The organism is Sphingomonas sp. IBVSS2 (assembly GCF_002127225.1).
Lineage (GTDB): Bacteria > Pseudomonadota > Alphaproteobacteria > Sphingomonadales > Sphingomonadaceae > Sphingomonas.
On sequence record NZ_NFUR01000005.1, the window covers coordinates 109,452 to 164,277 of the forward strand.

Below are 54,826 nucleotides of genomic sequence, written 5' to 3' on the forward strand. Positions count from 1 at the left end.
TTGCAGGCGACGACCGCCGGGCCGTCCGCGACGCGCTTCAGCATCAGGCGGCGGCGCGCTTCTGCCGCGGCGCGGGCATGCCGAGCGCGCGCAGCAAATGGTAGAAGGCGTAGAGCCCGATCAGGATCGCGCCGTTGCGCAGGAACTGGTCGAGCGAATGGCCCGGATGGAGCGTGATCGCGACGCCGCCGAGCACCGCCGCCCAGCACAGGGTCACCAGCTTGCCGGCAACGAATGCCGCGACATAGGCGATGGCGAGCCGGGCGGCGGTCGACCGTACCCGCAGCCGGGCGAGCGCCGCATAGGCGCCGATCGCCGACCCCGCCGCCGCGGTGCCGAGCCCGACGCCCCACAGGAGCGTCTTCGGGTCGTGCGGATAATGGAGGAAGAGGAAGCCCACCGCCTGGTTGGCGCCCCAGGCGGCGAGCGCGAGCGCGATCCCGTCGCGCCGGCGCATGTGCACCGCCGCCAGCGCGGCGAGCGCCGCGACCGGGGCCGTGCAGGCAAGGACGAAGCTCGTCGCCATGCTCGCCAGGGTGAGCAGCATGATCCACAGCGTGGAGGCGCGTGCCTGCGTCATAGTGTCTTCTCCCATCAGAAGCGCCCGCGAATGCCGGCATAGATGCTGCGGCCCAGCGTGCCGTAGCGATAGGCGGTCATGTAGGTCTCGTCGAACAGGTTCTCGGCGCGCGCGAACACGCTGAGATTGTCGCCGGCCTTCAGCTCGGCGCGCAGGTCGACCAGCGTATAGCCGTCGAGCCGGGTGGTGTTGGCCGCATTGTCGAAGCTGTGGCCCGACCAGCGCACCGCGGCGCCGGTGGTGAGGCCGAAGGGGAAGGCGTAGCTGATCGAGCCGTTGGCGCTGTTCTGCGGGCGGCGCGGCAGCCACTTGCCGAAATTCGCGGTGCCCGGCGAGCGATCCTCGGCGACGATCCAGCTGTAATTGCCGTCGAGCGTGAAGCCGCCCAGGCGGAGCGCGCCGGCGGCTTCGATGCCATGCGCCTGTGCGCGCGCGACGTTCGAATAATAGCCCGAGCGGCGGGTGGTGCCGCCCGGCACGAAGCAGAGCGGCACGGTCGAAGTCGCGGTGCAGCTGTTGAAGATGATCTGGCTGGTGGTGGTGCGCTCGAACCAGGTCGCGCCGAAGGTCAGCGCGCGGCCGAACAGCTGCTGCTCGACGCCCGCTTCCCAGCCATTGGCCCGCTCGGGATCGAGTGCGGTGTTCCCATATTCGCTGAACTGCTGGTAGAGCGTCGGCGCCTTGAAGCCCTCGCCATAGCTGGCGCGCAGGATCGTGCCGGTGGCCAGGCGCCACACTCCGCCCGCCGCGAACAGGGTCTGGCCGCCGAAGCGGTTGTGATCGTCGTAGCGGACGCCGCCGTTCAGGGTCAGCCCGTCGATCGGCTCGACGCTGATCTGGGCATAGGCGCTGGTGATCTCGGCATCGCCGCGCGCGAATGCCGGGAGAGGCGTGGCGAGCGAAGCCGCGGGCGAGCGGCTGCGGAACTTCGAATTCTCGTTCTCCACCCCGAACACCGCGGAGACGCGCTTGGTGAAGGCGAAGCTGCCCTGATATTCCAGCCGCTGGTTGCGGCCGTTGGATTCGAAGCTGAGCGGGCGGGCGCGAGTGGGGCCGTAGCTGTCGCGATCGGTGTCGGTATAGGCATAGGCGAAGCGGTTGCGCAGCCGGCCGCCGAGCAGGTCGAGGTTCACGCCCGCATAGCCGACGAACTCCGCGTTCAGCGAATAGTCGCTGCTGTCGCCGGTGGTCGCGTCGATCTCGGTGCGGCCGTTCGAATAATAGCCGCGCACCTCGAAGCTGAGGTTGCTCGCCAGCGCCAGTTCGGCACGGCCGGTGGCGCTGCGATTGGTATAGCCGTCGGTTTCCCTGCCGCCGAATGCCGGGGCGATCGCCGAGATGCCGGCGGTGGTGAAGCTCTGGCCGCCGAGACGCCAGCGCAGCGGCCCGGTGCGGCCGCCGATCGCGGCGCGGGCGCTCACCGTCTCGCGCGAGCCGGCCTCGATGTCGAAGCTGCCTTCCAGCGGCTTCTCCGGCGCGGCGGTCACGATGTTGACCACGCCGCCGATCGCCTGGCTGCCCCACAGGATCGACTGGGGCCCGCGCAGCACTTCGATGCGCGCCGCGTCGCCGACCAGCAGGTTGGCGAAATTATAGCCGCCGCCGGTGGCCGCGGGATCGTTGAGCTTCACCCCGTCGATCACCACCACGGTCTGGTCGGCCTCGGCGCCGCGGATGCGCAGCGACGTCGAGGTGCCATAGCCGCCGTTGCGCGAGACGCTGATGCCGGGCGTGCGCAGCAGCAGCTCGGTCGCGCCGATATCCTGGCTGCGGTCGATCGCCGCCTTGTCGAGCACCGTGATCGAGGCGGGGACCTGGTCGATGTTCACCGGCGCGCGGGTGGCGGTGACGGTGATCTGGTCGCTGTCCTCGGCCGCCGCCGCATCGGGCGCGGGCGCCTGCTGGGCGAAGGCCGCGGGCGCGGCGGCCAGGGCGAGGAACGAGGCGGAGAAACGGAGAACGGACTTCATTGCGTGCAACCCATGACGACGCCGCATCCGTGCAAGGCCGACGCCGCTGCCGCCAGGGGCGAGCGCCATCGTCCGCGCACGCACGCGGCCAACCTTGTCGTCGCTCGGGTTCACCCCCGTCCGCCCGGCACACCCTGTCCGCACGAAAGACGACCGCGACGGGCAGGTCTCCTGGCTCGCGGGTCGTTGCCGGTCCGGCCGCCTTCTCGGGTGCAACACCCAATGGCATGAGGCCGATGGCTCGCCGCTTACAGTTGCAGGGGCAGCCGGGATTGTCCCGTTCCCTTTTCATCCCCGTCTCCGGGGAACCTGTCGCGGCGCTGCCCTTAGGCGGCCTTCATCCAGACGACAAGCGCGAAGCGCGCCTTGCCCGCGGGGAGCGTGCGATGCGGCGTGAAGCGATCGAGGAACAGCACGGTGCCGGCCGGACATTCGGGCTGGAGGCGCGGCAGGCCGGCGATCGCTTCCTCGGTGATCCTGAGGCCGTCATCGGTCTCGCTGGCGAGCGGCGCGTGCTGGCGGCCGGGAATGATCTCCAGCCCGCCATTGCCGGGGCCGGCATCGCACAAGGGGATCCAGGCCGTGGTCCATACCTGGCCGCAGGACGTGCCGTCATCGCGGGCGACGTCGCTGTGCCAGGCGTGGCGATGCTCGGGAAAGCTGGCGATGCTGGCGCGGACGCGGACGACCTTGCCGGCCAGCGCACGCTCGCCGATCCGCTCGGCTTCGGCATGCAGGCGCGGATCGTTGGCGATCGCCTGGAGCCGGGGTCCGCGATGCGCATCGGTGCAGATCGCCACGCGCAGCAGGTTCGCCTGGCTGCGGTCGTGCGCGTAGATCCGGTCGAGCCGCTCCGCGAGCGGGGCGTCGGGGCAGCTCCTGTCGAAGGGCAGGTACATGGCGTGCGAGAGCCGGTCGATATGCTCGGCGATATCCGCCTGGGCGGCCTCCACCAGGGCGCGATCGAACAGCGGCAGCGCGACATGGCCCTGCGCGCGGTAGAAGGCGGTGTCGCTCACCGGCTGCGGCCCAGCGTGGTGATCGTCGGCCAGTCTCCGCCCAGCTCGACGCGCGCATCGATGCCGTAGACGGCCTTGAGATTGGCCGCGGTGAGCACTTCGGCGGGCGTGCCGTCGGCGACGATGGCGCCCCGGTCGATCAGCACCAGCCGGTCGCAATAGCGCGCGGCCAGGGTGAGGTCGTGCAGGACCGCGATCACCAGCGCGCCGGCGCGCGCCTCGCCATGGAGCAGTTCCATCACGTCGATCTGGTGGCCGGGGTCGAGGCTGGCGAGCGGCTCGTCGGCGATCAGCGCGGGGGCCTCCACCGCCAGCGCGCGGGCGAGCAGGACGCGGGCGCGCTCGCCGCCCGAAAGCTCGGTGGCGACGCGGTCGCGCAGTGCGGCGATATCGGCGCGCGCGATCGCCCGTTCGATCGCGGCACCATCGGCATCGCCGATCCGCGACATCGGGGCGAGATGCGGCAGCCGGCCGAGCTCGACCAGCCGCTCCACGGTGAGCGGCCAGTGCAGCGTCTGGCCCTGCGGCAGATAGGCGACGCGTCGGGCCAGCTCGGCGCGCGGCATCGTCGCAACCTCCGCCTCGTCGACCAGGATGCGGCCGGTATGGGGCACCAGCGCCAGCATCGCGCGGGCAAGCGTCGACTTGCCGGCGCCGTTGGGGCCGACGATGCCGGTCAGCGTGCCGGCCCGGAAGGTGGCGCCGGCATTCCGCACCACAGTGCGACGGCCGAGCGACACGCCGACCTGTTCTAGGCTTATGCTCACCACAGCCGGCGCTCCCGCATCAGGTGGATCAGGAAGACCGGCACGCCGAGAAAGGCCGTGACGACGCCGAGCTTGAGTTCGTTCCGGGTGTCGATCAGCCGTACCGCGAGATCGGCCAGCGTGAGCAGGGCCGCGCCGCCGATCGCCGAGGGGATCAGGATCGCCGAGGGGCTGCGATCGGTGAGCGGGCGGATCAGGTGCGGCACGATCAGGCCGACAAAGCCGATAGCGCCCGACACGGCCACCGCGCCGCCGACGCCGATCGCGGTGCCGAGCAGCAGCCGGATGCGGGTGCGCCGCAGATCGACGCCGAGCGCCTGCGCGCCGTCCTCGCCCAGGGTCAGCGCATCGAGCGCGCGCCCGTCCCACAGCAGCAGCGCCGCGCCGATCGCGATGCAGGGATAGGCGATCCAGACATGCTCGAACGAGCGGTTCTCCAGGCTGCCGAGCAGCCAGGTCATGATCTCCATCGCCGCGAAGGGATTGGGCGAGAGGTTGAGCGCCAGGCTGACGCCGGCCGTGGCCAAAGTGGCGATCGCGATGCCGGCAAGGATCAGGGTGAGCGGGCTTTCCGAGCGCCCGGCCAGCGCCGACAGGCCGGCCAGCGAGAGCAGGGCGCCCAGCACCGCCAGCGCCGGCAGCGCCACCGGATGCAGCTCGGCCAGCCCGAAATACAGCGCGGCGACCGCGCCGAGCGAGGCGGCATTGGAGGTGCCCAGCACCGATGGCTCGGCAAGCGGGTTGCGCAGATAGCCCTGCAGCGCGGCACCGGCCAGGCCGAGCATCGCGCCCACGCCCAGGCCCAGCAGCATGCGGGGCAGGCGTAGCTCGAGCAGGATGGTGGTGGCGATCCGGTCGCCATGGCCGGTGAAGGCGGCGAGCATCCGGGCAAGCGACAGATGGACCGGCCCGAACAGGAGCGATCCGATCGCGGCGGCCAGCGTGAGGGCCAGCAGCCCGGCGATCAACAAGGGGCGGGAGAGCGTCATCGGGCGTGGGTCCGATCCTGAAAACGGGCCAGCTGCCGCGCCATCCCCTGGGCGGCATCGACATAGGCGGGGCTGCCGCAGACCGTCCAGGCCTGGGGGATGCTGATCCGGGGGATGCCGGCCAGCGCCGGGTGGTGGAGCATCTCGGTGCCCTGGTCGGCGACCTTGTCGGTCGCGCTCTCGACGATCAGATAGTCGGGCTGGGCCGCCACCATCTCCTCGATGCTCAGCTGCGAGAGCGGCGGCTTGCCGAGCTTCGCCGCCAGGTTCACCAGCCCCATGCGCCGCATCAGATCGTCGATCAGCGTGCCGGTGCCGGTCATGAAGCCGCGCCGCTGATAATAGGCCGCGACCTTGCCGCCGCCGGGCCTGCCGATCCCGGCGAGCTGCGCCTCCATCCGCGCGACCAGCGCCTCGCCGCGCTCGGGATGGCCGACCGCCGCGGCGGTCTGGCGGATCGAGGCGTAGATCTCGTCGACCGTGTTGGCGGTCTGGAGATCGAGCAGATGGTAGGAATGGCCCTTCAGCGCGCGCATCGGCGCGCTGCGGCTGGCCGGCATGCCGATGATCAGGTCGGGATCGATCGCGAGGATCTGCTCGGCCGAATTCTTCAGCACCGGCAGCCCGCGCGCCTTCGCCGCCTCGCCCGACATCTCGGCATCGGTGGCGTTGCGGGTCACCCCCGCGATCTGGGCGCGATCGGCGAGCGCGAGGACAAGCTGGTCGGCGCACAGGTTGATCGAGACGATCCGTCTGGGCTTGCCCGCGGCAGGGGCCGATGCCGGGGCGCCAGCCCATAGTGCCGCGCCGCCCAGGGCGAGCAGCGGCAGGGCCAGGAGCTTGGCCGATGCCATCAGAACTCGATCCCCGCCTGCGCCTTGACGTTCTGCTCGCGGAAGGGGTGCTTCACCTGGGCCATCTCGGTGACGAGGTCGGCGGCGTCGATCAGCGCCTGGGGCGCGTTGCGGCCGGTGACGATCACATGCTTCATCGCCGGCTTGGCGGCCAGCGCCGCAAGCACTTCGTCCGTCGGCAGATAGTCGTAGCGCAGCACGATGTTGAGCTCGTCGGCTATCACCATCGCATAGCCGGGATCGGCGATCATCCGCTTCACTTCTTCCCAGGCTTCGCGCGCCACGGCGATGTCGCGCGCGCGGTCCTGCGTGTCCCAGGTGAAGCCCTCGCCCATCGGCTTGAACTCGATCAGGTCGGGGAAGCGGTCGAACACCGCCTTCTCGCCGGTGGCCATCGCGCCCTTCACGAACTGGACCATGCCCACCTTCATGCCGTGCCCGATCGCGCGCACCGCCATGCCGAGCGCGGCGGAGGTCTTGCCCTTGCCCGGCCCGGTATGGACGATGACCAGGCCCTTCTCCACCGTCTTGGTGGCGAGCTTCTTGGCCTGGGCGGCCTGGACCTTCTTCATCTTCGCATTGTGTTCGTCGTCGGTGCGCTGCGTCACGGCCGCTTCCCCCTTTGACTTCAGAAGGCGACCCGCACGCCGCCATAGGCGGCTGCGCCCGGCGTCGCGAAGCTGAACACTTCCTCATATTTCACGTCGAACAGGTTCTCGACGCGCCCGAACACCGAGAAGCGGTCGCTCAGCCGGTATTGGGCATTGAGGTTCACCAGCGTGAACGGCTTTAGCGAGACGCGCACCGGCACATAGCTGGGGTCGATATAGGCCAGGTCGTCCATCCGGCCGTTGTAGCGCACCGTCAGCGTGGTCGAGAAACGCTCGTCCCTGCTGAACAGCGTGGCGTTGACGCTGGCCATGTCGCCGGGGCGGCGAACCTCGGTGGCGCCGGCCTCGGTCGCCTTCAGATGGGTATAGGCCGCATCGATGCGGAGCTGGCGGATCGGGCGCAGGCTGGCGGTCACCTCGACGCCGTGCTGCTTCGAATCGGTGGTGCGGTTGCCGGGCGTCGCCGTGTAGTTCGGCGCCGGATAGGTGATGTAGATCTCGTCGGTCAGCTTCGAATCGAAATAGGTCGCGCCGATCGTCGCCTTGCCGTCCCAGAAGCTCTGCTCGATGCCCGCTTCCCAGCCCTTGGACTTTTCGGGCCTGAGGTTCGGATTGCCGATATAGGTGCCGCTGGAGAAGCCGAAGAGCTCGTAATAGCCCGGATTCTTCACGCCGGTGCCATAGGCGGCGTGGACGCGCGTGTCGGTCGGCAGGCGATAGCCGGCCTGGACGCGCCAGGTGGTCGCGTCGGCGAAGCGGTTGTTGTCGTCGTGGCGGACCGAGGCGCCGCCGGTGAAATCGCCGGCGGTCAACTCATATTGGCCGACCAGGCCGAGATTGTCGGTGCTGCGCCGGCCGCGAAACGCGTCGAAGGGTGAGCCGGTCGACGGGGTGGTGTTGCGGAACTGCTCGCGCTCCCAGTCGACCGCGGCGGTCAGGCGATGGCTGATCGCATCGGTGCCGAAGCGGAAGCTCGAGACGAACGATCCCTTGTAGCGCTGGCCCTTGTCGCCATAGTCGATCCCGCCGGGCTTGTAGCCGGTGCGGGTGGTGTCGGCGAACTGGCCGGAAAGCGTGTTGGTCCAGCGGCCGTCGAGCGCGGTCAGCTCGGCGCTGAGCAGGCCGTAGAACGCTTCGTTGGTGAAGCGCACGCCGGGGCTGTCGACCGTATAGCCGAAGCGGGGGCTGGCGGGATTGCTCTCGCTGTTGTTGGTCTCGGCATCGGTATTGCTGTAGCGCAGCACGCCGGTGACCTTCAGGTTGGCCGCGGGAGTCCAGCCCAGCTTGGCGCTGGCGCCGACGCTGTCCGAGCCGATGTCGCGCGTGCCGCCCCGCGCCGTCGGATAGCCCCTGGTGTGATACCAGCTGCCCGAGACCGCATAGTCCAGCGTGTCCGAGGCGCCGGCCGCGCGCGCCGCGCCGCTGAAGGTGCCGAACGAGCCGCCTTCGGCGCGGGCGCTGTAGCCCGGTGCCTCGCGGCCCGAGAGCGTGATATAGTTGACCACGCCGCCGATCGCGTCCGATCCGTAGAGCGACGATTGCTGGCCGCGCAGCACTTCGATCCGCGCGGCCGGATCGGCGATCAGCGTGCCGAGGTCATATTCGCCATAATAGGGGTCGGCCGCCTCGATCCCGTCGATCAGGACGAGGACGTGATTGGCCTCGCTGCCGCGGATGCGCAGCTGGGTCTGGCCGCCGATCGCGCCGATGCGGCTGACCGCGACGCCGGGCACGTCGCGCAGCACGTCGGAGACGATGCGCGTCTGGCGCTGGTCGAGCGCTTCCGCGTCGATCACCGTGGCCGAGGCGGGCAGGTTCCTGAGCGCGACGCCCTCGCCCGAGCGCGAGGCGGTGACGATGATCGTGTCCTGCGGGTCGGTGGGCTGGTCGGCGTCCTGCGCATGGGCCGGCATGGCGGCGGCGATCGCGATCAGCGAGACGAAACTGGTCTTCAACATGGGTAGTCCCCCCTGCGCCCGTGCAACGAGGGCGGGGCCTGCCGCGAACGGCCGATGCAGGCGACGGGCGGGCGCTTGCCCGTCGCACGGCACCGAAGCGGCCCCGGCCGCTTGGTCGTCGCTCAGACGGAGAGATACCGTGCCTTGGCCATCCCCTGGACCAGGGCAAGAGCGACCGTTGCGCCGGCAGGTCTCCTGGCTCGCGGGTCAGGGCGCGATGCACGGCCTTCCCGGATCGGCGATCCAGTGGCCGCCCCCTCGGATCGGGGGGCAAGTGCATCGCGCTCGCCGCTTACAGTTGCAGGGACAGCCGCGGAATTGGACGGAAGGCCCGTCCGCACCGCATTCCCGTTTAAGCCCCTTTCGGGGCACCGGCGCGATCATGTCGTGGAGGGCGAGGCCGCCCCACGGCGCGGCGCATAGGGCAAATGGCACGCCGCGCCAAGATCGCTCGCACAGGGTTCGGCGGGAAGGCGCTTTCGCCCGGCCCGCGCCGGCTCGAAGCGGCGCGACGGCGTGCGGGAGCGCGAAGATCGGGCTGCGGCTTCCGGATGGTGGTGGGTCCGCCGGGATTCGAACCCGGGACCTCTCGATTAAAAGTCGCTTGCTCTACCGACTGAGCTACGGACCCACACCAGCGTCGCCCCTAGGCGGCCCGGCCGGGCGGGTCAACGCCGCGCTTCGATCCGCGTCACTTGAACATGCGCGACCTGCCAGCGGCCCTTCGTCCTGCGGAACGTGTCGGCGAAGCGGAAATGGCTGGAGAAGCGCCGCCCGCCCGAAACGCCGCCGAGCACCGTTTCCGCATTGGCCACGCCCGCATCGGGCCCGAGCGACACGATCACCCGGTCGGTCAGCACGAGCGGATCAAAGCGGTCGCCCGGCGTCATCCAGCCTTCGATGAACGCCTGCTTGCCCTGGCGCCTGCCCGAGCCGTCGATATAGACCAGATCGTCCGCGATCATCGCCTCCATCGCCGCGCGGTCCTGGCGCAGCTGCGCCCGGTCGAACGCGTCGGCAAAGGCGACCAGCCCGGGATCGGGATCGGCCAGCGCCAGCAATGCCCAGATCATCGCTTCCTCCGTAATCGTGCCGCGAGCTGGCGCACGCTAAGCCCGGTCACCGGATCGCGCCAGTCCGCCGCGACCCGGGCGAGCGGCGCGAGCACGAATGCGCGGTGGCGGAACAGGCGGTGCGGCACGGTGAGCGCCGGCTCGCCCCAGCTGCCGCCCGACCAGAGCACGATGTCGAGATCGATCACCCGCGCGCCCCAGTTCTGCCCGCGCCGCCGGCCGAAGCCGCGCTCGATCGCCTTCAGGCGGCGGAGCAGGGCAGGGGGCGGCTCGTCGCTCTCGATCAGCGCGACGGCATTGGCGAAGCGGCGTTTCGACGGGCCGAGCGGCGGGGTGTGGAGGATCGGAGAGACGGCGGTGACGCCGCCCAGCGCGTCGATCGCCGCCGCGACTTCGCGTGCCGGGCTGCCATGGCGGCCCCGCCGGTTCGATCCGATCGCGATGGCATAGCTTGTCCTCGCCATGCCGGCCGGCCTATCGCGCGGGAATGCTCCAGCCAAGCCGCGATTGCCCGCTCTGTCCGCGCCTCGTCACGCTGCGCGAGCGCTTGCGCGGCGAACATCCCGATTGGTGGAACGCGCCAGTGCCTGCGCTGGGCGACCCCGACGCGCCGATCGCGATCGTCGGCCTCGCGCCCGGCAAGCATGGCGCGAACCGCACCGGCCGCGCCTTTACCGGCGATGACTCGGGCGCATTGCTGTTCGCGACGCTCGAGAAGTTCGGGCTGGCGGAGAAGGGCGAGCCCAGGGGCGTGGTGATCCTCAATGCGGTGCGCTGCCTGCCGCCGGAGAACAAGCCCGAGCCTGCCGAGATCCATGCCTGCCGGCCCTTCCTGGCGGCGGAGCTCCGGGCGCCGGTGGTGCTCGCGCTCGGCCAGGTGGCGCACCAGTCGGCGGTCAAGGCGATGGGCGGCAAGCTGCCCAAGGTCCGCTTCGCGCACGGCGCCGAGCATCGCCTGCATCGCGGCCAGTGGCTGGTCGATAGCTATCACTGCTCGCGCTACAACCAGAATACCGGGCGGCTGACGCCCGCGATGCTAGAGGCGGTGGTGGAACGGGCCATTGCCCTGGCGGGGCCGGGAGAATTCGCATGAAGACGATCGGCTTGCTCGGGGGCATGAGCTGGGAGAGCTCGGCCCAATATTATGCGCTGCTCAATCGCGAGGCACGCGCGCGGCTGGGGCATCCGCATTCGGCGCGCAGCGTGATGCTGTCGGTCGATTTCGGGGAAATCGAGCAGCTCCAGCATGCCGGCGCCTGGGATGCGCTCGCCGACCGGCTCGCGGCCGAGGCCCGGGCGATCGAGGCGGCAGGCGCCGATTGCCTGGTGCTGTGCACCAACACCATGCATTTGGTGGCCGACCGGATCGCGGCCGCGATCGGCATTCCGATGCTCCACATCGCCGATCCCACCGGGGCGGCGATCCGCGCGGCGGGGATCGCGCGGATCGGCCTGCTCGGCACGGCCTTCACCATGGAGCAGCCCTTCTACCGCGAGCGGCTGGAGCAGCGCTTCGGGCTCGAAGTGCTCCTGCCCGGCGCGGAGGCCCGTGCCGCCGTGCACCGCATCATCTATGACGAGCTGGTCGGCGGCGTGATCCGTGAGGAATCGCGCGCCCGCTATCGCGAAGCGATCGCCGAGCTGGCGGCGGCGGGGGCGCAAGGTGTGATCCTCGGCTGCACCGAGATCGGGTTGCTCGTCGGCCCCGGGGACAGCGACGTGCCGTTGTTCGACACGACGCGCCTGCACGCGCTCGCCGCGCTGGAGTTCGCGCTGGGCTAGGGCGAATCGACATTCGGGCCGGGCTTGGCGGGCCGGAACATTTCGAGCCAACCTCCTGCGTCACCCTGAAACAAGATCAGCATGACGGAGGGGAGAGGGCTGAATGCCGATCCCGACCAGGCCGCGAATCCCGCGACCAACACGGCGCGTCCGGGTGACGGCCAGCCCGGCTCAGATGTCCTGCGTCAGCCGCCCATAGAGATCCGGCCGGCGATCGCGGAAGAAGCCGAAGGCGGCGCGGTGGCGCTTGGCCAGCGCAAGGTCGAGCGTCGCGGTGATCACGCCTTCCTCCTCGCGGTCCAGCTCGGCCAGGATGTCGCCGCGCTCGTTGGTGATGAAGCTGGTGCCGTAGAAAGTCTGGCCATGTTCGGTGCCGACGCGGTTGGCAGCGACCACGGGGACGACGTTCGACACCGCATGCCCCACCATCGCCCGGCGCCAGAGGCGCGCGGTGTCGAGGCTCTCGTCATGCGGCTCGCTGCCGATCGCGGTGGGGTAGAACAGGATGTCCGCGCCCATCAGCATCATCGCGCGGGCGGTCTCCGGATACCATTGGTCCCAGCACACGCCGACGCCGAGCGTCGCCTTGTCCGGGCCGTTCCACACCTTGAACCCGGTGTTGCCGGGGCGGAAGTAGAACTTCTCCTCATAGCCCGGGCCGTCGGGAATGTGGCTCTTGCGATAGACGCCGGCGATCCGGCCGTCGGGGCCGATCATCGCGAGGCTGTTGTAATGATGCGGTCCGTCCGCCTCGAAGAAGCTGGTCGGGATGTGGATCTTCAGCTCGGCGGCGAGCGCCTGCATCGCCAGCACCGCCTTGTGCTCGGCGGTCGGCTTCGCATTGGCGAACAGGCCTTCGTCTTCCACCCGGCAGAAATACTCGCCTTCGAACAGCTCGGGCGGCAGCACCACCTGCGCGCCGCGGGCGGCCGCCTCGCGCACATGGGCGGAGACCTTCGCGATGTTCGCGTCGATGTCGTTGGAAAAGGCGAGCTGCAGGGCGGCGACGGTGATCTCGGTCATGGCGCGGCATTTAATGTGGTCGCCGGGGATTCGCCACCCGGTCCGTCTCATAGTTCCAGCCGTCGTCCCGCCTTCGCGGGGATGACGAAAAGGGGATGGATCGGTTAAGCACCCAGCGATGCTGTCCCGCCCCCTGCTCGCCGCGCTGCTCGCCGGCTTTCTCTCCGCCACCGGATTCGCCCCGCTCGACTGGTGGCCCGTCACGCTGGCCTGCCTCGCGGTGCTGCTGCACCTGACCTGGCACGCGCCGAGCACCGGGGCGGCGCTGCTGCGTGGCTGGGTGTTCGGCGTCGGCCATTTCACCCTGGGCAACAACTGGATCCAGCACGCCTTCGATTTCCAGGACAAGATGCCGCCCGTGCTCGGCTATTTCGCCGTGCTGCTGCTGGCGCTCTATCTCGCGGTCTATCCGGCGGTGGCGATGGGCCTCGCCTGGCGCTTCGCCCGCATCGTGAAGGCACGCTGGAACGAGCCGGACTTCGCCTTCGTCCTCGCCGCCGCCTCGGCCTGGATCGTCACCGAATATCTGCGCGGCACGCTGTTCACGGGCTATCCGTGGAACCCGGTGGCGGCGATCTGGGTGCCGACGCCGATCGCGCAGCTCGCGGCCTTCACCGGCACCTATGCGCTGTCGGGCGTCACCCTGCTCGTCGCGGGCGCGCTCTATCTCGCCACCCAGCACCAGTATCGCGTGCCGCTGGCCATCGCCGCGCTGCTGCTGGCCGCCGGGCTCGCGCTCCATCCCGGCCGCCCGGCGACGGATCCGACGCGTCCGCACGTGCGCGTCGTCCAGCCCAATATCGGACAGGAAGGCGTCGACCGGCCGGACTATGCCCCGCGCGTCCTTGCCAAGCTGGCGGAATGGAGCGGCCAGCCCGGCAGCGTGCCGCGGCTGGTCGTGTGGCCCGAGGGCATGGTCAACTATTATGTCGAGGACGGCTATCCGCCGCGCTTCTACCAGCAGGGCGATCCGCGCTGGGTGCGTGGGCGGATCGGCGGGCTGCTCGGTCCCCGGGACCGTGCGATGGTCGGCGGCAATGCGCTGTTCTTCGACGGGGACCGGCTGACCGGCGCCGGCAATTCGGTGTGGACCGTGGATCCCGCCGGCATGCTCGGCGGGCGCTACGACAAGGCGCATCTGGTGCCCTATGGCGAATATCTGCCGATGCGCACGCTGCTCGCGCCGCTCGGCCTCGCCCGGCTGGTGATGGGCGAGATCGACTTCATCCCGGGCCCCGGCCCGCGCACGCTCGCCGTCGACGGTTTCGGCAGGGCCGGCGTCGCGGTCTGCTACGAGATCATCTTCTCCGGCCAGATCATCGACCAGCGCAATCGCCCCGATTTCCTGTTCAACCCGTCGAACGACGCCTGGTTCGGCAGCTGGGGCCCGGTGCAGCATCTCGCCCAGGCGCGGTTGCGGGCGATCGAGGAGGGGCTGCCGATCCTGCGCGCCACCCCCACCGGCGTTTCCGCGGTGATCGACGCCCATGGCCGCCTGCTCGGCACGGTGCCGGCGGGGCAGGAAGGCGCAGTGGAAGTGCCGCTCCCCGCGCCGCTGCCGCCGACGCTCTTCGCGCGGCTCGGCAACTGGCTGGCGTTGGCCGCCGCGCTGGCCCTGGTGGTGTTCGCGATTGCGTTTCGGCGCTTCGCCCGCTAGGGGCGTGATATAAGGAAAGCTTTATATGGGCATGGCAACGGCCCGGCTTTCCTCCCCACAAGAGGAATTTCCATGCGTTCCAACTATCTCTTCACGTCCGAATCGGTTTCCGAAGGCCATCCCGACAAGGTCGCGGACCAGATTTCCGACGCCATCGTCGACCTGTTCCTGTCGAAGGACCCCGAGGCCCGCATCGCCTGCGAGACGCTGACCACCACCCAGCTGGTCGTCCTTGCCGGCGAGATCCGCGGCAAGGGCATCATGGACACCGAGGGCAATTGGGCGCCGGGCGTGCAGGAAGAGGTCGAGAAGGCCGTCCGCGATACCGTGAAGCGCATCGGCTACGAGCAGGAGGGCTTCCACTGGGAGACGCTCCGCTTCGAGAACAACCTGCACCCGCAATCGGCACACATCGCGCAGGGCGTGGACGCCTCGGGCAACAAGGACGAAGGCGCCGGCGACCAGGGCATCATGTTCGGCTTCGCCTGCGACGAGACGCCGGACCTGATGCCGGCGACGCTCGACTACAGCCACAAGATCCTCGAGCGCATGGCCGCCGATCGCCATTCGGGCGCGGCGCCGTTCCTCGAGCCGGATGCCAAGAGCCAGGTCACGCTGCGCTTCGAGAACGGCAAGCCGGTCGCCGCGACCGCGATCGTCGTCTCGACCCAGCATGGCAAGGGCTATGACGAGGGCGACAAGGAAGCCGAGCTCAAGGCCTATGTGAAGAAGGTCGTCGCCGATCTGCTCCCGGCCGAGCTGCTCTCGGGCGAGACCGAGTACCACATCAACCCGACCGGCTCGTTCGAGATCGGCGGTCCGGACGGCGATGCCGGCCTCACCGGCCGCAAGATCATCGTCGACACCTATGGCGGCGCCTCGCCGCACGGCGGCGGTGCCTTTTCGGGCAAGGACCCGACCAAGGTCGATCGCTCGGCAGCCTATATCACGCGCTATCTCGCCAAGAATATCGTCGCCGCCGGCCTCGCCAAGCGCGTGACGATCCAGCTGGCCTATGCGATCGGCGTGTCCAGGCCGCTGTCGCTCTATGTCGACACGCACGGCACCGGCACGGTCTCGGACGACAAGATCGAGGCGGCGATTGCGGGCATCGAGAAGCTGGGCGGCCTCACGCCGCGCGGCATCCGCACGCACCTGCAGCTCAACAAGCCGATCTACAGCAAGACCGCGGCCTATGGCCATTTCGGCCGCAAGCCCGAGGGCGACTTCTTCCCCTGGGAGAAGACCGACCTGGTCGAGGATCTGAAGGCCGCGCTCGCCGCCTGATCCTTCTCCGCTTCGGCCCGCCGAAACCGAAAGCCCCGCGCCGCATCGCCGGCGCGGGGCTTTTCGTTGTGCCGCTTCGTTCCGTATTTTCCCGGGCCGTCCTATAAAGCACTGAGCAACCGTAATTCTTCATCAGGAAGGAATGGAAAGGAGCGAGTCGGTGGAGTCGGAGAATTCGATGATGGTTCCGGAAGGCGGGGCGCCCAGCGGCGCCGGCACCGGGCTCGCGATCGCCTTCCAGCCCATTGCCGAGATCGCTGGCGGGCGCATCCATGCCTATGAGGCGCAGGTGCTGCGCGACGGCGGGCCCGCCGCCTGCGACTTCGATCAGCTCTCGGCCGAGCAGCGCCGCGACGTCGACCGCCGCTGCGCGGTCGCCGCGGTGCGCTGGGCCGCGACCGCGGGCTTCGCCAGTTCGGGCGGCCGGCTCGCCATTCCGCTGAGCGCGCCGGCGATCGGCGATCCGGCGGAGCATATCCAGCCGGCGCTGCTCGCCGCGCGCCAATATGGCATCGTCGCGGAGCGGCTGGTGTTCACGCTCCATCATTATCAGGCGATCACCAGCTCCGAGCTGGCCGACATCATGCATGTCTTCAACAAGCTGGGCCCGGTCGTTGCCTTTCACGGTGTCGGCCCCAATGAATCGGGGCTCGCCTATTGCGGCAAGTTCGCGCCCCATGCGGTGACGATCGAGCCCGAGCTGGTCAGCACCATCGCGTCGAGCTGGTCGCGCCGCATCGCTATCGAGGACCTCATCCGCCGCATGCAGAGCCTGGGCCTGCGCATCGTCGCGGCGGGCGTGGACAGCGAGCCGGTCTATGAGCGGATCCGCAGCTTCGGCGTGCCGCTCGTCCAGGGCGCCCATGTCGGTGCGCCTGCCACCGGCAGCCTGCCGCAGCCGGTGCTGCGCAACGCGGCCTGATTCGCGCCGCGCCGCGGATCTTTCCCCCGCCGGCAGCGGAAGAAACAACCATTTCGGCGGTAAATCGCGCATGGGTCGTTTCGATGGCGACTCTCGTGCATCGGCGCGACTCGCGGATTCGCGTGGAGCAAGCGGAATCCGTCGCCTCCTTCCCCCGGTAGAATCCCCATGGGGAGAATCCCGCTTCGGCGAGGCACGGAATGGAGTGGGCGACGTTAACCATTTTTAACGAAGGGCAGAAAGGAAGCGTCATGCATACCGAACCTGCTCCAGCCGCGCTCCAGTCCGGTCTCGCCATTGCCTTCCAGCCGATGATCGCCGCGACTTCGGGCCAGCCCTTCGCCTGGGCCGCGATCGCCACCGTCGATGGCTGCGGCTTCGGCCAGGTCGCCGCGGCGCTCGCCCCCGAGTCTCGTCTCCGGCTCGAAGTGGCGCGGATCGGCGGCGCGATCGCCGGTGCGGCCGATGCCGGGCTGCTCGACGGCGAGGCGCTGCTCGCGGTGCCGGTCGCCGCCGCCTGCGGCGCGCCGGAGGTGCTGCTCGCCCATCTTTTCCGCGCCGCGATCGAGCATCGTGTACCGCTCGGCCGCATCGTCCTCGAGATCGACGCCGACGAGCGCGGCGACCTGGCCCGTATCGCGGCGCTGGCCCAGGCATGCGTGGACCGCGGCATCGCCATCGCGTTCGACAATTTCGCCGTCGGCCCGCTCGCCGTCCGCCTGCTCGGCCGCTTCACGCCGCGCTTCGTCAAGCTCGATGCCGGCCTCGTCCGCAACATTGCCGACAGCAGATCGCGCCGGGTGATCGTCGAGGGCGTGCAGCGCCTTGCCCGCAACATGGACGTGACGCTGATCGCCAATGGCATCGCGCGGCGCGAGGACCTGGTCCTGCTGTGCACCATGGGCATCCGCCACCTGCAGGGCGACTGGATCGCGCCGGCGCGCAGCCGTCCGCTGCCGCGCGCGCACCTCGCCCGCCGCGAGCCGCGTGCGACAATGCCCCAGCATCGCCGCCTCGCGGCGCACCAGCGCATGGTCGCGACGCGCCCGGCGGCGCCCGCCGCATTCGCCCAGGCGCTCTAACGCTTGTCCTCCGCGCCCGGGACGCTAACAGGCGGCCCGTGTCCGATCCCGTTTCCATCCGCCGTCTCTATGGCCGCCGCCAGGGCCACAAGCTCCGCCAGGGCCAGTCCGCTCTTGTCGAGGAACTGCTCCCGCAGGTGAGCCTGCCCGAATCGGGTCCGCTCGATTCGACCATCCTCTTCGGCGACGATCGCCCGCTCGAGTTCGAGATCGGCTTCGGCGCGGGCGAGCATCTCGCCGGCCAGGCCGCGATGCGCCCCGATCACGGCTTTATCGGCTGCGAGCCTTTCCTCAACGGCGTGGTCGGCGCGCTCGGCCATGTCCGCGACGGCGATCTGCGTAACGTCCGCCTGCACATGGGCGACGCGCTCGAAGTGCTCGAGCGGCTGCCCGATGCCAGCCTCGACCGGCTCTACCTGCTCCATCCCGATCCCTGGCCCAAGGCCCGCCACGCCAAGCGCCGGATGATGAACCATGGCCCGCTCGACATCATCGCGGCGAAGCTCAAGCCCGGCTGCGAGTTCCGCCTGGGCACCGACGATCCGACCTATTGCCGCTGGTCGATGATGATCATGGACCAGCGCCGCGACTTCGCCTGGCAGGCGAAGACCGCGCAGGATTTCCTCACGCGCCCGGCGGACTGGCCCGAGACGCGCTACGAGCGCAAGGCGCGGCGCCAGGGCCATGAGGTCTGGTACTTCCGCTATATCCGGCAATAGGCGATAGGCCGCCGCATCGGGAGGAGGGGAATGATGGACCGCAGGACCTTGCTCGCCGCCGCGGCCGCGATGCCCGTCGCCCCGGCCCTTGCGGCGGACGACGCGCGCTGGGCCGGCATCGCCGCGCAGTACGACGTCACGCGCAAGGTGGTGCAGCTCGAGCACGGCAATTGGGGAATGATGGCGCGGCCGGTGCATGCCGCCTATCGCGCCCATGTCGATCGCGTGAACCGCGACACCAGCTTCTATGCCCGGCGCGAGATGCCCGGCGAGATCGAGGGGGTCCGCGCCCGGGTGGCCGCCGCGATGGGCGTGGGCCCGGGGGAGCTCGCCTTCACCCGCAACGCCACCGAGGCGATGCGCGCGCTGATCCTGGGCTATAGCCGCCTGCGCCCCGGCGACGCGGTGCTCCATGCCGATCTCGACTATGACGCGATGCAGGCCTGCATGGAGAGCCTGAAGGGCCGGCGCGGCGTGGAGGTGATCAAGATCGCCCTGCCGCTGCCCGCCACGCGCCAGGCGGTGCTCGATGCCTATGCGCGGGCCTTTGCCGCGCACCCCAATCTCCGCATGGTGCTGCTCACCCATGTCAGCCATCGCACCGGGCTGGTGCTGCCGGTCGCCGAGATCGCGGCGATGGCCCGGCTCCGCGGCATCGACGCGATCGTCGATGCCGCGCACGGTGTCGGCCAGATCGACTATAAGCTGCCCGATCTCGCCGCCGACTTCCTCGGCATCAACCTGCACAAATGGATCGGCGCGCCGCTTGGCGTCGGCGCGATCGTGATCCGGGGCGGCCGGCTGGCGGATATCGATGTCGACCCCGCCGAGGCCGGCGCGAGCCCCGCGGACATCCGGTCCCGCGTCCATACCGGCACGGTCGATTATGCGGCGCTGCTCGCGGTGCCCGCGGCACTCGATTTCCATGAAGGCATCGGCGCCGCCGCGAAGCAGGCCCGGCTCCGGGCGCTGCGCGATCGCTGGGTCCGCCCTGCGCGCGAACTGGCGACTGTCGAAGTGCTCACGCCCGACGACCCCGGCAGCTATGGCGCGATCACCGCGTTCCGGCTGAAGGGCCGGACGTCGCACGAAGCCAATGTCGCGCTGGCCAGGCGGCTGCTCGACGAGCATGGCATCTTCACCGTGCACCGTGACGGCCTGGCGAGCGGAAGCTGTGTGCGGGTGACGCCGGCGCTGGCGACGACCATGGAAGAGGTGGACCGCTTCGTCGCGGCGCTGCGCAAGGTCGCCGGCTAGGCCGCTTCCAGCATCGCCCGGTCGCGGATGGTGATGCCGCGCGCGCCCATCAGGTTGATCGCGCCCTCGGCCTTGAGCCTGCTCAGCTGGCGGCTCACCGTCTCGATCGTCAGCCCGAGCACTTCCGCCATCTCGCCGCGCGTAAGGGGCAAGTCGAAGGTCACCGGCCCGGAGGCAGTGGCGCGGCAGCTCCGCACGCGATCGGCCAGGTCGAGCAGGAAGCCGGCCAGCTTCTCGCGCGCCGAGAGCCGGGCGAGGGTGAGCATCCGCCCCCGCGCCTCGTCGAGCGCCGCCAATGTGCGCCGGAGCAGCAGCCGCTCCATGCGGACATGGTCTTCGAGCACGCGCTCGAACGGCTTGCGCGGAAAGACGCAGAGCTCGACGTCGCCGAGCGCAGTGACGGTGAAGTCGGCCAGTTCGGCCCAGGGGCGGCCGACGAAATCGGCCGGGTAGAGCAGCCCCACCACCTGCTCGCGCCCGTCGGGCGTGACGGCGCTGAGCTTGAGCACGCCGGAGAGCAGGTTGGCGCAGACCAGGCTTTCCTCGCCGGCCCAGACCAGCGTCTGCCCGCGCGTCAGCCGGCGCCGCTGGCCGAGCGCGTTGAGCGCATCGAGCTCGACATCGTCGAGGCTGGCGCAGAGCGCGCGGTCGCGCACCGCGCAGTCGGAGCAGATATGGGCGGCAATCATGCGCCGCATATCGGGGGCGGTTTGACGAAGGTCAAAGCGACGGATTGTCCCAGGGGGCAGGCCCGCGGGAAGTCACGTCACGAGCCGGGAAGTGCCCCATGTATCTCTGTCTGGTTGCTGCCGCCTTTGCGTTCTTCATCGCCGCGGTCGCCTTCCTCAGCATCGAGGACGCGGTTCGTTTCCGCCGGCGCTGATCCGGCCTCGGCGCGGCCGGTGCGCTTCCAGGCGCCGCGCAGCAGCTTGCCGGCCAGCGCGTCGAGCCCCGGCCGCACGAACAGCCAGTCGCGGATCGCCGGGCCCTTCGCGGCGCCGATCACCTGCTTGTAGCCGCTGTCGCCGGCGCCCCAGTCCACGGCGGTGATGCCGTCCTCGATCGCGCGGACGAGGTTGCGATAATAGAGCAGCTTGCCGGGCGAATGCTTGGCGAAGCGCGGATCATAGCTGTTCGCGATCGCATATTTGAGCGGGCCGGCGTTGAGGTCGAACGAGAAGGCGGCGGGGGTGCCGTCGACGCGGAGCAGCGCCGTCCACATCATCCCGGCGATCACGGGATCCTCGGCGGCGGCGTGCCAGAAGCCGCCATGGCCGCGCGCGGTGAACTTGGCGTCCGAGCCGTCGGTCCGCGCCGCGATCCAGCTCTTCTCCTCGATGCCGGCGAGCGCCTCGAACGCCGCGTCGTTCCAGCCGGCGCCGTGGACGAAGCTCCAGTCGAGCGCGCCGTGCCCGCCCAGGTGCTTCTCGTGGAAACGGTTCTTCTTGAGCGTCGAGTTGCGCGGCCAGGTGCCTTCGGCGCGCTCGGCGGCGATGTCGAGCAGGAAGCTGTCCGCCACGAACCGGTCGAGCACCGCCCAGCCGCGGTTCCGCGCCGCCTCCTTGAGCAGCTCGAGCCCGGGATCGCCGTCATAGACCGGGCCGACGCGCAGGGCGCGCGCCGCGCGGGCGAGCCGGGGAAGCAGCGCCTCGATCGCCTCGACACCGGCATCCTCGCGCACGGGGAAGCTGCGGAAGGGCCAGTAGCAGCCGGGGATCGCGGCCAGTTTCGCCCAGGCCGGCCCGGCCGAGACGATCGGCAGCGCGGCGACGGGCTCGCCCTCGCGCGCCACGGTGAGCGTGCGGGCATGGCCGCCATAGGTGCGGAGGGCGGCGGCGAACCAGCCATAGCGCAGGAAGCGGTGCGACGGGCGGGCGCCCGCCGCTACGGCGTCGATCGCGCCGGCCAGCCCGTCGACGCAATCGACGATGAGCGTCGGCGGCAGGCGCGTGAATTCCTCGAGCAGCATCGGCTTCGACATGGCCATGCTTCTAGCCCGCCACCCGTTACCAAGCCGTGATGACGCGGGCGATCACCCCGCGCGGGCCCAGGCGCGAGCGGCGTCCAGCTCCTCGGGCGCGAAGATCTTCTGCTCGCCCGGCACCATCCACCCGGTGGCGCGGCTGGCGGCGACGATCCAGCCGATATCGGTCACCACCGCGACGCGGCCGATCTTGGTGAGGTGTCCCACGCCCCAGCTGATGTCCTTCCACCACGCCGCCAGTTCCATGCCGGCGAAGCTGCGGATCACCGCGACCGCCGACAGCTTGCCGTGGCGGGCGATCACCGCCTCCATTTCGGTGGCCCCGGCGTCATATTCGGCGCGGGTGACTTCGCCGTCGACGGTGAACTCGATCACCCCGGCATCCATGTCGGTCTCGAACTGCATCATGGGCTTCACTCCGTTCGGTTCCCCGGTCATAACGCATGACGCATGGAAGGACCCTATCTCTCCACGGTTTCGGAAACGATTCAGGCGGCGATCGCGCCCGTGTTCCTCCTGGCGGGCATCGGGGCGTTCCTGAACGTGATGGTCGGCCGGCTCGCCCGCATCGTCGATCGCGCGCGCAACATCGAGCAGCTCCACCCGCGATCCACCGGGCCCGAGCATGATCGCCATGTGTGGGAGCTGCGCATCATCGATCGCCGCATCTCGGTGATCAACAACGCGATCTTCCTGTGCACGGCCAGCGCCCTCGCCATCTGCTTCGTCGTCGCGATGATGTTCGTCGCGCGGCTCAGCAACCTGCATGTCGGCATCTGGGTGGCGAGCGCCTTCATCGTCTCGATGCTGCTGCTGATGGCCGGCCTGATCTATTTCCTGTTCGAGGTGCGCATGTCGCTCGAGGCGATCCATGTGCGCGAGGAACTGCTCGAGCTGGACGGCAAGAAGAAATGATCGCCGGGGCGGCGGCTATTGCCGCGGCCCCAGGTCCGCCGGGATCGTCGGCAGATATTGCGGCGCCACCCGGGCGTGCGTCGCCTGCTCATAGGCATAGCCGGCCTTGAGCAGCAGCCCGTCGGCATAGGCCGTGCCGATGAAGGACAGGCCGGCCGGCAGCCCGTTCACCAGGCCCATCGGCACGGTGAGGTGCGGATAGCCCGAGACCGCCGGCAGCTCGCTCGCCGAGGGGCCCTGGAACTGGTCGCCATGCGCCGGGTCGCTCAGCCAGGGCGTGCCATAGGTCGGCGTGACGAGGATCCGCGCGTCCGCGGCCTTCAGCATCGCGTCGATCCCTTCGGGCCCGGCCATGCGCGCCGATTTCTCGCGCGCCGCCAGATATTCGGGATCGTCCAGGCCCTTGGACTTGTCGGCCTTGATGAAGGTCTCCTGGCCGAAGAACGGCATCTCGGCGTCCTTGTGCGCCTCGTTGAAGGCGATCAGGTCGGCGAGCGTCTTCGCGCCCACGCTGGCTGGCGTGGTGGCGAGATAGGCGGCCATGTCGGCCTTCAATTCGGTGTGGAGCACCAGCCCCTCGGCCTCGCCCAGGCCCTTCAGCTCGGGCATCTTCACTTCGACCAGCACCGCGCCGGCGGCGCCGAGCTCGGCGAGCGCCTTGCCGAAGCGGGCGGCGAGGTCGGCCGCCATCTCGGGCTTCCAATAGCCGATCCGCATGCCCCTGAGCGCGTCCGGGCCCAGCCCGGCGGCATAGTCCTTGCGGTGCTTGTCTGCGTCCTTCGTCGCCGGGTCGGCAGGATCGCTGCCCACCATCGCGCCGAACAGGATCGCCGCGTCCTTCACCGAGCGCGCCATCGGCCCCGGCGTATCCTGGCTGTGGCTGATCGGCACCACGCCGGTGCGGCTGATCAGCCCCAGCGTCGGCTTGAGCCCGACCAGCCCGTTCATCGCCGCCGGGCATACCACCGATCCGTCGGTCTCGGTGCCCACCGCCACCGCCGCCAGGCTCGCTGCGATCGCCGCGCCCGATCCGCTCGACGAGCCGCAGGCGGAGCGGTCGAGCGCATAGGGGTTCTTCACCAGCCCGCCCATGGCGCTCCAGCCGCTCATCGAGTTGTTCGAGCGGATGTTCGCCCATTCGGAGAGGTTGGTCTTGCCGAGGATGATCGCGCCCTGCGCCCGCAGCCGCGCGACCAGCGGCGCATCCCGACCGGTGTCGTTGTTGGCCAGCGCCAGGCTGCCCGCGGTGGTGGGCATGTTCTGCGTCTCGATATTGTCCTTGATCAGTACCGGGATGCCGTCGAGCGGGCCGAGCGGCTTGCCGGCCCTGCGCCGGTCGTCGCTGTCGCGCGCATCGGCACGCAGGTCCTTGGCGGGCGCGACGGCGATCACCGAGCGCAGCGTCGGTCCGGCACGGTCGAGCTTGCCGATCCGCGCGACATAGGCGTCGACGACATAGCTGCTGGTCATGCTCCCGTCGGCGAGCGCCGCGCGTAGCGCGTCGATCGACTGTTCCTCGACGGTGGGGAGCGGGCGCGGCGTTTCCTGGACGACGATATCGGACGGGGCGGGGGCCGGCACCTCCTGCGCCCAGGCGGGCATAGCCCAGGTCAGAGCCACCGCCAGCGCCGTCATTCCCGTCCGCATATGCCGTCCCCGAATCTCGTTGCGGGGCCAGCCTAGCGTGACTTTACTCAGTCCCCAACCGCCACGCTCGCCTCCACCGACATGCCCGGCCGCAGCCGCACGGCCACGGGCTGGTCCGGATCGATCCTGATCCGCACCGCGATCCGCTGGGGGATCTTCACGAAATTGCCCGTCGCATTGTCGCTGCGGATCACCGCGAACTCCGATCCCGCTGCCGGCGCCAGCTGCTCGACCGTGCCGGTCAGCTTCGCGCCGCCCAGCGCATCCACCCGGAAGCTCGCTTTGGCGCCCGGGCGGATCTTCGCCGTCTGCGCTTCCTTGAAATTGGCGGTCACCCACAAGGTCTGCGGCACCAGTGCCATCAGCTGGGTGCCGGCCGTGACATATTGCCCGCGCCGCCCGCCGATCTCGCCCAGCTGGCCGGCCACCGGCGCGCGGATCACCGTGTTGGCGAGGTCGATCTCGGCGAGATGGAGTGCCGCCTTGGCCGCATCCACCGCGGCGACCAGCCCGCCCTTGTTCACCGTGACGCTGCGTATGTCCTCGCTCGCCACCGTCCGCGCCGCCTGGGCCTGTGCCACCGCCGACTGGGCGGTGCGCAGGGCGGCGAGCGCCGCATCGCGGTCGCGCCGGGTGATGAAGCCCTGCTTCGCCAATGCGTCGATCCGGTTGAAATCGGCCTGCGCCTTGGCGAGCTGCGCCTGGGCCGAGGCGACCGCCGCTTCCTGCGAGCCATAGGCCGCGGTCTTGGATGCCGCCTGTTGCGGGTTGTTGGCGAGCGCGGCCTCGGCGCTGGCGACGTTCGCCTTCGCCTGGTCGACGCGCTGGCGATAGATGCGCTCGTCGATCGTCGCGAGTACGTCGCCTGCCTTCACGGTCGCGAAATCCTGGACCGGCACGTCGGTGAGATAGCCGCTCACCTGGGGGCTGATGATCGTCACCTGCCCGCGCACATAGGCATTCTCGGTCGACTGGACGTTGCCGGCAAAGGGCCAGACCTGCCACGCCATCAGCACCGCGGCCACGCCTGCCAGCACCAGCAGCACCGCGACCAGGATGGCGGTCCAGGAGAGCCGGGGCGGGATCCAGCGGCGCGCGGCGACTTCGGGCGTGGGCGGCGGATCCGCGCCCTCGCTCGGCGCGGGCGCGGGGGCCGGCACTGGGGCCGGCTTCGCGTCCGCTTCGATCGCCGGGGTCGTCGGCTCAGCCATTCCGTGCTCCTGCTTGCTGCTCGGCGGCGGCGCGCGCCAGGTTCTCGCGCCGGATCCGCATGATGGGGATGAAGACCCACAAGATCGTCCCCGCCGCGATCGCCGCGATCAGCAGGAACGTGTCGTTATAGGCCAGGATGTTCGCCTCGCGCGTCACCGTCTGCGAGAGGATCGCCGCACCTTCGGCCTGGCGCAGGCCGGGGTCGATCAGCACCCGGCCATAGGCGCCGGCATTCTGCTGCAGGCGCTGCGCCACCAGCGGATCGCCGCTCGCCAGCTGGGCGACGATGGCGTTGCTGTGCGCCCGCTCGCGGATCACCTGGAAGGTGCCGAGCATCGCCGATCCGAACAGGCCGCCCAGATTCTGGGTGATGCCGAACAGCGCCGAGAAGCTGACGAAATGAGTCGGGCCCTCGCGCAGTGCGCGGGTAAGCCCGATCAGCATCGCCGGCCCGATGAACAGGGCACTGGCGAAGCCCAGCAGCGCCTGGCTGAAATACATGTCGTGCGGGCGGATCAGGTTGGTCGAATCCGAATCGAGCCAGGCGCCCAGGCCGATCAGCGCCAGTGCGATCAGGATCGGCTTGCCCAGGAACAGGGGATCGAGCGTCAGCGCGCCGATCACCACCCCGGCCAGCGTCGCGAGCAGCACCACCAGATAGAGCATCCGCATCTGGTCGTTGCCCATGCCCAGCACGGTGAGCAGCCCCGACGCGCCGATCGTCTGTTCCGAAAGCACCACGCGCACCAGGATCGAGACGAGCGCGAAGCGCACGATGTCGCGGCTCGCCAGCCAGCGCGTGTTGAGCAGCGGGCGTTCGCGGTGATGCTCGATCAGCCAGGCGATCGGCAGCAGCACGATCGCCCCGATCAGCGCCGGCGCGATCCACGGTGCTTCGAACCACCAGAGCGCCCGGCCCATGCCCAGCACCGCGCAGAGCAGCGCCATGCCGCCGGCGAAGATCGGGAAGGTGAGGAAGTCGAGCGGCTCGAACACCTTCATCCGCTCGACCGGGGGCAGCACGAGCAGGCGCACCGCGGCCAGGCAGAACAGGGCCAGGCCCAGCTCGAACAGATACATGGTCTGCCAGCGATCCGGCTCGAAGGCTTCGCTGGGGAAGAGCCGGGCAAGGGGGACGGCGATCTGCGGCAGGCTGATCGCGATCACGATGCCCTTCAGCCGGTGCTCGGGCGTCCAGGCCTGGACCATGTAGAGCAGCCCCACCGTACTGCACGCCGCCGCCGCGATCCCGCTCAGCGCGCGCACCGCCACCGCCGTCGCGAAGCTGTGCGCGATCAGGTGCCCGGCGGTGGTCAGCGCGAAGGCGCCGAGGAAGATCTGGGTGAACAGCCGGATGCCGAACTGCTGGCGGAACTTGATCAGCACCATGTTCGCGCAGACGTTCGTCATCACATAGACGGTCGGTAGCCACTGGATCTCGGCCGAATAGAGCCCCAGCGATCCCTGCAGGGTCGTCAGGTTCGCGGTGACGATCGCATTGCCCAGCGAACCCGACAGGATCACCAGCACCGCCACCGATATATAGGCTGCGCGCCGCAGCGGCGGGTGCCAGGGGGTAGGGGGCGAACCGGGGATCGGCGAGCGCTCGTGCGGGGCCGGCTGCCATGCCGGCTGCTCCCCCGTCGCTGCCCCGTTCGTTGCCATCCCGACATAATCCCGCTCGCGGCGAAACGATCCGCCAAAGGACTGCCTCTAGACCCGGGCAAGTCTGATTGAATATCGCGCAATCGGCAACGCTCGGTTGCGTGGACTGCAATCGTTCATCCGGGCAGCCGCATTGCTCCGGATCGAGAAGTGTCGGTTCCCTGGCGAAGCGCGCCTGCCTTATCCCTATGCGGTAATGGCCATCATCTGCGGTGCGATCGCGCGGCCGACCACAAGCCCTTGTGGTCGGCCGGATTCCTCCACGCGAAAAAAATTAACGTTCCGCGTTCGTTCCCTTGCCTTTCGGAAACTCTAGGAAAGTCCGCGCGTCGCGGCATTGCAGCAGATATGCAGGTGCCACGAACCGAGTCATTTTAGCGACGAAACGTTGTGGAAATTAACCATTTCGGGTCTTGTGCGCGGACTCGGATTGGCACAATCTGTTGTGGTTGCACTGAGGGGCAAGCTCAAGCACTGGTGGACGTGGCGCCGCATACCCATATGCGGAACGGGTCGATTCGTGCCTGGGACGAAGTGCGATGGACATGTTTTGTTCTTCGCGCGCGGCCGCGTCGATGCTAGGATCGGCAGCCCCTTCGAGTCGGGATTTGATGCCTTCCCCCGGGGAAGGCCGGTGAAGCTTTTCAGGGGTGAGAGTTATGGAATTCAGGGACACGGAAAACAGCGTGAACGAGACCGTCGCCGAAGCCCCCGCCACTGCCGGCAAGCCGGCCGCGAGCGATGTCGCCAAGGCGGCGCCGAAGGCGCGCAAGCGGAACGACAGCAAGGCCGTCGCGCCGCGCGCGTTCGATGTCGAGGTCGATCATTCGCGCGACGCGCTGCTCACCGAATTCGGCAAGGAAACGCTGCGCGACCGCTATCTGTTGCCCGGCGAGACCTTCCAGGACCTGTTCGTGCGCGTCGCCTCGGCCTATGCCGACGATCAGCCGCACGCCCAGCGCATCTACGACTATATCTCGAAGCTGTGGTTCATGCCCGCCACGCCCGTTCTGTCGAACGGCGGCACCGGCCGCGGCCTGCCGATCAGCTGCTTCCTCAATTCGGTGCCGGACAGCCTGAACGGCATCGTCGACACCTGGAACGAGAATGTCTGGCTCGCCTCGCGCGGCGGCGGCATCGGCACCTATTGGGGCAATGTCCGCGGCATCGGCGAGCCGGTGGGCCTCAACGGCAAGACCTCGGGCATCATCCCCTTCGTCCGCGTGATGGATTCGCTTACCCTGGCGATCTCGCAGGGGTCGCTGCGCCGTGGCTCGGCCGCCTGCTATCTCGACATCTCGCACCCGGAGATCGAGGAGTTCCTCGAGATCCGCAAGCCGTCGGGCGACTTCAACCGCAAGGCGCTGAACCTGCACCATGGCGTGCTGATCCCCGATGCGTTCATGGAAGCCGTGCGCAACGGCGAGGAATGGGTGCTGCGTTCGCCCAAGGACCAGTCCGAGCGGGGCAAGGTCGATGCGCGCGCGCTGTTCCAGAAGCTGGTCGAGACCCGCCTCGCCACCGGCGAGCCCTATATCGTGTTCGCCGATCACGTGAACTCGAACATGCCCAAGCATCATCGCGATCTGGGCCTCAAGGTCTCCACCTCGAACCTCTGCTCGGAAATCACGCTGCCCACGGGCAAGGATCATCTGGGCAATGAGCGCACCGCGGTGTGCTGCCTCTCCTCGCTCAACCTCGAGACCTGGGACGAGTGGAAGGGCGAGGCCGGGATGATCGAGGACGTGATGCGCTTCCTCGACAATGTGCTGCAGGATTATATCGACCGGGCCGAGCCGGGCATGGAAAAGGCCGCCTATTCGGCCAGCCGCGAGCGTTCGGTCGGCCTGGGCGTGATGGGCTTCCACTCCTTCCTCCAGGCGCGGAACATCCCGTTCGAGGGCGCGATGGCGAAGAGCTGGAACCTGCGCATGTTCAAGCACGTCAAGGCGCAGGTCGACCAGGCCTCGATGGCGCTCGCCGTCGAGCGCGGGCCGTGCCCGGATGCGGCCGACATGGGCGTGATGGAGCGCTTCAGCTGCAAGATGGCGATCGCGCCGACCGCGTCGATCTCGATCATCTGCGGCGGCACTTCGGCCTGTATCGAGCCGATCCCGGCCAACATCTACACGCACAAGACGCTGTCGGGCTCGTTCTCGGTCAAGAATCCCTATCTGGAGAAGCTGCTCAGCGAGAAGAGCAAGAACTCGGATGCGGTGTGGAACTCGATCCTCGAGCAGGGCGGCTCGGTCCAGCATCTCGACTTCCTCAGCCCGGAAGAGAAGGACGTCTACAAGACGAGCTTCGAGATCGACCAGCGCTGGATCCTCGAGCTGGCCGGCGATCGCTCGCCCTATATCGACCAGGCCCAGTCGCTGAACCTGTTCATCCCGGCGGACGTGGAGAAGTGGGACCTGCTGATGCTTCACTTCCGCGCCTGGGAGCTCGGCATCAAGTCGCTCTATTATCTCCGCTCCAAGTCGGTGCAGCGCGCCGGCTTCGCGGGCGGCGTGGAGGCCGACAACACGATCGAGAAGCCGCAGTTCAACCTGGGCGAGTCGACGGATTATGACGAATGCCTGGCGTGCCAGTGAGGTGAAGATCTCTCTCCCATGGGAGAGGGGAAGCCGCGGAGCGGCGGAAGGGTGAAGGCGAATGCGCCTCTATCGTGATCAGCCGTCGGGTACGGTGTCGCAGCTCCGCGAACTTCGTCGCAATGCGACGGATGCCGAGAAAAGGCTGCTTCGCTCACTGCGCGAGGCCTTCCCCGAGCGGAAGTGGCGATTCCAGGCGCCGGTTGGGCCTTACCGCGTTGATCTGCTTTGCTTTGCCGAACGGCTGGTGATCGAGGTGGATGGCGGACAGCATGCCGAAGCAATTGAATATGATGCGCGCCGTACGCGTTTCATCGAATCCGAAGGTTATCGCGTGCAGCGCTTCTGGAACAACGATGCGATGGAGAACATCGATGGCGTCCTGGCCCAAATCTCCCTCTCCTTCCGGGAGAGGGAAGGGGCCCATTGCGTAAGCAATGGGAAGGGTGAGGGCGTGCATTCGCATAGTGCGCCGCGCCCGCCCTCACCCCGCGCCGCTACGCGGCCTGCACCTCTCCCGCGGGGAGAGGGGGCATGACCTCAGGCTTCTTCCTCGAAGATCTCGATCGCATTGGCCGCGGTGGCGGACAGGCGCACCTTGTCGCCTTCCACGCCGGCGACCAGGCCGACCGAGACATAGTGATGATGCCCGGCATGGCTGCCCGTCGCGCCTTCGATCTCGGCGGCGCTGTCCTTTTTGGTGAGCTTGATCCGGCTGCCCTCGACCTTGTCGACGGTGCCGACATGGACGCCGTCGGCACCGATCACTTCCATATGCTCCTGGATTGCACGCACGTCGGTCATGTCGGATCTCCTTGGGGGGATGGTTCGCACGCTCAACGCGCGCGGCGGCGAAACGATGCAGCTGCGCGCGCCGCTTCCCACGCACCCGAAAGGGGAATCGCATGAATCCCGTTCGCGCCTCTTTCCGAGCCTTGGCGCTCACTGCCCTTCTGCTGCTCGCCGCCTGTGCGAAGCAGGTGCCCAGTGCCGTCCAGCCCGAAGCGCCGGGCTTCCTGCTCGGCCTGTGGCACGGCTTCATCTTCCCGGTCGCCTGGTTCCTGTCGCTGATCGTGCCGGATGTCGCCGTCTATGCCGTGCCCAATAATGGCGGCTGGTATGATTTCGGCTATTTCCTCGGCATCTGCGTGTTCGGGGTCGGCGCCAATCGCGGGCATCGGGTCACCCGGGTCGTCTATCGCGACCGGGTGGTGCGCGGCCGGAACACCACGGTGATCGACCAGTGACGCGCAGCCTCGCCCTGATGGCAGGTATTGCCGGAGCCACGGGCGCCGCGGGCCTCGCCGCCCTGGTGAAGCCTGCCGCCGCGCGCGCCTGGCTCGGCCTGCCCGAGGGCGAGGCGAGCAGCTATGCGCTGCGCATCGCCGGCATGATGCTCTTCGCATTGGGCCTGTTCCTCGGCGGTTTCGCAGCGGCCTTCACACTGGCGGGAGGGGCTGCATGAGCAACGGCCTGGTCGGCGCCTTCGCGTTCTTCGGCATGCTGGGCGGTGTCTTCACGCTGGCACCGCGCCTCGTTGCCGCCCGCGTGCTCGGCAACGGCGATCCCGGCCCGGAAGGGCTGCGCGGCATCCGGGCCGGGGGCTTGATCCTCCAGTTCGCCGCCGCGGTCCTTGCTGCGATCCTCCTCTATTCTCAGTTCGTCACGGAGTAACCCCAATGCCGCTTCTCGAAGCCCGCAAGACCTACAAGCCCTTCGAATATCCCTGGGCGTTCGAGTTCTGGAAGCGCCAGCAGCAGATCCACTGGCTGCCGGAGGAGGTTCCGCTCGGCGAGGATTGCCGCGACTGGGCGCAGAAGCTCACCGATCACGAGCGCAACCTGCTCACCCAGATCTTCCGCTTCTTCACCCAGGCGGACGTGGAGGTGCAGGATTGCTACCACGAGAAATATGGCCGCGTGTTCAAGCCGACCGAGATCAAGATGATGCTGACCGCGTTCAGCAACATGGAGACGGTCCATATCGCCGCCTATTCGCACCTGCTCGACACGATCGGCATGCCCGAGACCGAATATGCCGCCTTCCTCCAGTATAAGGAGATGAAGGACAAGCATGACTATCTGAGCACCTTCGGCGTCGACAGCGACGAGGACATCGCCAAGACGCTCGCCATGTTCGGCGGCTTCACCGAGGGGCTGCAGCTCTTCGCCTCGTTCGCGATGCTGATGAACTTCCCGCGCTTCAACAAGATGAAGGGCATGGGACAGATCGTGTCCTGGTCGGTGCGTGACGAGAGCCTGCACTGCGAAGGCATCATCAAGCTGTTCCATGCCTTCTGCAAGGAGCGCAACTGCCTCACCCCGTCGGTCCGCGACGACATTCTCGACATGTGCCAGAAGACGGTGCGCATCGAGGACGCGTTCATCGACCTGGTGTTCGAGATGGGCCCGGTGAACGGGATGACGCCCAAGGAGATCAAGAAATATGTCCGCTACATCGCGGACTGGCGCCTGGGCCAGCTCGGCCTCAAGCCGATCTACATGGTGGAAGAGCACCCGCTGCCCTGGCTCGCCCCGCTGCTGAACGGCGTCGAGCATGCCAATTTCTTCGAGACCCGCGCGACCGAATATTCGAAGGCGGCGACCCGCGGCGCCTGGAACGAAGTGTGGGATTCGTTCGACAAGCGCCAGAAGGCCAAGATCACGCCGGTCGCCAACGAGGATGGCGGCGAGGGCGGGCCGGACATGTTCTCGAAGGCGGGGATTGCGGCGGAGTAAGATGGCAGAAGATAGTCGATCTCCACTTCGCTTCACCCGGCTTCGCGCGGAGCGTTGGAAGAATTTTGGTGAGTTTGAAATTGAACTCGCTAGGCGCGTGTTCTTTGTAGGTGCGAATGCGGCGGGGAAATCCAATATCCTGGATATTTTTCGTTTCCTTCGGGACATAGCAAAGGTCGGCGGAGGATTCAGAGAGGCGGTTGAAAGTAGAGGTGGCGTATCTGCTATTAGAAGCTTGTTCTCTCGTAAAAAAACTGACGTTGAAATTGATGTATCTGTTGGAACGGAATCTTCTAACAACATATGGCGATATGTACTTGCGTTTGGTCAGGATAATAATAGGCAGGCAAAAATTATCAGAGAGCAAGTTTATAGTAATGGAGTTCTAATATTAGATAGACCAGATGATAACGATAGACTTGATGAGGCAAGGTTGAGTCAAACTCATCTTGAACAAATCAGTGCAAACAAGCCTTTCCGCGGATTGGCTGAATATTTTGACTCGATTTCTTATCGCCATATAGTTCCGCAAATTGTTAGAGAGCCAGATAGGTCGTTTGGGCGGGCGGAAGACCCTTTTGGCGGCGATTTTCTCGAAGTGGTTGCGCGAACACCTAAGAAAACACGCGACGCGCGGCTACGAAGGATTGCTGAAAGCCTGTCGTTTGCTGTGCCGCAGCTAAGTGAATTGACGCTTGATCAAGACACTAAGGGGTTCTGGCACCTAAAGGGCCGATATACGCACTGGCGTGCGACTGGTGCTTGGCAGACTGAGGATCAGTTTTCAGACGGGACTTTGCGGCTGATGGGGCTGCTATGGGCTCTGATGGAGTCTGGTGGGGCGCTCCTTCTAGAGGAACCTGAGCTCTCCCTTCATCCTGCCGTGGTGCGGCACCTTCCTGCTCTTTTTAGTCGAGTGGGACGTAGAAATGGGCGGCAAGTCATCGTGACTACCCATTCAGATGCACTTTTATCAGATGAAGGTATTGGCCTTGACGAAGTTCATCTTCTGGCAACGGCACATGAGGGTACAAATGTACAAACAGCAGTTCATGATAATCAAATAAGACTGCTTCTTGAGGGCGGGATTACAATGGCGGATGCTGTTTTCCCTAGGGTTCGGCCTGCGAGAATTGATCAGCTACCACTTTTCTCAAATCTGGTCTGATGGCGATTTTTTCAGTAGCGGGTGAGGGTATCTTGGACTTGGCAGTCGCGAGGAAAATGCTTTCGCGCTACGGCCATCAAGTCGCATCTGAATTTGATAAAGGAGGTAAGCATAGGCTAGATGCCGCGATCCCTGGATATCTTAATGCGGCACGTTTCAGTCCTTGGCTCATTCTAAGAGACTTGGATGATGATGGATGCCCGGTGGCCTTGCTGAATCAAATAGCCCCAAACCGTCATGAGATTGGTGGAGCGCTGATTCGCCTATGCAATAGATCTGTCGAGTCGTGGCTCCTTGCTGACCGCAGCGGTTTCGCGCGTTTTTTCGGATTGGCGCTCGCTATAGTTCCAGCCAATCCGGATCTTCTCGTAGATCCAAAGCAGGTTCTTATTCAATGTGTTTCAGCCAGCCGTCATCGGAACTTGAGGGAAGGTGTCATTCCTAGGCCAGGGTCAGGCAGAAAGGTTGGTCCGGAATATAACGCGGTCCTGTCTGATTTTGTTAACGAAATTTGGGATGTTGATCGAGGGTGTGATCAGAGCAATAGTTTGAGCAGGGCATCTGGACGGATTGCCAACTTTGATGCCTAGTATCACTATTTTAACCGTGTCCCCAAGGCAACACCCCCGCCGCAATCCCATGCTGCAATGCAACCCGGCGGACTCCTCGTGCATTGACCCCATGCCCCGCCGCCAGCGCCCGCGTATCTGGGCCGCCTTCGGCGGGGCGAGTGTTTGTAATAGTCACGAGGTTCCCCCCCCACATGCGTAAACTCATCGCCGCCGCGGCGTTCGCCGCGCTGCCCTTCGCCGTCCCCGCCGCCCAGGCGCAGGATGCCGGCGCCGACAGCGCTTCCGTCGACACCGCCACCACCGCCGCCCCGGCCCGGACCGCGCCCGACGGCACCCGCGCCTTCGGGATCGAGCCCTATATCGGCGTCATGGGCGGCTATGAGCGGTTCGATCGCCAGTCCAACGCCGGCATCCCGATTCCCGCGAACGGCAAGGCCTATGACGGCGCCCTGGTCCAGGGCGTCGCCGGCATCAACATCCCGCTAGGGCCCGTCTTCGTCGGCGCCGAGGGCAATGTCGCCAAGGGCATCAAGGGCGATATCGACTGGGAATATGGCGCCGCCGGCCGCTTCGGCCTGCGCGCGGGCGAGAGCGGCATGATCTATGGCAAGGTCGGCTACCAATGGGTCAATTTCGACGCGCTGGGCAACAACAGCCGAGACTATCATGCGATGACCTATGGTGCCGGCGTCGAGGTCGGCCCGAAGGACATCGGCTTGGGCGGCGTCACCGGCAATAGCGGCGTGCGCCTGCGCATGGAGATCAACACGTTCAACAATGCGAAGAGCTTCCGCCCGATGGCGGGCGTGATCGCGCACTTCTGAGCCGCGCGGGCGGCGCACCCCCCGGGCTGCGCCGCCCGCTCTGCCGCACGCAAGGGTCGTTCGCGCAGAGGATGCGGAGAAGATCGGCGGGCCGCACAGCGCTGACGATATCGCCGTCGACCCGAGCCTGTCGATGCGCAAGCTCTGCGTCCTTCGCGCCCTCTGCGCGAACATCCTTCTCTCCGCGTCTCCGCGTGAAGCAATATTCCTCCTGCTGACGACGGCCTAGCCGCACCATGATCGCGCCGCCCGGCAAGGGCGAGGCGTGGTGAGCCGCGTGCGATGAGGGCGATGCCTTCGCGAGTTTTCGCGCCGGTTCGGTTCGCGCCCGGCCGCGGCGAGGAAAGAGGAAAATGGTTCACGCGGAGGCGCGAAGGCGCGGAGGAACGGTGCTCGCGGTGGGGCTATGCGCCCTTCGACGGCTGGAAGAGGGGGCGGTGAAAGTGGAAACGCCGCAGACGCGGCGAGCCGCGCATCTTCGCGCCTTCGCCTGAGCCTCTCACTTCTTCTTCGTCGCGCCGTCGCGCGAAGGTCATGCCCGCTTGCGCGCCCCGCCCTCGCCATGGTCGCACACCGCCTCGCCGTCGCAGATCAGCCGGTCATAGCCGCTGCCCGGGCAGATGGCGTGCGCAGTCAGGATCGCCGGGGCCAGCGCCTCGAGCCCGGCGCCGCGCCGGTCGAGCAGGCGGCGGATCGGGCGGCGCGAGCCGGCCCAGGCCCGATGGCCCGGCTTGGGCGCCGGCGGCGGTGCGACGAGCAGGCCGACCGGGCGATAATCGGCGACGGCGAGTCTGGGGAACACGCCCCTGGCGATCGCACGCGCCCAGGCCGGCGTGGCCGGGCTCAGCGGCAGGTGCGGCACCACGTCGCCCGGCATCTCGTAGCGCAGGCAGGCGATGCGGGTGCGGTCATAGCTGGCGGCGAAGTCGGCATTGCCCGCGCGCGCCGCGGCGATGGTGGCGACGCTCACCGGCAGGTCCGCCCATTCCTGCACCTGGGCCGAGCGCATCGCCGCCAGATTGGCGAGCGCGCCGCCCTTGCTATGGCCGGTGACGAACAAATGCCGCCGCGCCTTGCGGTCGAGCAGGCTCTGGTCGAGCATCGCCTGGATCGCGGTGCGCACGCCGGGGCCCGAGCCCGCGTCGTTCCACAGCCGGCGCGTCGATTCGGCAAAGCCGAAATGCACGCCGCCGCCATAATGCGAATCCTCGACGCACAGCGAGAAGGCGTCGTTCAGCCAGTCGAGCACCACGTCCCAGCCGTCATGCGCGCTGCCGAAAAAGGGCGGGAGCGAGCCGCGGAACGCCACCACCACGCCCTGGGCCGTGCGGCCGACCAGCGCCTGGTCGATCTGGCGCTGGCCGAGCGCGCTCTCGCGGCGGACGACGAAGGGCGCCTCGATCCAGCCGACGTTGCGGCCATGGACGTGCATGGCCGGCTGATAGGCCTGGCTGGAAGCGTAGAGCAGGCGGCGTTTCATGCAGTCGTGCATCGGCAATACTCCCCGAACCATACAGCCTTGCCCCGGCCGATGGTGCACAGGCAATTAGGGTTAACACCGGAGTCCAAAATCGCGAAGCCGCGCTTTCGTTGCGCTGAACCGGAATTGGGTGCCCGGGCGGGCTTGCTCAATGATGGTCGTCGGGCTTGCGATAGGCGTCGTGGCACGCCTTGCAGGCCTTGCCCACTTCGCCGAACTGCGCGGCGAAGCCGGCCTTGTCGCCGGCCTTGGCGAACTCGGCGAGCTTGGCCGCCGCCGCGGCATAGTCGGCGGCGCGTGCCTCGAAGCCGGCGCGGTCGCTCCACACGGTGGGCTGCGCCTCGGACGGGGCCATGCCGCTGCCGGCGGGGAACATGCCGGGGATCGCCCGGGCCCAGCCGGCAAGCGCGCGGGCGGCGAAGCCCAGCGCCTTGGGATCGTCGCCGCGATCGATGCCCGCCTTGATCTGGCCGAACAGCGCGCCGGACAGCAGGAAGGCGGCCTTGCGGCCGGCGATCACGTCCGCGGCCGGATCGGCGGCGACGGCGCGGCTGGCCGGGGCGGTGGCCGCCAGGCCGGTGAACAGCGCCGCCGCGGCGCCGAGTGCGAGCATGGAAGTGCGCATGGATTCGCTCCCTTGGTCGGAGACGGCGAGGCTAGGCCTCCTTCCTTCGATCCGCAACGGCCGCGCAACCTTGTCCATTATGGAGATGGTTGCCACCGAAACGGATCGGAGATCGCCTATGCTGCCGGGCGTGGCAGAAGGCGAAGCTCCTCGGGTCGAGTATGCGTGCGAACGTTGCGGTGGTGTTGCCGTTACGCGCGACGCCTGGGCCGAATGGGACGTCAGTTCCCAGGCCTGGGCGCTCAGCGAGACGTTCGATTTCGCCTTCTGCCACCAATGCCACCGCGAGACCCGCCTCGCGGTGCGGCCGGTGGGATAGAGGGGGGAAATTCAGGCGGTGGCGCCGAGCTGCCACAGCACGAACGCCATCTCGTCGGCGGCTTCCTTCAGGCTCTCCCACCGGCCGGATTTGCCGCCATGGCCGGCGCCCATATTGGTCTTGAGCACCAGCACCTGGTCGTCGGTCCTGGTGGCGCGCAGCCTGGCGGCCCATTTGGCGGGCTCCCAATAGGTCACGCGGGGATCGTTGAGCCCGCCCGAGATGAACAGCGGCGGATAGGCCTGGGCAGCGACATTGTCATAGGGCGAATAGGAGCGGATCAGCGCGAACGCGGCCGGATCCGTCACCGGATTGCCCCATTCGGGCCATTCGCCCGGGGTGAGCGGCAGGCTCTCGTCGAGCATGGTGTTGAGCACGTCGACAAAGGGCACGTCGGCGACGACCACCGCCCACAGGTCGGGATCGGAATTGATCACCGCGCCCATCAGCTCGCCCCCCGCGGAGCGGCCTGCGATGGCGATGCCGCCCTTGTGGGTGAACCCCCGGTCGATCAGCCCCCGGGCGACATCGACGAAATCGTTGAAGCTGTTGGTGCGCTTCTCGAGCTTGCCGTCGAGATACCATTGCTGGCCGAGATCGTCGCCGCCGCGGATATGGGCGATGGCGAAGGCGACGTCGCGGTCGAGGAACGAGATGCGGCTGGTCGAGAAGCCCGGCGGGATCGCATAGCCATAGGCGCCATAGGCATAGAGATACAGCTTGCCCGTGCCGTCCCTGGGGAAGTCCCTGGGATAGACGATGGACACGGGCACTTCGGTGCCGTCGCGGGCGGCGATCTTCAGCCGCTCGGTGCGGTATTTCGACCCGTCATAGCCCGACGGGATCTCCTGGACCTTCAGCGTCTCGAGCGCGCCGGTGGCGACGCTATAGTCATAGACCGTGCCAGGCGTGACCATCGACTCATAGCCGATGCGCAGCTTGTCCATCGCATATTCGGGATTGTCGCCCAGCCCGGCGACATAGCTGGCCTCGGGGAATTTCAGCCGCACCGGGGCGATGGCCGGGTCGTAGCGGTGGAGCTCGATCTGATCGAGCCCGTCCTCGCGCCCCTCGACGATGAAATAGTCGGCGAAGCAGGTCACGCCGGTCATGTAGAAATGCGCCGACGGGCCGATCCGCTCGGTCCATTCGCCGGGCGTCGCCACCGGCGCGGTCACCAGCCGGAACTGCGGATCGACGTCGTTGGTATGGATGAACAGCGTGCCGTCATGCTCGTCCACGTCATATTCGCGGCCCGGCTTGCGGGGGCTGACGCAGATCATCGGCCGGGAGGGATCCTCGGGTGAGAGGAGATAGACTTCGCTGGTCACATGGTCGCCGGTCGAGATCAGCAGATAGTTGCGCGACTGGGTCTCGCCCACCGCGACGCGGTAGCCCTCATCCGCTTCCTTGAAGAGCTCGACGTCCCGTTCCACCGGCTCGCCGAGCCTGTGCCAGCGGGCATTGTCGGTCCGCCAGTTCTCGTTGGCGAGGCCGTAGAGGAAGCCCCGGGAGTCGGCGGTCCAGACGATCTCGGAGAGCATGCCCGGGATCGTGTCCGGCAGGAGTTCGCCGGTCTCGAGGTCCTTCACCCGGACCTCGAACCGCTCCGAGCCGTTGTCGTCGACGGCATAGGCGAGCAGCCGCCCGTCCGGGCTCACCGAGAAAGCGCCGAGCCGGAAATATTCCTTGCCCTCGGCCAGTGCCGGCTCGTCGAGGATCATCACGTCCTCGCCGCCATCCACGGAGCGCCGCCACCAGCGCGGATATTCGCCGCCGGTCTCGTAGTCGGTCCAGTAGAGCCAGTCGCCGTCCTTCTGGGGAACGGTGGATTCGTCTTCCTTGATACGCCCGCGCATCTCGGTGAACAGCGTCTCGCTGAGCGGCTCGAGCGGCTCCATCACTTTCTGGAAATAGCCGTTCTCCGCCTCGAGATAGGCGAGCACGTCCTTGTCGGTGACATTGGGATAGGCCGGGTCCTTGAGCCAGGCCCAGGGATCCTCGATGGTGACGCCGTGGCGCGTGAAGCTGTGCGGGCGAATGGCTGCGACGGGCGGCGAGGGAAGATCGGTCATCGGCCTTCCCTAGCGTGCCCCTCAGCCGACCGCCACTGCCCGCCGCCTTCGCACCAGCCGCGGCGCCAGCACCATCGCGAGCCCGGCCAGCGCCATCGCCGCGCCGGCCAGCGACACGGCCGGATAGCCCAGGCCCTGGCGGATCACTTCGCCGCCCAGCGCCGCGCCGATCGCATTGCCCAGGTTGAACGCGCCGATATTCATCGCCGAGGCGAGGTTGGGCGCCTCGTGCGCGGCGTCCATCACACGCATCTGCAGCGGCGGCACCAGCGCGAAGCTCGCCGCCCCCCAGAGCGGCAGCAGGATCATCGCCACCGGCAGCGAGAACATGCCGAGCGCGAACAGCACCAGCAGCACTGCCAGCGCCGCCGTCATCGTGATCAGCGCGGCCTCGACCGAGCGATCGGCATAGCGCCCGCCCAGCCAGTTGCCCGCGGTGAGGCCGATGCCGAACAGCACCAGCGCCACCGTTACCTGGAAGGTGGAGGCGTGCGCCGCCTCCCGCAGGATCGGCGCTATATAGGTGAACACGGTGAACATCGCGCTGAAGCCCACCATGGTCAGCGCCAGCGCGAACAGCACCGGTCCGCGGCCCAGCACGCGCAGCTCGGCGCCCATATCGGCATCGGCCTGGCCGGGCAGCGCCGGCACGAACAGCCGCAGCGCCGCCATCGTCACCACGCCGATCGCCGCGATCGCCGCGAACACCGCGCGCCAGCCGAACGCCTCGCCCGCCCAGGTGGCGAGCGGCACGCCGCCGATCGTCGCGATCGTCAGGCCCATGAACATCGCCGCGATCGCCCCGGCCCGCCGCTCGGGCGGAACCAGGCCGGCGGCCACCACCGATCCCACGCCGAAGAACGCGCCATGGTTGAGCGAAGTCACGATCCGCGCCGCCAGCAGCATCGCATAGCTGTCGGACAGCGCCGCCAGCAGGTTGCCCAGCGTGAAGATGCCGGCGAGTGCGATCAGCAGCGTGCGGCGCGGCACGCGCCCGGTCGTCAGCGTCATCAGCGGCGCGCCGATCAGCACGCCGATCGCATAGGCGCTGACGAGCAGGCCGGCCGCGGGGATCGAGACGCCGAGATCGCCCGCGATCACGGGCAACAGCCCCATGGGCGTGAATTCGGTGACGCCGATGCCGAAGGCACCGATGGCGAGCGCAGTGAGGGCGAGGCGGGGACTCATGGATGGGGCTCCGGGATTTGTGCGGCAATGCAAATGGACTGGCATGCACGCGTCCAGTAGAGCATCGAAAGGCGAAACATCTGTGCTTGAGAATCACGAATGACGCGCATCATGGCGGATCGATCGGGCGAGATGGAGATCTTCGTGGCGGCAGTGCGCGAGGGCAGCCTTTCCGCTGCCGCGCGCCGGCTCGACCTCACGCCTTCCGCGGTCAGCCGCGCGCTCGGCCGGATCGAGGCGCGGCTGGGCGTTCGTCTGATCACGCGTACCACGCGCCGGCTGGTGCTGACGCCCGAGGGCGATGCCTATCTCCACGCGGCCCAGCGCATCCTCGCCGATATTGCCGAAGTGGAGGGCGCGCTCGCCGACCAGGCCGCGCCGCGCGGGCGCCTGCGGGTCAGCGCCGCGCTGGCGCATGGCCGGCTCTCGGTGGTGCCGCTGCTCGGCGCGTTCGTCGCGCGCTATCCCGGCATCCTGGTCGACATCAGCCTGAGCGACACGCTGGAGGACGTGGCGGGCGGCCGGGCCGATGTCGCGATCCGCTTCGGCCCGCTGGCGGACAGTCCGCTCACCGCGCGCAAGCTCGGCGAGACCGGCCGCACCATCGTCGCCGCGCCCGACTATCTGGCGCGCATGGGCACGCCCCGGCTGCCCGAGGACCTGCACGCGCACAACTGCCTCAATTTCAACTTCCGCCGCGCCGAGCCGGTCTGGCCGTTCCGGCGCGACGGCCGCGACTATGCCCTGCCCGTCGGCGGGAACATCGAGGCGAACAATGGCGAGACGCTGGTCCAGCTCGCGCTTGCCGGGGTGGGGGTGGTCCGGGTCGGGAGCTTCCATGTCGAGGACCATGTCGCCGCCGGGCGGCTGGTCGCGCTGCTCGAGCCGTTCAATCCCGGCGATCGCGAGGATATCCACGCGCTCTATGTCGGCGGCGCCACCCGTCCGGCGCGGGTGCGCGTCTTCGTCGATTTCCTGGTGGAGAAGCTGGGGCGGTCCTGAATATCGCCGGCGGGGGATAAGCCCCGGGCGACATGGGCTCAATCGATGATCGGATGCCTGTCGCGCAGCCGGTCGGCGATGCGCTCGACCGCGGCATTCTCCTCGGCCTCGCCGCCGGGGGTGATCGACCAGTTGCAATGCGGATGCGTCGCGGCGCTATAGCGCTTCACCGGGCCGATCACGTTCCGCCAGCGCCGCCGCGTGCCGCCGACTTCGCGCAGCAGGATGGCGAGGAACTGGTCGGTGAGGTCGGCGGCGTTCATGCGCCTTCCGCCGCCAGGCCCTTGAGCCGGTACAGCATCTCGAGCGCCTCGCGCGGGCTCAGGCTGTCGATGTCGAGCGTGCCCAGCTCGCTGCGGAGCGCATCGACGGCCTCTTCCTCCTCGATCGCGGCGGCGGCGAAAAGGGGCAGGTCGTCAAGCCCCGCGGCCAGGCCGCCGGTGGCGGCGCGGCCGGCTTCCAGCTTGTCGAGCACGGATTTGGCGCGCTTGATCGTCACCGGCGGCAAGCCGGCGAGCCGCGCGACGGCAAGGCCGTAGCTGCGATCGGCCGGCCCCTCGGCGACTTCGTGGAGCAGGACGAGGTCGCCCTTCCACTCGCGGGCGCGGACATGGTGGAGCGTGAGCGCGTCGCAGCGCTCGGCGAGCCGGGTCAGCTCGTGATAATGCGTGGCGAACAGGCACCGGCAGCGATTGTCCTCATGGATCGCCTCGACCACGGCCCAGGCGATGGCGAGGCCGTCATAGGTCGAGGTGCCGCGGCCCACTTCGTCCAGGATGACGAAGCTGCGCGGCGTCGCCTGGGCGAGGATCGCGGCGGTCTCGACCATCTCGACCATGAAGGTCGAGCGGCCGCGCGCGAGATTGTCCGAGGCGCCGACGCGGCTGAACAGCCGGTCGACCAGCCCCAAAGTGGCGCGGGCGGCGGGGACGTAGCTGCCGGCCTGGGCGAGGACGGCGATCAGCGCGTTCTGGCGCAGGAAGGTCGACTTGCCGCCCATGTTCGGGCCGGTGACCAGCCACAGGCGGCTGGACTCGGAGAGGCTGCAGTCATTGGCGACGAAGCGCCCGCCCGACTTCGCCACGGCTTCCTCGACCACCGGGTGGCGGCCGGCCTCGATCTCGAAACAGGCATGCTCGACGAGGTGCGGGCGGGCCCAGCCGCCCTCGGTGGCGCGCTCGGCAAGGCCGGCCGACACGTCGATCCGGGCCAGGGCATCGGCGGTGCGGGCAATGGCCTCGCGTGCGTCGAGCGCACGGGTGGTGAGGTCCTCGAGATGGGCGGCCTCGGCGGCGAGCGCATGGGCGCCGGCCTGGGTGACCTTGACCGCGACGTCGTGCAGCTCGGGCGCGTTGAAGCGGACGACGCCGGCCAGCGTCTGGCGATGGGTGAAGCCGCTGTCCTGCGCCATCAGCGGGTCGGCGTTCCTGGCGGGGACTTCGATATGATAGCCGAGCACGCCATTGTGGCGGATCTTGAGCGAGCCGATCCCGGTGCGCGTGCGGTATTCGGCCTCGAGCGCGGCGATCGCGCGGCGGCCGCCGGCGCCCGCGTCGCGCAGGTCGTCGAGCGCGGCGTCATAGCCCTCGGCGATATAGCCCCCATTGGCGGCGTCGACGGGCGGTTCGGGGACGAGCGCGCGGCCGAGCAGGTCGATCAGCGCGCCATGCCCGCGCATCTGGGGCAGGAGATCGGCGAGCAGGGGCGGGATGCCCGTCGCCTCCAGCCGCTCGGCGAGGCGCCAGGCACCGTCGAGCCCGTCCCGCAGCTGGCCCAGGTCGCGCGGGGAACCGCGCCCGGCGGCGAGGCGGCCGAGCGCGCGGCCGATATCGGGCATCGCCCGGAGCGCGCCGCGCACCCTGTCGCGCAGGCCCGCATCGTCGTGGAAATGGGTGACGAGATCGAGCCGCGCCTCGACGCTCGGCCGGTCCATCAGCGGGGCGGCGATATCGCTGCCGAGCAGGCGGGCGCCGGCGCCGGTGACGGTGCGGTCGACGCTGTCGAGCAGGCTGCCCCTGCGCGTGCCTGCCGAGCTGATCGTGAGCTCGAGGCTTTCGCGCGTGGCCGCGTCGATCGCCATCGCCGCTTCGGTGCGCGTGACTCTTGGCGGACGCAGGAAGGGAAGCGCGCCCTTGGCGGTGTGCTCCAGATAGGCGGCGAGGCCCCCGGCGGCGGCGAGCGCCGCGCGCGAGAACTGGCCGAAGCCGTCGAGCGTCGCCACGCCGAACAGCCGCTTCAGCCGCGCTTCCCCGCCGGCGCTGTCGAAATCGATGCGCGGGCGGGTGACGGTGGCGAGCGCGTCGAAGGCGGAGCCGTCGCCGACCACCGTCTCGGCGGGGGAGAGGCGGGCGATCTCGGCGGCGGCGCGATCGGCGCTGGCCTCGATGATCTCGAAACGGCCGGTGGAGATGTCGGCACAGGCGATCGCCACGCTGCCGCCCGCCTCGCCGATCGCGGCGCACCAATTGGCGGCGCGGCTGTCGAGCAGCGCTTCCTCGGTCAGCGTGCCGGCGGTGACGACGCGGATGATCGCGCGGTTGACCAGCGCCTTGGAGCCCATGCGCTTGCGCGCTTCCTCGGGCGTCTCGGTCTGGTTGGCGATGGCGACGCGGTGGCCGGCCTTGATCAGCCGGGCGAGATAGCCCTCCATCGCATGGGCCGGCACCCCGCACATCGGGATGCGCTCGCCGTCATGCTCGCCGCGCGCGGTGAGCGCGATGTCGAGCACCGCGCTGGCGATCTTCGCATCGTCGAAGAACAGTTCGAAGAAATCGCCCATCCGGTAGAAGAGCAGGCAATCCTCCGCTTCTGCCTTCAAGGCGAGATATTGCGCCATCATAGGGGTGGGAGCTGCGGAGGACATGGCTTGCGGCCTAGCGGAACCCGGTGCGCGATCAACACCCCGGCACGGCATTTTCCTGGGGAAAAGGCCGGATGTGCGGATTTCCGCACATTCGGGCGGGGCGGTCCGTGCCGATCCGTGGCGGATGCATGGGAATCCGTCGCATTCGGCACATTGCGGCGTTGGAACGGCCCCCCTAAAGGGGAGGCAATCTGGAGAGAAGAATGTCTGAGGAATCGAACGTCCAGTTTTCGGAGCGCGAGGCGCTGCTCTATCACTCCGAGGGCCGGCCGGGAAAAATCGAAGTCATCGCGTCCAAGCCGATGGCGACGCAGCGCGACCTGGCGCTGGCCTATTCGCCCGGCGTGGCGGTGCCCGTGCTGGCGATCGCCGAGAATCCGGCGGCCGCCTATGACTATACCGCCAAGGGCAACCTGGTCGCCGTGATCTCGAACGGTACGGCGATCCTCGGGCTGGGCAATCTCGGCGCGCTGGCTTCCAAGCCGGTGATGGAGGGCAAGGCCGTCCTCTTCAAGCGCTTCGCCGATGTCGATTCGATCGACCTCGAAGTGAAGACCGAGGACGTCGACGCCTTCATCAACTGCGTCGAGCTGCTCGAGCCGAGCTTCGGCGGCATCAACCTGGAAGACATCAAATCCCCCGAATGCTTCGTGATCGAGCAGACGCTGCGGGAGCGGATGAACATCCCGGTGTTCCATGACGACCAGCACGGCACCGCGATCATCGCCGCCGCTGGCCTGATCAACGCGCTCCACCTCACCGGCCGCGACATCAAGGACACGCGCGTCGTGATGAACGGCGCCGGCGCGGCGGCGATTGCCTGCGCCGAGCTGATCAAGGCGATGGGCCTGCCGCACGGCAACCTGCTGATGCTCGACCGGACCGGCGTGATCTATCAGGGCCGCGAGGGCGTGAACCAGTGGCAGTCGGCCCATGCCGTCGCCACCGATCGCCGCACGCTGGCCGATGCGCTGGAGGGCGCGGACGTGTTCATGGGCCTCTCGGCCGCGGGCGCGCTGCCGGCCGAGCTGCTCAACCACATGGCGCTGAAGCCGATCATCTTCGCGATGGCCAACCCCGATCCGGAGATCACCCCGCCCGAGGCGCGCGCGGCGCGACCGGACGCGATCATCGCGACGGGACGTTCGGACTATCCGAACCAGGTCAACAACGTGCTGGGCTTCCCGTTCATCTTCCGCGGTGCGCTCGACGTGCGGGCGACGACGATCAACGATGCGATGAAGATCGCCGCGGCGACCGCGCTCGCCGAACTGGCCCGCCAGCAGGTGCCCGAGGAAGTGGCGGCGGCATATGGCGTGCAGCACAGCTTCGGCCCCGACTACATCATCCCGGCGCCGTTCGATCCGCGGCTGATGGAGCTGGTGCCCGCCGCCGTCGCCCAGGCGGCGATGGATTCGGGCGTGGCGACCAAGCCGATCACCGACATGGCGGCCTATCGCCAGCAGCTGCGCGCGCGCCTGAACCCGACCACTTCGGTGCTCAGCCTGGCCTATGAAGGGGCGCGGGCCAATCCGAAGCGCGTGATCTTCGCCGAGGCGGAAGAGGAAGTCGTGCTGCGCGCGGCGATCGCCTTCAAGGATGGCGGCTATGGCACGCCGGTGCTGGTGGGCCGTGAGAGCGTGCACGACCGGCTGAAGGCGCTCGGCGCCGATCCGGCCGAGTTCGAGCTGCACAACAGCGTCAACTCGCCGCTGGTCGAGCAGATGGTGGAGTTCCTCTATTGCCGCCTGCAGCGCCGCGGCTATCTGCGCCGCGACGCCGAGCGCATGGTCAACCGCGACCGCAACATCTTCGGCGCGCTGCTGCTCCAGCTCGGCCATGCCGATGCGATGATCACCGGCGTGACGCGCACCTGGGCCGAATCGATGCGCCAGGTGAAGCGCGTGATCGATCATGCCCCGGGCCGCACGCCCTTCGGAATGCACGTGCTGGTCGGCCAGTCGCACACGGTGTTCATCGCCGACACCACCGTGAACGAGCGGCCGAATGCCGAGGAACTGGCGGACATCGCCGAGGGCGCGGCCGCCGTCGCGCGCCGCATGGGCCATGAGCCGCGCGTCGCCTTCCTCAGCTATTCGAACTTCGGCAATCCCGAGGGCCAGTGGCTCGACAATGTCCGTGGCGGCATCAAGGTGCTCGACGGGCGCGGCGTGGAGTTCGAATATGAGGGCGAGATGTCGCCCGACGTGGCGCTCAACAAGCGCCAGCTGGCGAACTATCCCTTCGCGCGCCTTTCCGGCCCGGCCAATGTGCTGATCATGCCGGGCCTGCAATCGGCCAATATCTCGGCCAAGCTGCTGCGCGAGCTGGGCGGCGATTCCACCATCGGCCCGATGCTGATCGGCATGGAGAAGCCGGTGCAGATCGCCCCGATGACGGCGACGGCCAGCGAACTGGTGACGCTGGCGGTGCTCGCGGCCGGCGGGATCGCGCGCTGATCTAGGCCTGCACGACGCCTCTTGCCTGTTACATTTGTAGCATGCTACAAATGTAACGGGTCAGAGGAGGTCGAGTCGTGATCGAATCGTTGCCGCGCCGCGAGCGTGAGGTTTTCGAGGCGCTGTGCAGCCTGGGTGAGGGAACGGCCATCGCCGTGCGCGGCGCGCTGGCCGACCCGCCGAGCGATTCGGCGGTGCGCACGCTGCTCGGCCGGCTCGAAGCCAAGGGGCTGATCGGCCACAGCACGCGCAACCAGGCCTATGTCTATCGGCCGGTAGAGCAGGCCGACTCGGTCGCCGAGACCGCGCTCCAGCGCCTGGTGCACACCTTTTTCCAGGGATCGGCGGCGCGCGCCGCGACGGCGTTGCTCGGCATGGAGAAGGCGCTCACCCGTGCGGAGGTCGACGAACTCCAGCGCGCCATCGACGAAGCGCGGGGAGGAGCGAAATGATCGTGGACCTGCTGATCGAGCTCGGCTGGAAATCGGCGCTCGCCTGTAGCGCCGCGCTGCTCGCCAGCCAGGCATTGCGTGGCCGGCCCGCTTCGCAGCGCGTGGCGGTGCTGCGCGCCGGCGTGGCTGCGCTGCTGCTGCTGCCGCCGCTCCTCCTGGCGATGCCCGCGTTCGAGATAGCGGTGCTGCCGGCGGCCGCGCCGCTGCCCGCCCTGCCTGCCATGGCCGAAGCTGCCGCGCTGCCCGTGGCCGTGACGGCGCCGGCCGCGCCCGGGATCGACTGGATCGCCCTGACCTATCTGGGAGGCGCCGCGTTCGTGCTGCTCCGCCTCGCCATCGGGCTCTTCCTGTTGCACCGCTGGACCCGCCATGCGGTGCCGGCCTCCCATCCCGTGTGGATGGAGGTGTTCGCACGGGCCGCCGAACCCTTGAGGCGGCCCGTGCGGCTATTGGTTTCGCCCCGCATCGCCTCGCCGCTGAGCCTGGGGGTCGCGCCGGCGACGATATTGATCGGCCCGGATATCGAGCGGCGCCCCGATCGCGCCGCCGCGGTGATCGCGCACGAGATCGCGCATGTTCGCCGGTTCGACTGGCTGGCGATGCTCGCCGCCCGGCTGGCGCTGGCCCTGTCCTGGTGCAACCCGCTCGCCTGGCTGCTCGTCGCCGAGCTGGCCCGCCAGACCGAGCTGGCCGCCGACGAGGACGCGCTACAGCATGTCGGGCGGGCCGATTATGCGCAGACGCTGCTCGCGGTTGCCGGCGGGTGCGGGGCGCATGCGGCGTGCGGCATGGCGGTGACGCACGGCGCGATGGCGCGGCGGATTCGGCGCGTGCTCGATGCGGCGCCGCGCAAGCCGGCGAGCGGGCTTGCATGCGCAATGCTGATCGGCGGCATTCCGCTGGGGATCGCGCCGCTTGCCGCGATGCAGGTCGTCGAGCGGCCCCAGGCCGCGACGGTGCGGGCGGTGCCCGCCCTGTCGCCTCCCCAGGTGCGGGAAGAGCCGGTGCGGACGGGGGTGGTGCTGGCGCCATCGGCATCCCCATCTCAGCGTGAGGAGGCGGCCCGCGTCATGGCCAAGGCCAGGGCCCGGGTCGCGTCGACGCCCGTCGCGACCCGGGATGCGTCGCGCGCCGGGGAGGCGGAGGCCCGGATCAAGGCCCGTACGCCGATGCCGACCAGGGGCGCGACAATTTCACCCCCCGGCATGGGCGCCCCGCGCAGAGTCGCGCCGCCGACGGAGCAGCGGCTGGCCGCCGTGCAGCGCCTGCGCAAGGCCGCGCTGGAATATCGCGACCGTGCCCACAACCGGGCCCTGCCGCTCGATATCCGCCAGGGCTATCGCAACGTCGCGGCATCGCTGGCGGACGAAGCCGACCGGCTGGAGAAACAGGCCCAGCAGATGGCGGGCGTCTACTAGCCCCCCAATCCGGCACCACCGAACCGAAGCGCGGCTTTCGCGCCACGGGGCCGGCTTGCCCGGCGACTTGAAGGGAGAATGACGATGCGTTCGATCCTGTTCCTGTCCGTTGCCCTTGTCGGCGCCTGCGCCTCGCATCCGCCCCTGCCGGCGGGCGAGCCGGCGCTGCGGGTCACCTATGGCGACCTGCGCCTGGACACCGGGGCTGGGCGCGCCGCCCTGCGGGAGCGCGTGGACGGCGCGGCCCGCACCTATTGCCGGACGAACGACCGGGACACGGCGCCCCAGCTGATCCGCAACAAGGCGGGATATTGTTTCGACATGGTGCGGCTCTCGCTGGTCGCCGAGATGCCCGACAAGGTGCGGCGCGGATATTATCGGCGCTAGCCGTCGATGCTCACGCCCAGCGACGCGTTGACCAGCCCGCCATCGACGGTGATCGTGTCGCCCACGACATAGTCGCCGGCGCGGCTGGCGAGATAGATGGCGGCGCCCGCCATGTCCTCGTCCACGCCGATGCGCCGGGCCGGGATCGCCCGGGCGACGTCGCCGCCATGGTCGCGCGCCGCCTTGTTCATGTCGCTGGCGAAGGCGCCGGGGGCGATCGAGGTGACGTTGACATGGTCGCGGACCAGCCGGGCGGCCATGCGCTTGGTCAGGTAGATCAGCGCCGATTTGGACGCGTGATAGCTGTACGTCTCCCACGGGTTCAGCCGCTGGCCGTCGATCGAAGTGATGTTGATGACCTTGGCCGGGCGTTCGGCCGATCCGCCCGCCTTGAGCAGATCGAAGAGCGCCTGGGTCAGGAAGAAGGGCGACTTCACGTTCAGGTCCATCACCTTGTCCCAGCCCTTTTCCGGAAAGCCCTCGAACGGTTCGCCCCAGGCTGCGCCGGCATTGTTGACCAGGATGTCGAGCCGCTCCTCCCGCTCCGCCAGCGCGGCGGCGAGCGCCTTGCAGCCGGCGACGGTCGAGACGTCCATCGGCAGGGCGATGCAGTTGGGGCCGAGCGCGGCGGCGGTCTCCTCGCAGGCCTCGGCCTTGCGGGAGGAGACATAGACCCTGGCACCCTGGGCGACATAGCCCTCGGCGATCATCCGCCCGATGCCGCGGGAGCCGCCGGTGACGAGGGCAATGCGGCCGTCGAGGCGGAAGAGCGTGCTGGTGTCCATTCTATCCTCTCCAGAATTAGCTCCCCTCCCGCTTGCGGGAGGGGAGAAAGAAGGCGTCACCCACCCCGTTTCAGCGTCTCGCGGGCGATGATCAGTTGCTGGATCTGGCTGGTGCCTTCGTAGATGCGGAACAGCCGGACGTCGCGGTAGAGCCGCTCGATGCCATAATCCGCGATATACCCGGCCCCGCCGAATATCTGCACGGCGCGATCCGCCACCCGGCCGACCATCTCGCTGGCGAAATATTTCGCGGCCGCGGCTTCCATCGTGGTGTTCGCGCCGCGATCCTTGGCGGCGGCGGTCTCCAGCACCAGCGCCCTTGCCGCCAGCGCCTCGGTCTTGGAATCGGCCAGCATGGCCTGGATCAGCTGGTGCTCGGCGATCGGCTTGCCGAACTGTCTGCGCTCGCTCGCATAGGCGACGCAGTCGGCGATCAGTCGCTCCGCCACGCCGACGCAGACCGCCGAAATGTGCAGCCGGCCGCGATCGAGCACCTGCATCGCGATGCGGAAGCCCTCGCCCTCGGCGCCGAGCCGGTTGGCGACAGGCACGGGCGTGTCGTCGAACACCACGTCCGCCACTCGGGCACCCTTCTGGCCCATCTTCTTCTCGGGCTCCCCGATGCTGACGCCCGGCAGGTCGCGCGGCACCAGGAAGGCGGAGACGCCGCGGCCGCCGGGCGCGTCGCCGGTGCGGGCCATCACGGTGAACAGCTCGGCCTTGTCGGCATTGGTGATGAAGCGCTTGGTGCCGGTGAGGCGATAGACCTCGCCGTCCCGGACCGCCCGGGTCTTCACCGCGCCGCTGTCGGATCCCACATCGGGCTCGGTCAGGGCGAAGCTGGTGACGATCTCGCCGCTGGCGATGCGCGGCAGCCATTCGGCCTTTTGCTCGGGCGTGCCGGCCATGACGAGACCTTGCGAGCCGATGCCGACATTGGTGCCGAAGCTGGAACGGAAGGCCGGAGTGGTGCGGCCCAGCTCGATGGCGACCTTGCATTCCTCGAGCATCGTCAGGCCGAGCCCGCCATAGTCCTCGGCGATCGACAGGCCGAACAGGCCGAGCGCCTTCATCTCGCCGATCACTTCGGCGGGGATGGCGTCGGCAGCCTCCACATCGGCTTCGAGCGGGCGCAGGCGATCGTGGACGAACCGGCGGACCGTATCGATCAGCGTTTCGAAAATCTCGGGGTCGAGCGCCATGGCCACGCGTTCCTCAGGTTCGAAGCCAAAGGCTATACCGACCATATGACCTGGGGCAAGCCATACCCGATATTCCAATCACTTGCGGTTGACCCCATGGTTGCGGCACATATGGTGCGCGGCAAAATGGGTCGGGAGGGAGCACAGGGGCATGGACGGCAATCAGGCGACAATGCCCCCGGTGCGGCGAATCCGCACCCCGATCATGCTCGCCTATGGCTTCGGCACCGTCGCATATGGCGTGAAGGACTTCTGCTTCTCGACCTTCCTGCTGTTCTTCTTCAACCAGGTCCTGGGGCTGCCCGCCGCCGAGGTGGGCTTCGCGATCATGTGCGCGCTGCTGCTCGATGCGGTGGCCGATCCGGCGATCGGCTTTCTCTCGGACCGGACGCGGAGCCGCTGGGGGCGGCGCCATCCCTGGATGTACGCTTCGGCGATTCCGATCGCGATCGGCTGGCTGCTGCTGTGGAATCCGCCGGCGCTCTCGCATGCCGGCATGCTCGCCTGGGTCTTTGCCATGTCGGTGCTCGTCCGCACCGCGGTGAGTGCCTATGAAGTGCCGAGCCAGGCGCTGACCCCGGAGCTCTCCGCCGACTACGAGGAGCGGACGCGGATCATGGCGTATCGCTTCCTGTTCGGCTGGGCCGGCGGGCTGGCCATGATGATCCTCGCCTATGCCTGGCTGCTCGGGCCCTCGCCGGGCCATCCCAATGGCCAGCTGGTGCGGGAGAATTATCCAGGCTTCGCGCTGGTCAGCGCGCTGCTGATGGCGTTCGCGATCCTCGTCTCGGCGCTGGGCACGCATGGCGAGATCGAGCGGCTGCCCCAGCCGGAGGAGCGCACGCGCCAGTCGCTCGGCGCCCATTTCGCCGAACTGGGCGAGACGGTGCGGAATCGGGCCTTCCTGATCCTGATGGCGGCGGGGCTCTGCTATTATTCCGCGCAGGGCGTGAGCTTCGCGCTGTCGAGCTACCTCTATGCCCATGTCTGGCGCTTCCAGAACCAGGACTTCACGATCATCGCCTTCTCGCTGCTGGTCGGCGCCTTCTTCGCCTTCTTCGTCGCGCCGCGGGCCTCGCGGCGGCTGGGCAAGCCCCGGGCGGCGATGTGGCTGATGGCGGCGGCGGCCTTCTGGGTCGCCTTGCCCTATGTTCTGCGCCTGCTCGGCCTGTTCCCGGCGCCCGGCACGCCCTGGCTGCTCCCGTCGCTGTTCGCCATCTATGCGCTCAACGTCACCTGCAGCATTTCGGCGACGATCCTCGGCGCCTCGATGATGGCCGATGTCGTCGAGCATTCGGAGATCGAGACCGGCCGGCGCAACGAAGGGGTGTTCTTCGCCGGATCCTTCTTCATCCAGAAATGCTGCAGCGGACTGGGCATCTGGGCGACGGGCCTGCTGCTCGACCTGGTGCGCTTTCCCGCGGCGGCCCGGCCGGGCCAGGTGCCGGCGGCGACGGTGGACAGGCTGACGATCCTCTTCTTCGTCCTCTACGGCGTGCTCGCGATTGCGGCGGCGATTCTTTACCGCTTCTTCCCCTTCGGCAAGGCGGAGCATGAGGCGCGGATCGCGGCGCTCGCCGGCCGCAATGCGGAAATGTCCGCCGGAAGCTGACCTTCCGACGGACATCCTTTCCTCCCCAGGAAAGTCGGCGGCTCCGGAGGAGCCGGGGACCCCGGCGCGGGCCGGGCCCCTAGTTTGATGCCATCAGGCCACGCGGCCCAGGCGATGATAGAGATTGGCGTATTTCGTGGACTCGGGTGCGTCCTTCACCTTCTCGAGATGGGTGGCCACCGCCTCGCGGATGAGGCGGAAATCCTCGGTCGAGAAGACGGCGCGGCTGCGCTGGGGTTCGGTCATGGCAATCACTCCTTTCTCTTGGTTCAGGCGGCTTCGGTGGTGACGAACTGGGCGGCTTCGGTGCTCTCGGCGAGGGCGGTGGTGCTGCTGTTGCCGCCCGCCAGCGTGGTCGCGATCGCATCGAAATAGCCCGTGCCGACTTCGCGCTGGTGGCGGGTCGCGGTATAGCCATTGGCCTCCGCCGCGAACTCGGCCTGCTGCAGCTCCGAATAGGCCGCCATGCCGCGATCCCTGTAGCCCCGGGCCAGCTCGAACATGCCGTAGTTCAGCTGGTGGAAGCCGGCGAGCGTGACGAACTGGAACTTGTAGCCCATCGCGCCGATCTCGCGCTGGAAGCGGGCGATGTCGTCCTTGTCGAGGTTCTTCTCCCAGTTGAAGCTGGGCGAGCAGTTGTACGCCAGCATCTTGTTCGGGAATTCCTTCTTGATCGCCTCGGCGAAGCGGCGGGCATCGTCCATGTTCGGCTTCGAGGTTTCCCACCACAGCAGGTCGGCATGCTCGGCAAAGGCCAGGCCGCGCTTGATGCAGTGATCGACGCCGGTGCCGTCCTTCAGGCGGAAAAAGCCTTCCGGGGTCCGCTCGCCGGTGAGGAACTCGCGGTCGCGCTCATCGACGTCCGACGTGATCAGGCGGGCGCTCTCGGCATCGGTGCGGGCGCAGATCACCGTGGGCACGCCGGCCACGTCCGCCGCCAGGCGCGCCGCGTCGAGGTTGCGGATATGCGCCTGGGTGGGGATCAGCACCTTGCCGCCGAGGTGCCCGCACTTCTTTTCCGAGGCGAGCTGGTCTTCATAGTGCACCCCGGCGGCGCCTGCGGCGATATAGGCCTTCATGATCTCGAAGCAGTTGAGCGGACCGCCGAAGCCGGCCTCGGCGTCGGCGATGATCGGTGCGAACCAGTCGCGCTGGGCGCCGCCCTCCATATGCTCGATCTGGTCGGCGCGCTGGAGCGTGGCGTTGATCCGGCGCGCGAGCTCGGGTCCCGCATTGGCGGGATAGAGCGACTGATCGGGATACATCTGGCCGGCGGTGTTGGCGTCCGCCGCGACCTGCCAGCCCGACAGATAGATCGCCTTCAGCCCGGCGCGGACCATCTGCATCGCCTGGTTGCCCGAGAGCGCGCCGAGGGCGTTGATGTAATCCTCGGTCTGCAGCAGCTCCCACAGCTTGAGCGCGCCGCGACGGGCGAGCGTGTGCTCGACCGCGAGCGAGCCGCGCAGTCGCTCGACATCCTCGGGCGAATAGGGGCGCACGATGCCGTCGAACCGGCCGGTGGGGGCGGGGATCAGGTCTTCGAAGCGCGTCGGCATTGTGTGTTCCTTGACTAGGTTGCCAGGCCTGTATGGATATTTCTCCCTGTCCTTGTCAGAGGGCTCATGTGCCTGTGAGGGTCGCGGTGTCGCGATGGCTTTTCTTTGGTCTGAAAATCTGTAAATTATTTACAATGCATAACGCTTTCCCCTCCCTGGAAGGGAGGGGCTAGGGGTGGGTTGTTGCCGGGCGATATTTTGGCCGAGGGTTGGCCGGTTCCGTATCGCGAGCACTCCACCCACCCCCCGATCCCTCCCTTACAGGGAGGGGAGTTTTGAGGATGGAGTGGGCAGATGGCCGAACAGAAGCTCTTCGCGGGACATGCCGTGCGGCGCCTCCGCCGCCAGCTGCTGCTGACCCAGGCGGCGATGGCCGAGGCGCTGGGGGTGTCGGCGAGCTATCTCAATCTGGTCGAGCGCAACCAGCGGCCGGTCTCGGCCATGCTGATGCTGCGGCTGTCCGAAGTGTACGACTTCGATCCCCGCAAGCTTGCCGCGGCCGAGCCCGGCGGCGGGATGGAGGCGCTGCGGCGG

55 protein-coding genes, 1 tRNA gene and 2 riboswitches (2 of these 58 only partly in view) are annotated in these 54,826 nt (G+C 68.3%); of the genes, 26 read left to right on the forward strand and 30 right to left on the reverse strand.

Going from position 1 to position 54,826, the window contains the following annotated elements:
• The 12 genes from CAP40_RS16040 to folK form a co-directional block, all read right to left on the reverse strand.
• Positions 1–44: the 5' end (the start) of a DUF1636 domain-containing protein gene (locus CAP40_RS16040; RefSeq protein ID WP_086130562.1), read on the reverse strand. Its footprint begins 364 nt before the window's first position; 44 of the gene's 408 nt are visible here — the first part of the coding sequence; its start codon is at positions 42–44; its stop codon lies off the left edge, out of view.
• A complete protein-coding gene (locus CAP40_RS16045; protein ID WP_086130563.1) occupies positions 44–580 on the reverse strand; it encodes a hypothetical protein in 537 nt (178 codons plus the stop codon). The genes CAP40_RS16040 and CAP40_RS16045 overlap by 1 nt, the downstream gene beginning before the upstream one ends.
• A gap of 14 nt (positions 581–594) precedes the next feature.
• The gene (locus CAP40_RS16050; protein ID WP_086130564.1) at positions 595–2,550 is read right to left on the reverse strand and encodes a TonB-dependent siderophore receptor; all 1,956 of its coding nucleotides are present in this window, start codon (positions 2,548–2,550) and stop codon (positions 595–597) included.
• A gap of 143 nt (positions 2,551–2,693) precedes the next feature.
• Positions 2,694–2,878: riboswitch (cobalamin riboswitch) on the reverse strand.
• On the reverse strand, positions 2,877–3,569 hold the full coding sequence (locus CAP40_RS16055; RefSeq protein ID WP_086130565.1) for a phytanoyl-CoA dioxygenase family protein: 693 nt from the start codon (positions 3,567–3,569) through the stop codon (positions 2,877–2,879). (Overlaps the previous riboswitch by 2 nt.)
• Positions 3,566–4,339 carry an ABC transporter ATP-binding protein gene (locus tag CAP40_RS16060; RefSeq protein ID WP_086130566.1) on the reverse strand — a complete coding sequence of 258 codons (774 nt, stop codon included), beginning with the start codon at positions 4,337–4,339 and terminating at the stop codon, positions 3,566–3,568. The genes CAP40_RS16055 and CAP40_RS16060 overlap by 4 nt, the downstream gene beginning before the upstream one ends.
• Complete coding sequence (locus CAP40_RS16065) at positions 4,333–5,325, reverse strand: iron ABC transporter permease (protein ID WP_086130567.1); 993 nt, start codon at positions 5,323–5,325, stop codon at positions 4,333–4,335. Before CAP40_RS16065 ends, CAP40_RS16060 begins: the two co-directional genes overlap by 7 nt.
• The gene (locus CAP40_RS16070) at positions 5,322–6,179 is read right to left on the reverse strand and encodes an ABC transporter substrate-binding protein (RefSeq protein WP_086130568.1); all 858 of its coding nucleotides are present in this window, start codon (positions 6,177–6,179) and stop codon (positions 5,322–5,324) included. Before CAP40_RS16070 ends, CAP40_RS16065 begins: the two co-directional genes overlap by 4 nt.
• Positions 6,179–6,787 (reverse strand): cob(I)yrinic acid a,c-diamide adenosyltransferase, encoded by a 609-nt coding sequence (gene cobO, locus CAP40_RS16075; RefSeq protein ID WP_086130569.1) that lies wholly within the window; start codon positions 6,785–6,787, stop codon positions 6,179–6,181. Before cobO ends, CAP40_RS16070 begins: the two co-directional genes overlap by 1 nt.
• 20 nt (positions 6,788–6,807) lie before the next feature.
• The gene (locus CAP40_RS16080) at positions 6,808–8,748 is read right to left on the reverse strand and encodes a TonB-dependent siderophore receptor (RefSeq protein ID WP_256924283.1); all 1,941 of its coding nucleotides are present in this window, start codon (positions 8,746–8,748) and stop codon (positions 6,808–6,810) included.
• A 167-nt stretch (positions 8,749–8,915) separates the two neighbouring features.
• Positions 8,916–9,139, reverse strand: a riboswitch (cobalamin riboswitch).
• A gap of 164 nt (positions 9,140–9,303) precedes the next feature.
• Positions 9,304–9,379, reverse strand: a tRNA-Lys gene (locus CAP40_RS16085).
• A gap of 37 nt (positions 9,380–9,416) precedes the next feature.
• Complete coding sequence (locus tag CAP40_RS16090) at positions 9,417–9,821, reverse strand: nuclear transport factor 2 family protein (RefSeq protein ID WP_086130570.1); 405 nt, start codon at positions 9,819–9,821, stop codon at positions 9,417–9,419.
• A complete protein-coding gene (folK, locus tag CAP40_RS16095) occupies positions 9,818–10,285 on the reverse strand; it encodes a 2-amino-4-hydroxy-6-hydroxymethyldihydropteridine diphosphokinase (protein ID WP_086130571.1) in 468 nt (155 codons plus the stop codon). Before folK ends, CAP40_RS16090 begins: the two co-directional genes overlap by 4 nt.
• Before the next feature lie 23 nt (positions 10,286–10,308).
• Between folK and CAP40_RS16100 the strand changes: the two genes are divergently transcribed.
• Together CAP40_RS16100 and CAP40_RS16105 are read left to right on the forward strand one after the other, a co-directional pair.
• A complete protein-coding gene (locus CAP40_RS16100; RefSeq protein WP_086130572.1) occupies positions 10,309–10,914 on the forward strand; it encodes a uracil-DNA glycosylase in 606 nt (201 codons plus the stop codon).
• A complete protein-coding gene (locus CAP40_RS16105) occupies positions 10,911–11,603 on the forward strand; it encodes an aspartate/glutamate racemase family protein (protein WP_086130573.1) in 693 nt (230 codons plus the stop codon). Before CAP40_RS16100 ends, CAP40_RS16105 begins: the two co-directional genes overlap by 4 nt.
• A gap of 171 nt (positions 11,604–11,774) precedes the next feature.
• On the opposite strand, the gene aguB is transcribed toward CAP40_RS16105, so the two are convergent.
• Positions 11,775–12,626 (reverse strand): N-carbamoylputrescine amidase, encoded by an 852-nt coding sequence (gene aguB, locus CAP40_RS16110; protein WP_086130574.1) that lies wholly within the window; start codon positions 12,624–12,626, stop codon positions 11,775–11,777.
• 118 nt (positions 12,627–12,744) lie between these two features.
• Here aguB and lnt point away from each other — a divergent pair, with 118 nt between their 5' ends.
• The 6 genes from lnt (at position 12,745) to CAP40_RS16140 (ending at position 19,550) form a co-directional block, all read left to right on the forward strand.
• Positions 12,745–14,283: an apolipoprotein N-acyltransferase gene (gene lnt / locus CAP40_RS16115; RefSeq protein WP_086130575.1), complete on the forward strand. Its 1,539-nt coding sequence runs from the start codon at positions 12,745–12,747 to the stop codon at positions 14,281–14,283.
• A gap of 72 nt (positions 14,284–14,355) precedes the next feature.
• Positions 14,356–15,570 (forward strand): methionine adenosyltransferase, encoded by a 1,215-nt coding sequence (metK, locus tag CAP40_RS16120; protein WP_086130576.1) that lies wholly within the window; start codon positions 14,356–14,358, stop codon positions 15,568–15,570.
• Positions 15,571–15,730: 160 nt separating this feature from the next.
• Entirely contained in the window at positions 15,731–16,492 is a 762-nt protein-coding gene (locus CAP40_RS16125) for an EAL domain-containing protein (RefSeq protein WP_179188276.1), read from the forward strand.
• A gap of 251 nt (positions 16,493–16,743) precedes the next feature.
• Positions 16,744–17,574, forward strand: a complete 831-nt coding sequence (locus CAP40_RS16130; protein WP_179188278.1) for an EAL domain-containing protein — start codon at positions 16,744–16,746, stop codon at positions 17,572–17,574.
• Positions 17,575–17,612: 38 nt separating this feature from the next.
• A complete protein-coding gene (locus CAP40_RS16135; RefSeq protein ID WP_086130579.1) occupies positions 17,613–18,293 on the forward strand; it encodes a tRNA (guanosine(46)-N(7))-methyltransferase TrmB in 681 nt (226 codons plus the stop codon).
• A 33-nt stretch (positions 18,294–18,326) separates the two neighbouring features.
• Positions 18,327–19,550, forward strand: a complete 1,224-nt coding sequence (locus CAP40_RS16140) for an aminotransferase class V-fold PLP-dependent enzyme (RefSeq protein WP_306298588.1) — start codon at positions 18,327–18,329, stop codon at positions 19,548–19,550.
• Here the strand turns inward: CAP40_RS16140 and CAP40_RS16145 are convergent.
• From CAP40_RS16145 to CAP40_RS16155, 3 genes are all read right to left on the reverse strand, one after another.
• Complete coding sequence (locus CAP40_RS16145) at positions 19,547–20,239, reverse strand: Crp/Fnr family transcriptional regulator (protein ID WP_086130795.1); 693 nt, start codon at positions 20,237–20,239, stop codon at positions 19,547–19,549. The genes CAP40_RS16140 and CAP40_RS16145 overlap by 4 nt on opposite strands.
• A gap of 77 nt (positions 20,240–20,316) precedes the next feature.
• Complete coding sequence (locus CAP40_RS16150; protein WP_086130796.1) at positions 20,317–21,531, reverse strand: GNAT family N-acetyltransferase; 1,215 nt, start codon at positions 21,529–21,531, stop codon at positions 20,317–20,319.
• Between the two features lie 51 nt (positions 21,532–21,582).
• Positions 21,583–21,942: an STAS/SEC14 domain-containing protein gene (locus CAP40_RS16155; RefSeq protein WP_179188280.1), complete on the reverse strand. Its 360-nt coding sequence runs from the start codon at positions 21,940–21,942 to the stop codon at positions 21,583–21,585.
• 42 nt (positions 21,943–21,984) lie between these two features.
• Between CAP40_RS16155 and CAP40_RS16160 the strand changes: the two genes are divergently transcribed.
• Positions 21,985–22,449 (forward strand): DUF2721 domain-containing protein, encoded by a 465-nt coding sequence (locus CAP40_RS16160; RefSeq protein WP_086130582.1) that lies wholly within the window; start codon positions 21,985–21,987, stop codon positions 22,447–22,449.
• A 15-nt stretch (positions 22,450–22,464) separates the two neighbouring features.
• Here CAP40_RS16160 and CAP40_RS16165 read toward each other — a convergent pair whose 3' ends face one another.
• The 3 genes from CAP40_RS16165 to CAP40_RS16175 are packed head-to-tail and all read right to left on the reverse strand — an operon-like array spanning position 22,465 to position 26,973.
• Positions 22,465–24,096, reverse strand: a complete 1,632-nt coding sequence (locus tag CAP40_RS16165) for an amidase (protein WP_086130583.1) — start codon at positions 24,094–24,096, stop codon at positions 22,465–22,467.
• 47 nt (positions 24,097–24,143) lie between these two features.
• Positions 24,144–25,307 (reverse strand): HlyD family secretion protein, encoded by a 1,164-nt coding sequence (locus CAP40_RS16170; RefSeq protein ID WP_086130584.1) that lies wholly within the window; start codon positions 25,305–25,307, stop codon positions 24,144–24,146.
• On the reverse strand, positions 25,300–26,973 hold the full coding sequence (locus tag CAP40_RS16175) for an MFS transporter (RefSeq protein WP_086130585.1): 1,674 nt from the start codon (positions 26,971–26,973) through the stop codon (positions 25,300–25,302). Before CAP40_RS16175 ends, CAP40_RS16170 begins: the two co-directional genes overlap by 8 nt.
• Positions 26,974–27,632: 659 nt before the next feature.
• Between CAP40_RS16175 and CAP40_RS16180 the strand changes: the two genes are divergently transcribed.
• Both CAP40_RS16180 and CAP40_RS16185 read left to right on the forward strand, forming a co-directional pair.
• Entirely contained in the window at positions 27,633–29,567 is a 1,935-nt protein-coding gene (locus CAP40_RS16180; protein WP_086130586.1) for a ribonucleoside-diphosphate reductase subunit alpha, read from the forward strand.
• Between the two features lie 61 nt (positions 29,568–29,628).
• Positions 29,629–30,105, forward strand: a complete 477-nt coding sequence (locus CAP40_RS16185; RefSeq protein ID WP_086130587.1) for an endonuclease domain-containing protein — start codon at positions 29,629–29,631, stop codon at positions 30,103–30,105.
• Positions 30,106–30,107: 2 nt separating this feature from the next.
• Here the strand turns inward: CAP40_RS16185 and CAP40_RS16190 are convergent, their stop codons facing one another.
• The gene (locus tag CAP40_RS16190; protein ID WP_086130588.1) at positions 30,108–30,371 is read right to left on the reverse strand and encodes a DUF2171 domain-containing protein; all 264 of its coding nucleotides are present in this window, start codon (positions 30,369–30,371) and stop codon (positions 30,108–30,110) included.
• Between the two features lie 101 nt (positions 30,372–30,472).
• Between CAP40_RS16190 and CAP40_RS16195 the strand changes: the two genes are divergently transcribed.
• The 7 genes from CAP40_RS16195 (at position 30,473) to CAP40_RS16220 (ending at position 34,869) form a co-directional block, all read left to right on the forward strand.
• On the forward strand, positions 30,473–30,814 hold the full coding sequence (locus tag CAP40_RS16195) for a hypothetical protein (protein ID WP_086130589.1): 342 nt from the start codon (positions 30,473–30,475) through the stop codon (positions 30,812–30,814).
• A 17-nt stretch (positions 30,815–30,831) separates the two neighbouring features.
• Positions 30,832–31,032: a hypothetical protein gene (locus CAP40_RS16200; RefSeq protein WP_256924285.1), complete on the forward strand. Its 201-nt coding sequence runs from the start codon at positions 30,832–30,834 to the stop codon at positions 31,030–31,032.
• Positions 31,029–31,241, forward strand: coding sequence for a hypothetical protein (locus CAP40_RS16205; RefSeq protein WP_086130591.1), 213 nt, complete (start codon positions 31,029–31,031; stop codon positions 31,239–31,241). Before CAP40_RS16200 ends, CAP40_RS16205 begins: the two co-directional genes overlap by 4 nt.
• 5 nt (positions 31,242–31,246) lie before the next feature.
• Positions 31,247–32,305, forward strand: coding sequence for a ribonucleotide-diphosphate reductase subunit beta (locus CAP40_RS16210; protein ID WP_086130592.1), 1,059 nt, complete (start codon positions 31,247–31,249; stop codon positions 32,303–32,305).
• Position 32,306: 1 nt separating this feature from the next.
• Positions 32,307–33,473 carry an AAA family ATPase gene (locus CAP40_RS16215; RefSeq protein ID WP_086130593.1) on the forward strand — a complete coding sequence of 389 codons (1,167 nt, stop codon included), beginning with the start codon at positions 32,307–32,309 and terminating at the stop codon, positions 33,471–33,473.
• Complete coding sequence (locus CAP40_RS20515) at positions 33,473–34,063, forward strand: hypothetical protein (RefSeq protein ID WP_179188282.1); 591 nt, start codon at positions 33,473–33,475, stop codon at positions 34,061–34,063. Before CAP40_RS16215 ends, CAP40_RS20515 begins: the two co-directional genes overlap by 1 nt.
• Positions 34,064–34,236: 173 nt before the next feature.
• Positions 34,237–34,869, forward strand: a complete 633-nt coding sequence (locus tag CAP40_RS16220; RefSeq protein ID WP_086130594.1) for an outer membrane protein — start codon at positions 34,237–34,239, stop codon at positions 34,867–34,869.
• A gap of 532 nt (positions 34,870–35,401) precedes the next feature.
• Here CAP40_RS16220 and CAP40_RS16225 read toward each other — a convergent pair.
• Both CAP40_RS16225 and CAP40_RS16230 read right to left on the reverse strand, forming a co-directional pair.
• Complete coding sequence (locus CAP40_RS16225) at positions 35,402–36,349, reverse strand: lipase family protein (protein ID WP_179188284.1); 948 nt, start codon at positions 36,347–36,349, stop codon at positions 35,402–35,404.
• Positions 36,350–36,497: 148 nt separating this feature from the next.
• Positions 36,498–36,974, reverse strand: coding sequence for a cytochrome c (locus tag CAP40_RS16230; RefSeq protein ID WP_179188286.1), 477 nt, complete (start codon positions 36,972–36,974; stop codon positions 36,498–36,500).
• On the opposite strand from CAP40_RS16230, the gene CAP40_RS20520 reads away from it, so the two are divergent.
• The gene (locus tag CAP40_RS20520) at positions 36,973–37,293 is read left to right on the forward strand and encodes a hypothetical protein (protein ID WP_179188288.1); all 321 of its coding nucleotides are present in this window, start codon (positions 36,973–36,975) and stop codon (positions 37,291–37,293) included. The two genes, CAP40_RS16230 and CAP40_RS20520, sit on opposite strands and share 2 nt — an antisense overlap.
• 11 nt (positions 37,294–37,304) lie before the next feature.
• Here CAP40_RS20520 and CAP40_RS16240 read toward each other — a convergent pair whose 3' ends face one another.
• Both CAP40_RS16240 and CAP40_RS16245 read right to left on the reverse strand, forming a co-directional pair.
• Positions 37,305–39,368, reverse strand: a complete 2,064-nt coding sequence (locus tag CAP40_RS16240) for a S9 family peptidase (protein WP_086130597.1) — start codon at positions 39,366–39,368, stop codon at positions 37,305–37,307.
• A 21-nt stretch (positions 39,369–39,389) separates the two neighbouring features.
• Entirely contained in the window at positions 39,390–40,556 is a 1,167-nt protein-coding gene (locus tag CAP40_RS16245) for an MFS transporter (RefSeq protein WP_086130598.1), read from the reverse strand.
• Positions 40,557–40,667: 111 nt separating this feature from the next.
• On the opposite strand from CAP40_RS16245, the gene CAP40_RS16250 reads away from it, so the two are divergent.
• Entirely contained in the window at positions 40,668–41,558 is an 891-nt protein-coding gene (locus CAP40_RS16250; RefSeq protein WP_256924287.1) for a LysR family transcriptional regulator, read from the forward strand.
• 38 nt (positions 41,559–41,596) lie between these two features.
• Here the strand turns inward: CAP40_RS16250 and CAP40_RS16255 are convergent, their stop codons facing one another.
• Together CAP40_RS16255 and mutS are read right to left on the reverse strand one after the other, a co-directional pair.
• Positions 41,597–41,821 carry a hypothetical protein gene (locus CAP40_RS16255; RefSeq protein WP_086130600.1) on the reverse strand — a complete coding sequence of 75 codons (225 nt, stop codon included), beginning with the start codon at positions 41,819–41,821 and terminating at the stop codon, positions 41,597–41,599.
• Complete coding sequence (gene mutS / locus CAP40_RS16260; RefSeq protein WP_086130601.1) at positions 41,818–44,397, reverse strand: DNA mismatch repair protein MutS; 2,580 nt, start codon at positions 44,395–44,397, stop codon at positions 41,818–41,820. Before mutS ends, CAP40_RS16255 begins: the two co-directional genes overlap by 4 nt.
• 227 nt (positions 44,398–44,624) lie before the next feature.
• Between mutS and CAP40_RS16265 the strand changes: the two genes are divergently transcribed.
• The 4 genes from CAP40_RS16265 to CAP40_RS16280 all read left to right on the forward strand — a co-directional run bounded on the left by CAP40_RS16265 (position 44,625) and on the right by CAP40_RS16280 (position 49,137).
• Positions 44,625–46,880 (forward strand): NADP-dependent malic enzyme, encoded by a 2,256-nt coding sequence (locus CAP40_RS16265; protein WP_086130602.1) that lies wholly within the window; start codon positions 44,625–44,627, stop codon positions 46,878–46,880.
• Positions 46,881–46,957: 77 nt separating this feature from the next.
• Entirely contained in the window at positions 46,958–47,332 is a 375-nt protein-coding gene (locus CAP40_RS16270) for a BlaI/MecI/CopY family transcriptional regulator (protein WP_086130603.1), read from the forward strand.
• The gene (locus CAP40_RS16275) at positions 47,329–48,750 is read left to right on the forward strand and encodes a M56 family metallopeptidase (protein WP_086130604.1); all 1,422 of its coding nucleotides are present in this window, start codon (positions 47,329–47,331) and stop codon (positions 48,748–48,750) included. The genes CAP40_RS16270 and CAP40_RS16275 overlap by 4 nt, the downstream gene beginning before the upstream one ends.
• Before the next feature lie 84 nt (positions 48,751–48,834).
• On the forward strand, positions 48,835–49,137 hold the full coding sequence (locus tag CAP40_RS16280) for a UrcA family protein (protein ID WP_179188290.1): 303 nt from the start codon (positions 48,835–48,837) through the stop codon (positions 49,135–49,137).
• Here CAP40_RS16280 and CAP40_RS16285 read toward each other — a convergent pair.
• Both CAP40_RS16285 and CAP40_RS16290 read right to left on the reverse strand, forming a co-directional pair.
• Entirely contained in the window at positions 49,134–49,922 is a 789-nt protein-coding gene (locus CAP40_RS16285; RefSeq protein WP_086130606.1) for an SDR family oxidoreductase, read from the reverse strand. The genes CAP40_RS16280 and CAP40_RS16285 overlap by 4 nt on opposite strands.
• A 56-nt stretch (positions 49,923–49,978) precedes the next feature.
• On the reverse strand, positions 49,979–51,124 hold the full coding sequence (locus CAP40_RS16290) for an acyl-CoA dehydrogenase family protein (RefSeq protein WP_086130607.1): 1,146 nt from the start codon (positions 51,122–51,124) through the stop codon (positions 49,979–49,981).
• Between the two features lie 151 nt (positions 51,125–51,275).
• On the opposite strand from CAP40_RS16290, the gene CAP40_RS16295 reads away from it, so the two are divergent.
• Positions 51,276–52,736 (forward strand): MFS transporter, encoded by a 1,461-nt coding sequence (locus CAP40_RS16295; protein WP_256924288.1) that lies wholly within the window; start codon positions 51,276–51,278, stop codon positions 52,734–52,736.
• Between the two features lie 93 nt (positions 52,737–52,829).
• Here the strand turns inward: CAP40_RS16295 and CAP40_RS20525 are convergent, their stop codons facing one another.
• Together CAP40_RS20525 and aceA are read right to left on the reverse strand one after the other, a co-directional pair.
• On the reverse strand, positions 52,830–52,982 hold the full coding sequence (locus CAP40_RS20525) for a hypothetical protein (RefSeq protein WP_167299535.1): 153 nt from the start codon (positions 52,980–52,982) through the stop codon (positions 52,830–52,832).
• 23 nt (positions 52,983–53,005) lie between these two features.
• Positions 53,006–54,292 (reverse strand): isocitrate lyase, encoded by a 1,287-nt coding sequence (gene aceA / locus CAP40_RS16300; RefSeq protein WP_086130608.1) that lies wholly within the window; start codon positions 54,290–54,292, stop codon positions 53,006–53,008.
• 294 nt (positions 54,293–54,586) lie between these two features.
• On the opposite strand from aceA, the gene CAP40_RS16305 reads away from it, so the two are divergent.
• Positions 54,587–54,826, forward strand: the 5' portion of a protein-coding gene (locus CAP40_RS16305; RefSeq protein WP_086130609.1) for a short-chain fatty acyl-CoA regulator family protein. It continues 1,134 nt past the right edge of the window; only the first 240 of its 1,374 coding nucleotides appear in the window; its start codon is at positions 54,587–54,589; its stop codon lies off the right edge, out of view.

Excerpts from the sequence above, each read along its gene's own strand:
- CAP40_RS16045 (WP_086130563.1), bottom strand. The coding sequence starts at position 580 with ATGACGCAGGCACGCGCCTCCACGCTGTGGATCATGCTGCTCACCCTG.
- CAP40_RS16050 (WP_086130564.1), bottom strand. The coding sequence starts at position 2,550 with ATGAAGTCCGTTCTCCGTTTCTCCGCCTCGTTCCTCGCCCTGGCCGCC.
- CAP40_RS16065 (WP_086130567.1), bottom strand. The coding sequence starts at position 5,325 with ATGACGCTCTCCCGCCCCTTGTTGATCGCCGGGCTGCTGGCCCTCACG.
- CAP40_RS16070 (WP_086130568.1), bottom strand. The coding sequence starts at position 6,179 with ATGGCATCGGCCAAGCTCCTGGCCCTGCCGCTGCTCGCCCTGGGCGGC.
- CAP40_RS16080 (WP_256924283.1), bottom strand. The coding sequence starts at position 8,748 with ATGTTGAAGACCAGTTTCGTCTCGCTGATCGCGATCGCCGCCGCCATG.
- CAP40_RS16090 (WP_086130570.1), bottom strand. The coding sequence starts at position 9,821 with ATGATCTGGGCATTGCTGGCGCTGGCCGATCCCGATCCCGGGCTGGTC.
- folK (WP_086130571.1), bottom strand. The coding sequence starts at position 10,285 with ATGGCGAGGACAAGCTATGCCATCGCGATCGGATCGAACCGGCGGGGC.
- CAP40_RS16100 (WP_086130572.1), top strand. The coding sequence starts at position 10,309 with ATGCTCCAGCCAAGCCGCGATTGCCCGCTCTGTCCGCGCCTCGTCACG.
- CAP40_RS16105 (WP_086130573.1), top strand. The coding sequence starts at position 10,911 with ATGAAGACGATCGGCTTGCTCGGGGGCATGAGCTGGGAGAGCTCGGCC.
- aguB (WP_086130574.1), bottom strand. The coding sequence starts at position 12,626 with ATGACCGAGATCACCGTCGCCGCCCTGCAGCTCGCCTTTTCCAACGAC.
- lnt (WP_086130575.1), top strand. The coding sequence starts at position 12,745 with ATGCTGTCCCGCCCCCTGCTCGCCGCGCTGCTCGCCGGCTTTCTCTCC.
- metK (WP_086130576.1), top strand. The coding sequence starts at position 14,356 with ATGCGTTCCAACTATCTCTTCACGTCCGAATCGGTTTCCGAAGGCCAT.
- CAP40_RS16130 (WP_179188278.1), top strand. The coding sequence starts at position 16,744 with ATGCATACCGAACCTGCTCCAGCCGCGCTCCAGTCCGGTCTCGCCATT.
- CAP40_RS16140 (WP_306298588.1), top strand. The coding sequence starts at position 18,327 with ATGGACCGCAGGACCTTGCTCGCCGCCGCGGCCGCGATGCCCGTCGCC.
- CAP40_RS16145 (WP_086130795.1), bottom strand. The coding sequence starts at position 20,239 with ATGATTGCCGCCCATATCTGCTCCGACTGCGCGGTGCGCGACCGCGCG.
- CAP40_RS16150 (WP_086130796.1), bottom strand. The coding sequence starts at position 21,531 with ATGTCGAAGCCGATGCTGCTCGAGGAATTCACGCGCCTGCCGCCGACG.
- CAP40_RS16155 (WP_179188280.1), bottom strand. The coding sequence starts at position 21,942 with ATGATGCAGTTCGAGACCGACATGGATGCCGGGGTGATCGAGTTCACC.
- CAP40_RS16160 (WP_086130582.1), top strand. The coding sequence starts at position 21,985 with ATGGAAGGACCCTATCTCTCCACGGTTTCGGAAACGATTCAGGCGGCG.
- CAP40_RS16165 (WP_086130583.1), bottom strand. The coding sequence starts at position 24,096 with ATGCGGACGGGAATGACGGCGCTGGCGGTGGCTCTGACCTGGGCTATG.
- CAP40_RS16170 (WP_086130584.1), bottom strand. The coding sequence starts at position 25,307 with ATGGCTGAGCCGACGACCCCGGCGATCGAAGCGGACGCGAAGCCGGCC.
- CAP40_RS16175 (WP_086130585.1), bottom strand. The coding sequence starts at position 26,973 with ATGGCAACGAACGGGGCAGCGACGGGGGAGCAGCCGGCATGGCAGCCG.
- CAP40_RS16180 (WP_086130586.1), top strand. The coding sequence starts at position 27,633 with ATGGAATTCAGGGACACGGAAAACAGCGTGAACGAGACCGTCGCCGAA.
- CAP40_RS16185 (WP_086130587.1), top strand. The coding sequence starts at position 29,629 with ATGCGCCTCTATCGTGATCAGCCGTCGGGTACGGTGTCGCAGCTCCGC.
- CAP40_RS16190 (WP_086130588.1), bottom strand. The coding sequence starts at position 30,371 with ATGACCGACGTGCGTGCAATCCAGGAGCATATGGAAGTGATCGGTGCC.
- CAP40_RS16195 (WP_086130589.1), top strand. The coding sequence starts at position 30,473 with ATGAATCCCGTTCGCGCCTCTTTCCGAGCCTTGGCGCTCACTGCCCTT.
- CAP40_RS16200 (WP_256924285.1), top strand. The coding sequence starts at position 30,832 with ATGGCAGGTATTGCCGGAGCCACGGGCGCCGCGGGCCTCGCCGCCCTG.
- CAP40_RS16205 (WP_086130591.1), top strand. The coding sequence starts at position 31,029 with ATGAGCAACGGCCTGGTCGGCGCCTTCGCGTTCTTCGGCATGCTGGGC.
- CAP40_RS16210 (WP_086130592.1), top strand. The coding sequence starts at position 31,247 with ATGCCGCTTCTCGAAGCCCGCAAGACCTACAAGCCCTTCGAATATCCC.
- CAP40_RS16215 (WP_086130593.1), top strand. The coding sequence starts at position 32,307 with ATGGCAGAAGATAGTCGATCTCCACTTCGCTTCACCCGGCTTCGCGCG.
- CAP40_RS20515 (WP_179188282.1), top strand. The coding sequence starts at position 33,473 with ATGGCGATTTTTTCAGTAGCGGGTGAGGGTATCTTGGACTTGGCAGTC.
- CAP40_RS16220 (WP_086130594.1), top strand. The coding sequence starts at position 34,237 with ATGCGTAAACTCATCGCCGCCGCGGCGTTCGCCGCGCTGCCCTTCGCC.
- CAP40_RS16225 (WP_179188284.1), bottom strand. The coding sequence starts at position 36,349 with ATGAAACGCCGCCTGCTCTACGCTTCCAGCCAGGCCTATCAGCCGGCC.
- CAP40_RS20520 (WP_179188288.1), top strand. The coding sequence starts at position 36,973 with ATGGATTCGCTCCCTTGGTCGGAGACGGCGAGGCTAGGCCTCCTTCCT.
- CAP40_RS16230 (WP_179188286.1), bottom strand. The coding sequence starts at position 36,974 with ATGCGCACTTCCATGCTCGCACTCGGCGCCGCGGCGGCGCTGTTCACC.
- CAP40_RS16240 (WP_086130597.1), bottom strand. The coding sequence starts at position 39,368 with ATGACCGATCTTCCCTCGCCGCCCGTCGCAGCCATTCGCCCGCACAGC.
- CAP40_RS16245 (WP_086130598.1), bottom strand. The coding sequence starts at position 40,556 with ATGAGTCCCCGCCTCGCCCTCACTGCGCTCGCCATCGGTGCCTTCGGC.
- CAP40_RS16250 (WP_256924287.1), top strand. The coding sequence starts at position 40,668 with ATGGCGGATCGATCGGGCGAGATGGAGATCTTCGTGGCGGCAGTGCGC.
- CAP40_RS16255 (WP_086130600.1), bottom strand. The coding sequence starts at position 41,821 with ATGAACGCCGCCGACCTCACCGACCAGTTCCTCGCCATCCTGCTGCGC.
- mutS (WP_086130601.1), bottom strand. The coding sequence starts at position 44,397 with ATGATGGCGCAATATCTCGCCTTGAAGGCAGAAGCGGAGGATTGCCTG.
- CAP40_RS16265 (WP_086130602.1), top strand. The coding sequence starts at position 44,625 with ATGTCTGAGGAATCGAACGTCCAGTTTTCGGAGCGCGAGGCGCTGCTC.
- CAP40_RS16275 (WP_086130604.1), top strand. The coding sequence starts at position 47,329 with ATGATCGTGGACCTGCTGATCGAGCTCGGCTGGAAATCGGCGCTCGCC.
- CAP40_RS16280 (WP_179188290.1), top strand. The coding sequence starts at position 48,835 with ATGCGTTCGATCCTGTTCCTGTCCGTTGCCCTTGTCGGCGCCTGCGCC.
- CAP40_RS16285 (WP_086130606.1), bottom strand. The coding sequence starts at position 49,922 with ATGGACACCAGCACGCTCTTCCGCCTCGACGGCCGCATTGCCCTCGTC.
- CAP40_RS16290 (WP_086130607.1), bottom strand. The coding sequence starts at position 51,124 with ATGGCGCTCGACCCCGAGATTTTCGAAACGCTGATCGATACGGTCCGC.
- CAP40_RS16295 (WP_256924288.1), top strand. The coding sequence starts at position 51,276 with ATGGACGGCAATCAGGCGACAATGCCCCCGGTGCGGCGAATCCGCACC.
- CAP40_RS20525 (WP_167299535.1), bottom strand. The coding sequence starts at position 52,982 with ATGACCGAACCCCAGCGCAGCCGCGCCGTCTTCTCGACCGAGGATTTC.
- aceA (WP_086130608.1), bottom strand. The coding sequence starts at position 54,292 with ATGCCGACGCGCTTCGAAGACCTGATCCCCGCCCCCACCGGCCGGTTC.